The sequence below is a fragment of the Paraburkholderia sp. J7 genome (genome assembly GCF_905220155.1).
Taxonomy (GTDB): domain Bacteria; phylum Pseudomonadota; class Gammaproteobacteria; order Burkholderiales; family Burkholderiaceae; genus Paraburkholderia.
Genome location: NZ_CAJMYZ010000007.1, coordinates 56,311 through 111,932, shown reverse-complemented (window position 1 = coordinate 111,932; position 55,622 = coordinate 56,311). Strand labels below are relative to the sequence as shown.

57 protein-coding genes (2 of these 57 only partly in view) are annotated in these 55,622 nt (G+C 64.3%); 31 read left to right on the top strand and 26 right to left on the bottom strand.

All coding sequences use genetic code 11. The annotated features are described in order from the left end of the window. The 4 genes from U5A58_RS13715 to U5A58_RS13700 form a co-directional block, all read left to right on the top strand. Positions 1-76: the 3' portion of an IclR family transcriptional regulator gene (locus U5A58_RS13715; RefSeq protein WP_321961813.1), read on the top strand. 797 nt of this gene lie to the left of the window's left edge; the window shows 76 of its 873 coding nt (coding positions 798-873); its start codon lies beyond the left edge, outside the window; the stop codon is at positions 74-76. Next, positions 64-927, top strand: coding sequence for an IclR family transcriptional regulator (locus U5A58_RS13710; protein WP_321961812.1), 864 nt, complete (start codon positions 64-66; stop codon positions 925-927). Before U5A58_RS13715 ends, U5A58_RS13710 begins: the two co-directional genes overlap by 13 nt. A 54-nt stretch (positions 928-981) precedes the next feature. Continuing rightward, complete coding sequence (locus tag U5A58_RS13705) at positions 982-2,436, top strand: cytochrome P450 (protein ID WP_321961811.1); 1,455 nt, start codon at positions 982-984, stop codon at positions 2,434-2,436. Between the two features lie 105 nt (positions 2,437-2,541). Then, on the top strand, positions 2,542-3,783 hold the full coding sequence (locus tag U5A58_RS13700) for a hypothetical protein (protein WP_321961810.1): 1,242 nt from the start codon (positions 2,542-2,544) through the stop codon (positions 3,781-3,783). A 25-nt stretch (positions 3,784-3,808) separates the two neighbouring features. Here the strand turns inward: U5A58_RS13700 and U5A58_RS13695 are convergent, their stop codons facing one another. The 3 genes from U5A58_RS13695 to U5A58_RS13685 all read right to left on the bottom strand — a co-directional run bounded on the left by U5A58_RS13695 (position 3,809) and on the right by U5A58_RS13685 (position 6,689). After that, complete coding sequence (locus U5A58_RS13695; RefSeq protein WP_321961809.1) at positions 3,809-4,720, bottom strand: MurR/RpiR family transcriptional regulator; 912 nt, start codon at positions 4,718-4,720, stop codon at positions 3,809-3,811. 62 nt (positions 4,721-4,782) lie between these two features. Next, positions 4,783-5,844 (bottom strand): sn-glycerol-3-phosphate ABC transporter ATP-binding protein UgpC, encoded by a 1,062-nt coding sequence (locus U5A58_RS13690; protein ID WP_321961808.1) that lies wholly within the window; start codon positions 5,842-5,844, stop codon positions 4,783-4,785. 62 nt (positions 5,845-5,906) lie between these two features. After that, positions 5,907-6,689 carry an SDR family oxidoreductase gene (locus U5A58_RS13685; RefSeq protein WP_321961807.1) on the bottom strand — a complete coding sequence of 261 codons (783 nt, stop codon included), beginning with the start codon at positions 6,687-6,689 and terminating at the stop codon, positions 5,907-5,909. A 348-nt stretch (positions 6,690-7,037) separates the two neighbouring features. Between U5A58_RS13685 and U5A58_RS13680 the strand changes: the two genes are divergently transcribed. From U5A58_RS13680 to U5A58_RS13670, 3 genes are all read left to right on the top strand, one after another. Then, positions 7,038-8,270, top strand: coding sequence for a sugar ABC transporter substrate-binding protein (locus tag U5A58_RS13680; RefSeq protein ID WP_321911626.1), 1,233 nt, complete (start codon positions 7,038-7,040; stop codon positions 8,268-8,270). 196 nt (positions 8,271-8,466) lie between these two features. Further along, entirely contained in the window at positions 8,467-9,372 is a 906-nt protein-coding gene (locus tag U5A58_RS13675) for a sugar ABC transporter permease (RefSeq protein WP_321961806.1), read from the top strand. Then, positions 9,369-10,214 (top strand): carbohydrate ABC transporter permease, encoded by an 846-nt coding sequence (locus U5A58_RS13670; RefSeq protein ID WP_091995905.1) that lies wholly within the window; start codon positions 9,369-9,371, stop codon positions 10,212-10,214. The genes U5A58_RS13675 and U5A58_RS13670 overlap by 4 nt, the downstream gene beginning before the upstream one ends. A gap of 12 nt (positions 10,215-10,226) precedes the next feature. Here U5A58_RS13670 and U5A58_RS13665 read toward each other — a convergent pair whose 3' ends face one another. Beyond that, positions 10,227-10,961: an acetoacetate decarboxylase gene (locus U5A58_RS13665; RefSeq protein WP_321961805.1), complete on the bottom strand. Its 735-nt coding sequence runs from the start codon at positions 10,959-10,961 to the stop codon at positions 10,227-10,229. 220 nt (positions 10,962-11,181) lie between these two features. Here U5A58_RS13665 and U5A58_RS13660 point away from each other — a divergent pair, with 220 nt between their 5' ends. Then, positions 11,182-11,457: a hypothetical protein gene (locus U5A58_RS13660; protein WP_321961804.1), complete on the top strand. Its 276-nt coding sequence runs from the start codon at positions 11,182-11,184 to the stop codon at positions 11,455-11,457. 85 nt (positions 11,458-11,542) lie between these two features. On the opposite strand, the gene U5A58_RS13655 is transcribed toward U5A58_RS13660, so the two are convergent. The 3 genes from U5A58_RS13655 to U5A58_RS13645 form a co-directional block, all read right to left on the bottom strand. After that, positions 11,543-11,746, bottom strand: coding sequence for a glycine zipper 2TM domain-containing protein (locus tag U5A58_RS13655; protein WP_321961803.1), 204 nt, complete (start codon positions 11,744-11,746; stop codon positions 11,543-11,545). A 63-nt stretch (positions 11,747-11,809) separates the two neighbouring features. Then, positions 11,810-12,751, bottom strand: coding sequence for an AEC family transporter (locus U5A58_RS13650; RefSeq protein ID WP_321961802.1), 942 nt, complete (start codon positions 12,749-12,751; stop codon positions 11,810-11,812). Positions 12,752-12,820: 69 nt separating this feature from the next. Beyond that, complete coding sequence (locus U5A58_RS13645) at positions 12,821-14,308, bottom strand: DHA2 family efflux MFS transporter permease subunit (RefSeq protein ID WP_321961938.1); 1,488 nt, start codon at positions 14,306-14,308, stop codon at positions 12,821-12,823. A gap of 234 nt (positions 14,309-14,542) precedes the next feature. Here U5A58_RS13645 and U5A58_RS13640 point away from each other — a divergent pair, with 234 nt between their 5' ends. Beyond that, positions 14,543-14,986: a MarR family transcriptional regulator gene (locus U5A58_RS13640; RefSeq protein ID WP_321911636.1), complete on the top strand. Its 444-nt coding sequence runs from the start codon at positions 14,543-14,545 to the stop codon at positions 14,984-14,986. A 6-nt stretch (positions 14,987-14,992) separates the two neighbouring features. Here the strand turns inward: U5A58_RS13640 and U5A58_RS13635 are convergent, their stop codons facing one another. Further along, entirely contained in the window at positions 14,993-16,483 is a 1,491-nt protein-coding gene (locus U5A58_RS13635; protein WP_321961801.1) for an aldehyde dehydrogenase, read from the bottom strand. A gap of 80 nt (positions 16,484-16,563) precedes the next feature. Further along, on the bottom strand, positions 16,564-17,133 hold the full coding sequence (locus tag U5A58_RS13630; protein ID WP_321911638.1) for a cupin domain-containing protein: 570 nt from the start codon (positions 17,131-17,133) through the stop codon (positions 16,564-16,566). A gap of 422 nt (positions 17,134-17,555) precedes the next feature. Between U5A58_RS13630 and U5A58_RS13625 the strand changes: the two genes are divergently transcribed. The 12 genes from U5A58_RS13625 (at position 17,556) to U5A58_RS13570 (ending at position 31,639) form a co-directional block, all read left to right on the top strand. Beyond that, positions 17,556-17,780, top strand: a complete 225-nt coding sequence (locus U5A58_RS13625; RefSeq protein ID WP_236596917.1) for a hypothetical protein — start codon at positions 17,556-17,558, stop codon at positions 17,778-17,780. Positions 17,781-18,059: 279 nt separating this feature from the next. Then, positions 18,060-18,869, top strand: a complete 810-nt coding sequence (locus U5A58_RS13620; protein WP_321961800.1) for a gamma-glutamyl-gamma-aminobutyrate hydrolase family protein — start codon at positions 18,060-18,062, stop codon at positions 18,867-18,869. Positions 18,870-18,900: 31 nt separating this feature from the next. Continuing rightward, positions 18,901-20,235, top strand: coding sequence for a glutamine synthetase family protein (locus U5A58_RS13615; protein WP_158760837.1), 1,335 nt, complete (start codon positions 18,901-18,903; stop codon positions 20,233-20,235). Between the two features lie 18 nt (positions 20,236-20,253). Further along, the gene (locus U5A58_RS13610; protein ID WP_321961799.1) at positions 20,254-21,696 is read left to right on the top strand and encodes an aspartate aminotransferase family protein; all 1,443 of its coding nucleotides are present in this window, start codon (positions 20,254-20,256) and stop codon (positions 21,694-21,696) included. 75 nt (positions 21,697-21,771) lie between these two features. Then, positions 21,772-22,893, top strand: a complete 1,122-nt coding sequence (locus tag U5A58_RS13605; protein WP_321961798.1) for a polyamine ABC transporter substrate-binding protein — start codon at positions 21,772-21,774, stop codon at positions 22,891-22,893. A 252-nt stretch (positions 22,894-23,145) separates the two neighbouring features. Further along, the gene (locus tag U5A58_RS13600; RefSeq protein WP_321911645.1) at positions 23,146-24,297 is read left to right on the top strand and encodes an ABC transporter ATP-binding protein; all 1,152 of its coding nucleotides are present in this window, start codon (positions 23,146-23,148) and stop codon (positions 24,295-24,297) included. Positions 24,298-24,310: 13 nt separating this feature from the next. Continuing rightward, positions 24,311-25,282, top strand: coding sequence for an ABC transporter permease subunit (locus U5A58_RS13595; protein WP_158760833.1), 972 nt, complete (start codon positions 24,311-24,313; stop codon positions 25,280-25,282). Continuing rightward, positions 25,279-26,190, top strand: a complete 912-nt coding sequence (locus tag U5A58_RS13590) for an ABC transporter permease subunit (RefSeq protein WP_321911647.1) — start codon at positions 25,279-25,281, stop codon at positions 26,188-26,190. The genes U5A58_RS13595 and U5A58_RS13590 overlap by 4 nt, the downstream gene beginning before the upstream one ends. Positions 26,191-26,298: 108 nt before the next feature. Beyond that, positions 26,299-27,882, top strand: a complete 1,584-nt coding sequence (locus U5A58_RS13585) for a DUF3138 family protein (protein ID WP_321961797.1) — start codon at positions 26,299-26,301, stop codon at positions 27,880-27,882. 70 nt (positions 27,883-27,952) lie between these two features. Beyond that, the gene (locus U5A58_RS13580) at positions 27,953-29,245 is read left to right on the top strand and encodes an FAD-binding oxidoreductase (RefSeq protein ID WP_321961796.1); all 1,293 of its coding nucleotides are present in this window, start codon (positions 27,953-27,955) and stop codon (positions 29,243-29,245) included. Next, positions 29,245-30,549 carry an FAD-binding oxidoreductase gene (locus U5A58_RS13575; RefSeq protein ID WP_321911653.1) on the top strand — a complete coding sequence of 435 codons (1,305 nt, stop codon included), beginning with the start codon at positions 29,245-29,247 and terminating at the stop codon, positions 30,547-30,549. The genes U5A58_RS13580 and U5A58_RS13575 overlap by 1 nt, the downstream gene beginning before the upstream one ends. Before the next feature lie 115 nt (positions 30,550-30,664). Next, the gene (locus tag U5A58_RS13570; RefSeq protein ID WP_321961795.1) at positions 30,665-31,639 is read left to right on the top strand and encodes an aldo/keto reductase; all 975 of its coding nucleotides are present in this window, start codon (positions 30,665-30,667) and stop codon (positions 31,637-31,639) included. Here U5A58_RS13570 and U5A58_RS13565 read toward each other — a convergent pair. Further along, positions 31,587-33,119 carry a PLP-dependent aminotransferase family protein gene (locus tag U5A58_RS13565; RefSeq protein WP_321961794.1) on the bottom strand — a complete coding sequence of 511 codons (1,533 nt, stop codon included), beginning with the start codon at positions 33,117-33,119 and terminating at the stop codon, positions 31,587-31,589. The genes U5A58_RS13570 and U5A58_RS13565 overlap by 53 nt on opposite strands. Before the next feature lie 102 nt (positions 33,120-33,221). On the opposite strand from U5A58_RS13565, the gene U5A58_RS13560 reads away from it, so the two are divergent. Beyond that, positions 33,222-33,686, top strand: coding sequence for a GNAT family N-acetyltransferase (locus U5A58_RS13560; RefSeq protein WP_321961793.1), 465 nt, complete (start codon positions 33,222-33,224; stop codon positions 33,684-33,686). 6 nt (positions 33,687-33,692) lie between these two features. Here the strand turns inward: U5A58_RS13560 and U5A58_RS13555 are convergent, their stop codons facing one another. From U5A58_RS13555 to U5A58_RS13545, 3 genes are all read right to left on the bottom strand, one after another. After that, positions 33,693-34,274 (bottom strand): DUF3501 family protein, encoded by a 582-nt coding sequence (locus U5A58_RS13555; RefSeq protein WP_321961792.1) that lies wholly within the window; start codon positions 34,272-34,274, stop codon positions 33,693-33,695. Between the two features lie 39 nt (positions 34,275-34,313). After that, entirely contained in the window at positions 34,314-35,651 is a 1,338-nt protein-coding gene (locus U5A58_RS13550; protein ID WP_321961791.1) for a heterodisulfide reductase-related iron-sulfur binding cluster, read from the bottom strand. 135 nt (positions 35,652-35,786) lie between these two features. Continuing rightward, on the bottom strand, positions 35,787-36,209 hold the full coding sequence (locus tag U5A58_RS13545; protein WP_158760823.1) for a rubrerythrin family protein: 423 nt from the start codon (positions 36,207-36,209) through the stop codon (positions 35,787-35,789). Positions 36,210-36,516: 307 nt separating this feature from the next. Here U5A58_RS13545 and U5A58_RS13540 point away from each other — a divergent pair, with 307 nt between their 5' ends. Both U5A58_RS13540 and U5A58_RS13535 read left to right on the top strand, forming a co-directional pair. After that, positions 36,517-36,876: a DUF3564 domain-containing protein gene (locus U5A58_RS13540; RefSeq protein ID WP_321911663.1), complete on the top strand. Its 360-nt coding sequence runs from the start codon at positions 36,517-36,519 to the stop codon at positions 36,874-36,876. 255 nt (positions 36,877-37,131) lie between these two features. Then, positions 37,132-37,920 (top strand): DNA/RNA non-specific endonuclease, encoded by a 789-nt coding sequence (locus tag U5A58_RS13535; protein ID WP_321961790.1) that lies wholly within the window; start codon positions 37,132-37,134, stop codon positions 37,918-37,920. A 32-nt stretch (positions 37,921-37,952) separates the two neighbouring features. Here the strand turns inward: U5A58_RS13535 and U5A58_RS13530 are convergent, their stop codons facing one another. Together U5A58_RS13530 and U5A58_RS13525 are read right to left on the bottom strand one after the other, a co-directional pair. After that, complete coding sequence (locus tag U5A58_RS13530) at positions 37,953-38,543, bottom strand: YSC84-related protein (protein ID WP_321961789.1); 591 nt, start codon at positions 38,541-38,543, stop codon at positions 37,953-37,955. 22 nt (positions 38,544-38,565) lie between these two features. Beyond that, positions 38,566-39,489: a peptidoglycan DD-metalloendopeptidase family protein gene (locus tag U5A58_RS13525; RefSeq protein ID WP_321961788.1), complete on the bottom strand. Its 924-nt coding sequence runs from the start codon at positions 39,487-39,489 to the stop codon at positions 38,566-38,568. Between the two features lie 390 nt (positions 39,490-39,879). On the opposite strand from U5A58_RS13525, the gene U5A58_RS13520 reads away from it, so the two are divergent. Beyond that, a complete protein-coding gene (locus tag U5A58_RS13520) occupies positions 39,880-40,140 on the top strand; it encodes a hypothetical protein (protein WP_321911669.1) in 261 nt (86 codons plus the stop codon). Between the two features lie 22 nt (positions 40,141-40,162). Here U5A58_RS13520 and U5A58_RS13515 read toward each other — a convergent pair whose 3' ends face one another. The 3 genes from U5A58_RS13515 to U5A58_RS13505 form a co-directional block, all read right to left on the bottom strand. Then, positions 40,163-41,404, bottom strand: coding sequence for a dienelactone hydrolase family protein (locus tag U5A58_RS13515; RefSeq protein ID WP_321961787.1), 1,242 nt, complete (start codon positions 41,402-41,404; stop codon positions 40,163-40,165). Positions 41,405-41,483: 79 nt separating this feature from the next. After that, positions 41,484-42,125, bottom strand: a complete 642-nt coding sequence (locus tag U5A58_RS13510; protein WP_321961786.1) for an HAD family hydrolase — start codon at positions 42,123-42,125, stop codon at positions 41,484-41,486. Between the two features lie 177 nt (positions 42,126-42,302). After that, positions 42,303-43,031 carry a Crp/Fnr family transcriptional regulator gene (locus U5A58_RS13505; protein WP_321961785.1) on the bottom strand — a complete coding sequence of 243 codons (729 nt, stop codon included), beginning with the start codon at positions 43,029-43,031 and terminating at the stop codon, positions 42,303-42,305. A 125-nt stretch (positions 43,032-43,156) separates the two neighbouring features. On the opposite strand from U5A58_RS13505, the gene U5A58_RS13500 reads away from it, so the two are divergent. Beyond that, complete coding sequence (locus U5A58_RS13500) at positions 43,157-43,705, top strand: DUF962 domain-containing protein (protein WP_321961784.1); 549 nt, start codon at positions 43,157-43,159, stop codon at positions 43,703-43,705. An 18-nt stretch (positions 43,706-43,723) separates the two neighbouring features. On the opposite strand, the gene rarD is transcribed toward U5A58_RS13500, so the two are convergent. Beyond that, entirely contained in the window at positions 43,724-44,617 is an 894-nt protein-coding gene (gene rarD, locus U5A58_RS13495) for an EamA family transporter RarD (protein WP_321961783.1), read from the bottom strand. A gap of 472 nt (positions 44,618-45,089) precedes the next feature. Between rarD and egtD the strand changes: the two genes are divergently transcribed. Beyond that, entirely contained in the window at positions 45,090-46,094 is a 1,005-nt protein-coding gene (gene egtD, locus U5A58_RS13490) for an L-histidine N(alpha)-methyltransferase (protein WP_321911680.1), read from the top strand. Positions 46,095-46,160: 66 nt separating this feature from the next. On the opposite strand, the gene U5A58_RS13485 is transcribed toward egtD, so the two are convergent. Continuing rightward, positions 46,161-46,457 (bottom strand): acylphosphatase, encoded by a 297-nt coding sequence (locus U5A58_RS13485; protein WP_158760811.1) that lies wholly within the window; start codon positions 46,455-46,457, stop codon positions 46,161-46,163. A 128-nt stretch (positions 46,458-46,585) separates the two neighbouring features. Here U5A58_RS13485 and hpnA point away from each other — a divergent pair, with 128 nt between their 5' ends. Both hpnA and U5A58_RS13475 read left to right on the top strand, forming a co-directional pair. Beyond that, positions 46,586-47,608: a hopanoid-associated sugar epimerase gene (gene hpnA / locus U5A58_RS13480; RefSeq protein ID WP_321911684.1), complete on the top strand. Its 1,023-nt coding sequence runs from the start codon at positions 46,586-46,588 to the stop codon at positions 47,606-47,608. Positions 47,609-47,739: 131 nt separating this feature from the next. Then, a complete protein-coding gene (locus U5A58_RS13475) occupies positions 47,740-48,396 on the top strand; it encodes a hypothetical protein (protein WP_321961782.1) in 657 nt (218 codons plus the stop codon). A 52-nt stretch (positions 48,397-48,448) separates the two neighbouring features. On the opposite strand, the gene U5A58_RS13470 is transcribed toward U5A58_RS13475, so the two are convergent. The 4 genes from U5A58_RS13470 to hpnC form a co-directional block, all read right to left on the bottom strand. Next, positions 48,449-48,709, bottom strand: coding sequence for a type II toxin-antitoxin system RelE/ParE family toxin (locus U5A58_RS13470; protein WP_321961781.1), 261 nt, complete (start codon positions 48,707-48,709; stop codon positions 48,449-48,451). Continuing rightward, complete coding sequence (locus U5A58_RS13465; protein WP_321961780.1) at positions 48,672-48,998, bottom strand: type II toxin-antitoxin system Phd/YefM family antitoxin; 327 nt, start codon at positions 48,996-48,998, stop codon at positions 48,672-48,674. The genes U5A58_RS13470 and U5A58_RS13465 overlap by 38 nt, the downstream gene beginning before the upstream one ends. Before the next feature lie 244 nt (positions 48,999-49,242). Beyond that, positions 49,243-50,421, bottom strand: coding sequence for a glycosyltransferase (locus U5A58_RS13460; protein WP_321961779.1), 1,179 nt, complete (start codon positions 50,419-50,421; stop codon positions 49,243-49,245). Continuing rightward, positions 50,418-51,287 (bottom strand): squalene synthase HpnC, encoded by an 870-nt coding sequence (gene hpnC / locus U5A58_RS13455; protein WP_321961778.1) that lies wholly within the window; start codon positions 51,285-51,287, stop codon positions 50,418-50,420. Before hpnC ends, U5A58_RS13460 begins: the two co-directional genes overlap by 4 nt. A gap of 421 nt (positions 51,288-51,708) precedes the next feature. On the opposite strand from hpnC, the gene ispH reads away from it, so the two are divergent. Next, on the top strand, positions 51,709-52,653 hold the full coding sequence (ispH, locus tag U5A58_RS13450; RefSeq protein ID WP_158760806.1) for a 4-hydroxy-3-methylbut-2-enyl diphosphate reductase: 945 nt from the start codon (positions 51,709-51,711) through the stop codon (positions 52,651-52,653). Positions 52,654-52,665: 12 nt separating this feature from the next. Next, positions 52,666-53,817 carry an adenosyl-hopene transferase HpnH gene (hpnH, locus tag U5A58_RS13445; protein ID WP_321911694.1) on the top strand — a complete coding sequence of 384 codons (1,152 nt, stop codon included), beginning with the start codon at positions 52,666-52,668 and terminating at the stop codon, positions 53,815-53,817. A gap of 105 nt (positions 53,818-53,922) precedes the next feature. Here the strand turns inward: hpnH and U5A58_RS13440 are convergent, their stop codons facing one another. Both U5A58_RS13440 and speB read right to left on the bottom strand, forming a co-directional pair. Continuing rightward, the gene (locus U5A58_RS13440; protein WP_321961777.1) at positions 53,923-55,428 is read right to left on the bottom strand and encodes a purine-cytosine permease family protein; all 1,506 of its coding nucleotides are present in this window, start codon (positions 55,426-55,428) and stop codon (positions 53,923-53,925) included. A gap of 55 nt (positions 55,429-55,483) precedes the next feature. Beyond that, positions 55,484-55,622: the 3' portion of an agmatinase gene (gene speB / locus U5A58_RS13435; RefSeq protein ID WP_321961776.1), read on the bottom strand. Its footprint extends 815 nt past the window's final position; only the last 139 of its 954 coding nucleotides appear in the window; its start codon lies off the right edge, out of view; its stop codon occupies positions 55,484-55,486.

The window sequence follows — 55,622 nt, the reverse complement described above, 5'->3', positions numbered from 1 at the left end:
CGTGCGTGCGCTGCGCGACGCCGCTGCCGAAATCGCAGTCGCCGCCTTTCCATCGACACCGACATGCCCCGAGTAAGCTCCAAGCCCCCACGCGACGACACGAGCGCGGACGTCGCGGCCAACGTCACGCCCGAAGCCGACAAACCGCAGCGCGGCATCCAGTCGCTCGATATCACGGGTGAACTGCTCGCCGCGCTCGTCGCGGCCGGCACACCTTTGCCGCTGCGCGACCTGGCCGCTGCCGCCGGCATGGCGCCCGCCAAGGCCTTCCCGCACCTCGTGAGCCTCCAGAAGATCGGGCTGCTGGCGCGCGACGCGGCGGGCCGCTATGAAGCGGGGCCGCTCAGCCTCGAACTCGGCCTGATCGGTCTCGCGCGCCTTTCGCCGGTGCGCGAGGCCGACGCCGAACTGGTCGGCCTAGCGGCCGCCACCGCGATGAGCGTCGCGCTCGCGGTGCCGGGGCCGCTCGGCCCGACCGTCGTGCGTCTCGAAGAATCGGCGCTGCCGCTGCACGTGAGCCTGCGCCCCGGCACGGTAATGTCGCTCGTGAACACGTCGATCGGACGCGTGTTCGCCGCATGGTTCGACGACGACGTGCGCACAGCCCTCCTCGCTCAGGACGAGCTGCGGCTCGCGGGCGCGAAGCCGCGCGAGGGTGCCACGCCCGCCTACCTCGCGCGCCTGGCCGCCATTCGCGCCGAAGGCGTGGACACGGCGCTCGACAAGCCCATTCCCGGCATCAGCACCGTGACCGCGCCCGTGTTCGACCACACGGGCAGCGTGTGCCTCGTGCTCGCGGTGATGGGCCCTTCGGGCAGCCTCGACATCGCGTGCGAAGGCACGGCGGCGCAACTGCTGATCGCCGCCGCGCAGCGCCTCTCGCGCCGCTTCGGCTACATGGAAGGCGCGGCAGCCGCGCCGCTATGAGCGCCTTTCACGCGCAATCCCGAAACATCAAGCTTAACTAATGAAAATCGCCCCATGAGCACGGCATCGACCGAACAAACGTTGCGCCAGATCGCCGACCTGCCCTGCCCGCGCGGCCTGCCGCTGCTCGGCAATCTGCTGCAGCTTTCGCCGCCGCGTCTGCATTTGATCCTCGAACAATGGGCCGCCGAACTCGGTGCGCCCTACCGCTTCCAGGTGGGCGGCATCCCCATCACGATCTGGACCGACACCGAGCTGATCCAGCAGATCATGCGCGAGCGTCCGCACCGCTTCCGGCGCTATCAGCCGATCGAAGCCGTGTTCGAGGAGATGGGCTTCAACGGGCTTTTCTCGGCGGAAGGCGTAGCGTGGGAACCGCAGCGCAAGCTCGTGATGCAAGCGCTCTCGATCCCCAACATCAAGGCGTTCTACCCGACGCTCGCCGAGATCACGCAGCGGCTTCACACCCGCTGGCAACGTGCGGCCGAACGCGGCGAGACCGTCGAGATGACCGACGACCTCAAACGCTACACGGTGGACGTGACGAGCGCGCTCGCGTTCGGCGAGGACCCGCGCACGCTGGAGCGCGACCACGGCGTGATCCAGGAGCATCTGGAGCGCATCCTGCCGGGCGTGATGAGGCGCACCAATGCGCTCTTTCCATACTGGCGATACGTCAAGCTGCCATCGGACCGCAAACTCGAGCGCTCGCTAGAGGAAGTGCACCGCTACGTCAACGCGATGATGGCGCGCGCTCGCGAGCGCATGCGCGACGAGCCCTCCGAAACGCCGCGCAATCTGCTCGAAGCGATGCTCGCGCAGCAGCAGGCGCCGGGCGGCGCCGCGTCGATTAGCGACGCGCAGATCCGCGCCAACGTGCTCACGCTCCTGATCGCGGGCGAAGACACGACCGCCGACTCCATCGCGTGGACGCTGCCCTATCTCGCCGCCGATACAGCGTTGCAGCAGCATCTCGGCGACGACGCTTCACGTGTGCTCGGCCAGTCGACGGTCTGCCCCGACTATGCGACGTTGAAAGACCTCGATATTTTCGAGGCGATCTGTATCGAGGCGACGCGATTGCGCCCGGTGGCGTCCGTGCATTCGTTCGAGCCGCTGGAAGATGTGGTGGTGGACAACGTGGCGCTGCCCAAGGGCACGCGCATGTTCTTCGTCGCGCGCCCAGCGATGATTGATGCGAGAAATTTCGCCGATCCGCAGCGCTACGATCCGTGGCGCTGGATGAAGCGCTCAGAACGCGAATCCGATGATGGAAAAGCCCATGACGTGCGCGCGTATCTGCAATTCGGCGCGGGGCCGCGCGTGTGCCCGGGCCGCCACCTCGCGACCGTGGAAATGCGTCTCGCGCTCTCGATGCTGATGAAGTCGTTCACGATCGAGCTGGCGATCGATCCCGCGAAGATTCAGGAGGTGCAGGCGTTCACGATGGTGCCTGACACGATGCCGGTACGGCTCAAACCGCGCGAAAAGGGCGAACCGAGCGCGTGAATCTGCCGATTTGACAGTGCGCAACAAAACTTAAGACACCGAATTCAAGACGCACGCCACCGACTATCGTGATCGCCTTTCAAACGACCGTCAGGCACCGTGTCCATGCTCAAGCATGCCAATCTCCCAAACTTGAAACGTGCAAGCGCCAGTCTCGCGCTCTGCACGCTGCTCCTCGGCTGTCACAGCAAGCAAGACGCGCAAACCGCGCCTGCTGCAACCGCCGCCAGCACTCCGGTACTTTCCATCCCGCTCCAGCGTAACGGGCACTGGGTCGTCAAGGCGCAAGGCAAGGACGATCAATCTTTGCCAGTGCTTCTCGATACCGGCGCAACCTTGAACGCGTTGCAGGAGCAAGGACCGCTGGCCGCAACGCCGATCACCCCGGAAGCCGAAGCCGCGCTCCTCAAGCAAGGGGCGCTGAACAGCCCGACCGGCGACGGAACGATGTCGATCGGAACGCTCAGTGATCCCAGGCAATTCAGGTTGGGCCTTTCCCCCGCGCTGCGCATCCAGAGCTGGTCCATGCCCGCGGGCACGCCGGCCCTCCTGGGAGATCTGGGCCGCATAGCATCGGCGGACGATGCACCCTTCAAGGGCATCATCGGAAGCGAAACCATGCGCAACCTGACGTGGCGCGCAGACTACGTCGATGGCCACCTCACGGCCTACAGCAATGAAGCCCCTGCCCACGAGTGGCAGCAATGCACGTTCATGACGCTGGATCCGCACCTGCGCACGCCGATCATCAGCCTCTCGCTCGACGGCGAGTCCAGGTTTTTCATCCTGGACACCGGCTACGACGCCGACGTGGCGATACCGGCAGACATGTTCGACGTCCTCGCGCAAGCGAAGCGGTTCCCCAACGTCAGCACGGCGCCCGGCATCGACGCGACGAATCGCGTCGTCAACAGCCGGCAGGGCCTGCTTGCCGGCCTCACCATCGGCCAGAAGACGTTGCCGAAGCTCGTGGTGAGCGACGCTTCGCAAGATCCGCGCATTGGGCTTGGCACGCTGGAAAAAATGGACCGCTTCGAACTGGATTTCCGCCGCAACCGGTTCTGCTTCGATCTTCCCGCCACGCCGCGCGACAGCGCGATTGAGCCTACAGGTTCCGTCCTGCTGCGCGCGGGCGAGCGCTATGAAATCGTCTCGCTCGCGCCGGACGGCAGGCTGGCCCGCAGCGGCGCCAAGGTCGGCGACCTGATCACTCAGGTGGGCCAGACATCCGTTGCGAAGCTGGACCTTGGCCACACGATCGAGCTGCTGTCCAACCCCGCTACCGACCAGGTGAGCGTTCAGCGCGACAATCGCACGCTGGTGATCAAGCTGATGAAGTCCAACTGACAAGCCATACCGTTGGCGGCGAAGCTCAGGCTGCGCCCGGCGGCGATCCAAGGTCCTCTGTACCGGGGCTTTCGCCTTCGCTGCGCGCCTGCGCGTCGCGCATCTTCTCGAGCGCCTTGGGCCCGAGTCCGAGCGACACGCCCAGCGCCAGCGCATCGAGCACCGCGAGATGCGCGATGCGCACCACGGCGGGCGCGTGTGCATCCGCCGCCGCGGGCACACGCAGCAAAAGCGGAATGTCCACCACCCACGCGAGGCGCGAGCCCGCGCTCGTGAGCGCGATAGTGGTCGCCCCACGCTCCTTCGCGATCTGGATGCTCTCGTTCACCTCCACGCTGCGCCCCGATTGCGAGATCGCGAACGCCACGTCGCCCGGTTCGAGCAGCGCCGCGTAAAGGCGCTGCAAATGCGCATCCGTGAACGCGCTCGCGGCGATGTCGAGCCGCAGCATGCGCAGCGCCGCGTCTTGCGCAACGAGCCCCGAACCCGCACCCACGCCGAAAAAGTACACGCGCCGCGCGCTCGCGAGCGCCGCCACCGCAGCCTCGAACACGGCTGTATCGAGCGAAGCGCGCGCATGCGTCACGCCCTGGACGACCGATTCCGTCACCTTGTCGAGCAAGGTGCCGACCTCGCCGGCCCACTGCGCGCCGCCCGCCTCGTCACCCGTCATCTCCGTGGCGAGCGCGAAGGGCACGTTGCCCGCCGCACTCTGCGCGAGCCGCATCTTGAAGTCGCGCAGGCCGTGCGCACCCACCGCGCGGCAAAAGCGCGTGACGGACGGCTCGGACACGTCCGCGCGCAACGCGAGCTCGGTGATGCTCGCGCGCATGGCGAAGTCGATGTCGGCAAGCACCATCTCCGCGACCTTGCGCTCGGCGGGACGCAGCGACTCCGCGACGTTGCGGATGTGATGGATCAGGTTGGAGACCGGCAAGCTGTTTTTCCCGTCAAAGGTACGAGGCGCCCGCTATCCGTGTTTCGATGCGTGCTTCCGCTTCAATCGAGCCGCTTGCCGCTTTCAGTATCGAACAGATGCAGGTGCGCCAAAGGCAAACCTAGCGTCATGCGCTGGCCCGGATTGACGTCCGGGCGCGCGCGCGTGGTGACGCACCATGTGGTGTCGCCTATTTTCCCGTACATGTGGGTCTCCGCGCCAGTCGGCTCGATCACGTCGACGGTGAACGGCACGTCGCCGCCCGCTTCGATGTGCTCGGGCCGCACGCCGAGCGTCACGCGCGCGCCCGCTTGCGCTTTGCCTTCCGGCAGCGGGATGCGCACGCCGTCTTCGAGCACGAGCGCCGTGCCGCGCGCGTCGCTCATCACCGTGCCTTGCGCGAAGTTCATCGAGGGCGAGCCGAGGAAGCTCGCCACGAACAGGTTGCCCGGCCTGTCGTAAAGGTCGAGCGGCCGGCCGATCTGTTCGATACGCCCGGAGTTCATCACGACGATGCGGTCGGCCATCGTCATCGCCTCGATCTGGTCGTGGGTGACGTAGATCACCGTGTTGCGCAGGCGCTGGTGCAACGCCTTGATCTCGGTGCGCATCTGCACGCGCAGCTTGGCGTCGAGGTTCGACAGCGGCTCGTCGAAGAGAAAGAGCGCAGGCTCGCGCACCACGGCGCGGCCCATGGCGACGCGCTGGCGCTGACCGCCCGAAAGCGCGCGCGGCAGCCGCTCCAGGTAGCTCGACAGGTTGAGCATCTTCGCGGCGGCCTCGATGCGCGGCTTGAACCCGTCCTCGCGCTCCTTGCGAATGCGCGGACCGAACGCGATGTTCTCGTACACCGAGAGATGCGGGTAGAGCGCGTAGCTCTGGAACACCATCGAGATGTTGCGCTGCTGCGGCGGCAGCGCATTCGCACGCGTGCCGCCGATGGTCAGGTCGCCGCCGGAGATGTCTTCGAGACCGGCGATCATGCGCATCACCGTGGTCTTGCCGCAACCCGAGGGGCCGACGAGCACAACGAATTCGCCGTCTTCGATGTCGAGATCGACGCCGTGCACGACCTGGGTGTCGCCATAGCGCTTGTAGATGCCGTTCAGTTGTACCGCTGCCATGCTGTCCTCGTTTGCGTGAAGTCTTTTCAGGTCTTACCAGGTCAAAGCGTCGCGTGCGCGCCTCAGAACGGGTCGAGCGTCAGCTCGTTCGCCATGAGCCGGTTACCGGCCATGAGGCCCGCGTCCACGGGCAGCGCCACGCCCGTGATGACGCGCGCTTGCGGCGAGGCGAGAAACTGCACGGCGTCGGCGATATCCTCGGGCGTGGCCACGTCGCCGAGCGGATACCATTTGCTTAGTTCTTCGAAGATCTTCGGATGCTGCTCGACACGCGCGCGCCACGCGGGCGTTTTCACCGTGCCGGGGCAGACGATGTTCGCGCGTATGCCGTGCGGCCCCAACTCCATCGCGAGCGCCTTCGTGTAGCTCACGAGGCCCGCCTTCGCCGCGCTGTACGCGGGGTGGCCGAGCGCCGAAAGGCCGTTGACCGAACCAATCAGCACGAGCGCGCCGCGCCGGCGTTCGATCATCGAGGCGCGCACGGCTTCGACCGTGTAGTAGGTCCCGTTCAGGTTCAGGTCGATGTCGCGCCGCCAGCTCGCGGCGTCGGTGTGCGCGAGCGTCGTGCCGAGCGCGCCACCCGCGTTCGCCACCGCCACGTCCACCGGGCCGCGCGCCGCCACGCCGCGCGCCACGGCTTGGGCCACGGCGGCCTGATCGCTCACGTCGGCGGCAAGCGGCTCGAGGCGCGCCGCGCCCGGTCCGGCGAATTCCGCCGCCAGTTGCTCCACGAGCGCCGCGTCGCGGTCGAGCGCGAGCACCGTGTCGCCCGCTTCCAGAAACCGTTTGCACAGCGCGCGGCCTATGCCGCCGCTCGCCCCCGTCACCAGCACCACCCGGCTCATGTCGACTCTCCATGAGGCCCGCCAGTCTTGCCGGCAAGCCTGAAAATTTCCTACATACGAATGGCGCGCGGTTGCCCATATACGGGTTTATACCAACCACACCGCGCTGCTGCGGCGCATGAATTTCCCCTGTTTTACAGCATGTTATGCAATTTCCGGCACCCGAAACAATATCGCGATTACCAGGTGACAACGCTTTTTTCATCCTGTAGGATTTTTTCAAACAACGCAACCCAGCAGCCGGGTCGAGGCGGCGGCATAAGCAGGAAAAACCACCAGCAACAACAACCCCGCATGGGATGGGACCAAGCGCTAAAGCGCCAACTCCCATCGATAAGGAGAGAGAGAATGTCGTTTCAGGCACGTGCAACCACCATGCTCGGCAAGCTCGCCGTCGCGCTAGCGTTCGCCGGCATCACCGCCGCGGCGCACGCCGACACGGTCCGCGTGACCGTCGCCCACTACAGCGACGCCACCGCCCCGTACTTCGAGAAAATGGCCAAGCAGTTCGAGGCCGCCAACCCCGGCATCACGATCAAGATCGAAGACGTGAACTGGGACTCGCTGCAACAGAAGCTGCAAACGGACATCTCCGGCGGCGCCAACGCCGACCTTGCGATCATCGGCACGCGCTGGCTGCTCGACTTCGTGAAGGACGACATCGCCGAGCCGCTCGACCCGTACATGGACGCGAACTTCAAGGGCCGCTTCATCGGTCCGTTCCTCGCTCCGGGTCAGATCAACGGCAAGACCTACGGCCTGCCGATCGCCGCTTCGGCGCGCGCGCTGTATTACAACAAGGACATGCTGGCTTCGGTTGGCTATCCGGACGGCCCGAAGACCTGGAACGACGTGGTCGACGCCTCGAAGAAGCTCAAGGCGAAGGGGATTGCGGGCTTCGGTCTGCAGGGCAAGGAAATCGAAACCGACGTGTACTACTACTACGCACTGTGGACTCACGGCGGCGAAGTGGTGGGCAAGGACGGCAAGGCGGCGTTCAACTCGCCCGCTGGCGTGAAGGCCGCGACGCTCTACAAGACCATGATCGACGAAGGTCTTACGCAGCCGGGCGTGACGGGCTACAGCCGTGAAGACGTGCAGAACCTCTTCAAGCAGGGCCGCGTGGCAATGATGATCTCGGCGCCGTTCCTCGCCAAGCAGCTGAAGAAGGAAGCCCCGAACATCAAGTACGGCATCGACCCGATCCCGGTTGCAACGACGCCGGCCACCTATGCGGTGACCGACTCGATCATGATGTTCAAGAACTCCAAGGTTAAGCAGAGCGCCTGGAAGTTCCTGGACTTCCTGTTCACGAAGGAGCCGCGCGTGCAGTTCACGAGCACGGAAGGCTTCCTGCCGACCACCAAGGCTGAAGCGACCGACCCGGTCTTCCAGGATCCCGACACGAAGGCCTTTATCGCACTGCTGCCGCATGCGAAGTTCGCGCCGACCGTGACGGGCTGGGAAGACACCGCGAAGGCCGTGACCAACGCCATGCAGTCGGTGTACCTCGGCAAGGCCAAGCCTGCCGATGCGCTGAACCAGGCAGCCACCGAAGCGAACAAGTCGCTCGGCAAGTAAGTCTGGCAAACCAGCCTGCAAGCAAGCCTTAACGGCAAAACCGGCGCGCGCCCGAAGTTCCCGGCGCGCGCCGGAACGCCTGAGAACCGACGTTTCGAAGCACTGACGATTCGACATGACTACGGGTCCCCTGAAGCCCTCGCCCGCCACAGCAGCGGCTGGCGATGCCCCCGACCGATCACGCGCACGAAATCGCATGAGCCGACAACCCCGCGCCGTTTCCGCGCCCCGCGCGCCTTGGCTCCTGATCGTGCCGAGTCTCGTGCTCGCGCTCTTCATCATCAGCTATCCGATCTTCAACATCGTGTATCAGTCGCTGCACGATGTATCGCGCTTCGGACAGATCCGCGGCTTCAGCGGCCTGCAGAACTTCTATAACGTGTTCGGCGATCCGGTGTTCATGAGTGCCCTCAGGAACACGCTGATCTGGACATTCTTCGTCGTGGTGGGCACGGTGGGGATTTCCGTGCCGGTCGCGCTCGTGCTCAACCAGGACTTCTACGGCCGCGGCATTGCGCGCACGATCGTCATGCTGCCGTGGTCCGTGTCGCTCACGATGACGGCCGTGGTCTGGCGCTGGGCGTTCAACGACGACTACGGCATGGTCAACGTCACGCTGCAGCGGCTCGGGCTCGTTTCCGGGCCGATCCACTGGCTCGCGACGCCCGAATATGCATTCCCGGTCGAGATCTGCGTGGGCATACTCGTGTCGATACCGTTCACGACCACGATCCTGCTGGGCGGCCTTTCCTCGGTGCCGGGCGATATTTACGAAGCCGCGCGCATCGACGGCGCGAGTGCCTGGCAGCAGTTCCGCCAGCTCACGCTGCCGCTGCTCAAGCCGTTCATCAACATGGCGATCCTGCTGAACGTGATCTACGTGTTCAACTCGTTCCCGATCATCTGGGTCATGACGCAAGGCGGCCCCGACGACAGCACGCACATCCTCGTCACCTACCTTTACGAACTCGGCTTCCGGTTAGGACGACCAGGCGAAGCCGCCGCCGTCTCGCTCATCATGCTCGTGATCCTGTTCGCGTTCTCGGTGGTCTACCTGCGCCTGCAGGCCAAACGCGGCGGCGCCGAAGGAGACCTCGCATGAACCGCAAGCTCAAACGCTCGATCTGGTGCTGGCTCGCGCTCTCGCCGCTCGTCGTGGCCGTGCTGTTTCCGTTCGCGGTGATGTTCTTCACTTCGTTCAAGCCGGCCTCGGAAGTGTTCGTGTATCCGGCGCGCTGGCTGCCCATGCAGTGGCGCTGGCAGAACTATGTCGACATGTGGCAGGCCGCGAACTTCGGCGTCGCGCTGCGCAACAGCATTGTGGTGAGCTGTCTTTCCACAGCGCTCGCGCTCGCTGTGAGCCTGCCGGCCGCCTACGCGCTCGCACGCTTCCCGTTCCGCGGGCGCGGCCTTTACCGCCAGTTCCTGCTCGTCACGCAGATGCTCTCGCCCATCTTGCTCGTGGTCGGCCTGTTCCGGCTCGCTGCGATGATTCCCTATGGCGACGGCAATCTCGTCGACTCGAAGATCGGCGTGATCGTCTCGTACGCCGCATTCAACATTGCGTTTGCCGTGTGGATGCTCTCGTCGTATTTCCAGACCGTGCCGCGCGATCTGGAAGAATCGGCATGGCTCGAAGGCTGCAGCCGTACGGGCGCCGTGTTCCGCGTGTTCCTGCCGCTCGCGGTGCCGGCCGTGGTGGTCACGGCGATCTTCACGTTCATCAGCGCGTGGAACGAATTCGCCGTGGTCTATACGCTGATCCGCTCGCCCGAGAACAAGACGCTCACGGTGCAGGTCACCGATATGGTGGCCGGCAAATACACCGTGGAATGGCAGCTCGTCATGGCAGCGACGCTCGCGGCGACGCTGCCGGTTTCGGTTGTGTTCGCGTGGCTGCAGCGCTACATGGTGAAGGGGCTCGCGCTTGGCGCGGTGAAGTAATTGGACTGCGAATTACTTCGCGAGATAGTCGTACACGACTTCACCGAGACCCAGGGTCAAGTCCGCGACCAGATGACGGGCTTCGATGATTTCGAGTACGGGCAGTTCCGCGACGGGCGCGAGCGCGTGCGGCGTGAGATGGAGCGCGGCAGGCCCTGTCCATGCGCCTTTGAGCTTGATGTCCTTCAAGTAGTAGCGCACGAGTTCGCAAACGCGCGGCGAACCGTCCACATGCGGCACGATCTTGAGCAGATAGTTGGGCGCGGCAAGGCGCTTTGCCTGCTCGGCCAGGTCGAGTTCGCGGTGCTTGTAGCCCATCGTGCTGGTGGCGACACGAACGGGACCGTAGTCGAGTGTGCCGACCAGCGTGTCGGAGTGCACTGCAAGCGTGGGCGAAGCCAGCTTCTTCGGAAAACCCCAAAGCTCCCGGCCGCCGGCAATGGGCGGATGGTCATCGAGGTACATCGCATGAGTATAGGTGCCCGGCTGGCCCTGATACCTGACGGGGATAACCTGGCCACTTTCCGTGTAGTTGCCAAAACCGGTCGAGTCGGGCATGCGGATGAATTCGTAGCTAACGATCGGGTCGGTGACCTCGAGCGGCTCGGGCACGACCTTACGCAGACGTTCGAGGTCGGTGCGATAGGTGATGATCAGGAACTCCCGGTCCACAAACTTGTACGGGCCTATCGGATACGCCGGGCTGGTGATCGGCATTGCGAAAGCCTTGGATCTTACGTCTTGCATGAGTATCCTTTGTGAGCTGGCGTCGAAGTGACGGGTTGAAACGAGACGCACATAGACTAGCCAAATCTATTGAACAAATAGCCACCTGATTAAACAGAAATCTGTCAGTGCGCGCGAAACCATTAATCAGAAAAATATTTTAAATTCGCAAAGAAAAATGCGGTTTGATGACGATTAAGGATCGTCAAATAAGCACACCCGTTCTTCGACAGGAAGCTTCATGGCGCTGCGCACCGCAGGCGCGTCCCACGCCCGTGTCATGCCGGATGCAGGCCCTCTGGTCACCAGCCAGATCGGCGGAGTCCAGCAATTTGTCGTGCTTGATATTGGCCAGGCACAGCCATTTCACAACGGGATTGGGTTAATTCAGAACGACTGCAAATTTCAATTCATCTTCATTCAGATAACTCAAATTCTTATTTCATCGGCTAGACGAAAAACTCCCGTTTGCATTTTTCGCAATTTGAATTGCGTGGAATTTCGATCGATTAATTGAATCACCTGTCTCGCTGCAGACAGACGCGCGGCGCCCCCCCGCACGCACGTGGGGGCGCAACATCTCGACATGCGCGAGACTTCGCCTACTTGCTCAGTTCATGTCCGATCACGCCGCCGGCCACGGCGCCGCCAACGGTACCGACCGCGCTGCCGTTGGTGGCCCGGTTGCCGACATAGCCGCCCGCGGCGGCGCCGCCCAGCGTGCAGGCTCCCGTGCCAGCCGCAGTGAACACGACGGTAATGACGAGTGAGGCGCGCGCGGCGCTTAAGCGACGTAGCCAGTTCATCGTCGATTCTCCTGATCGATGGTTGTGGCTTACATGCCAGCAAGCATCGTGCCGCGGCGGCTTTCAGCCGTGGTGCAGATGCAGCAGGATCAGCGTGAGCGTAACGAGCGAGCCGAGCGTGGAATGCAAAATGGTGCGCGAAGTCACGTGCGCCTCGCGGCGGTAGTACTCGGCGAGCATGAACGGGCCGGTACCGGTGGGCAGCGCCGCGAGCAGCACCGCGATTTCCACGAGCTGGTCGGACAGCCCGAATACGCGCTCTGCCAGCCACCAGGTGATAAGCGGCTGCGCGACCAGCTTGGAGACCGTGAGCCACCACGACGACTCGCGCGGCGCGTCGCCACTCGCACGGCGCTCGGCGAGAAAGAGCCCGAGGCTCACGAGCGCGCACGGACTCGCCGCGCCGCCTAGCAGCTTGAGGAACGTTTCCGCGCTCGCAGGCAGCGTGACGTGCGCGGCGGAAACGACCGCCCCCAGTGCCGGCGCAACCAGCAGCGGATTGCGCAGGAGCGAGCGCACGACCTTGATGGCGAGCCGGTGCGGACGCCGCTCGCTTTGCAGGCCCGTTTCGATCAGCACGATCGCGATGGCAAACAGCACGCAGACCACGAGGATCGTCGCGATGGTCGTGGGCGTGAGGCTCGACCGCCCGAATGCGATCATGCACAGCGGGAAGCCCACGTAGCCGGTATTCGGATACGCGGCGGCGAGCCCATCGATGCTCGCATCCGCGAGCGGTCGGCCGAGGAACACGCGCACGCCCACGACGGCCGCGAACACCGCGAGCCCGGCAAGACCGAACGCCGCAACGAATGCAGGCTGATACAGCTCATGCCACGTTGCGTGCGCAAGGATATCGAAGAGCAACGCGGGCAGCGCGAGCCACACGACGAAGCGATTCAACTCGGATGCCGCGGCGGGGCCGAGTACATTCGTGCGACGGCAGGCGAAGCCCGCGAATATGAGGCCGAAAACGGGCAGGAGAATGGAAACGGCAGAAAGCATCGGGATTCGTGAATGCAAAGCGCGCGGACGTGCCGCGCGCCAGGGTGAAACGAAAGACAAACGGTTGCGCTAGTCCATCGCCGCGTGACTCGTATCGACGGTGGCGGCGCTCGGGCCCGTGCGGATCAGAAAGAGCAGTGGAATGACGAGCAGCGTGGCCACGAACATCATCTTGAAGTCGTTCAGGTACGCGATCATCTGGGCCTGCTGCGTGATCGACTGGTTGAGCACGGCGAGATCGTACCGCGAACCGCTTTCGAGCATCTGTTGAACCGCCGGATTGAACGGCGTGATGTTCGCGGCGAGGTCCGAATGCGCGATCTGCGTGCCGCGCGTGACAAAGGTCTGCACGATCGAAATGCCGATACTGCTACCGATATTGCGCATGAGGCTATACGTGGCCGTGCCGTCCGCGCGCAGTTGCGGCGTAAGCGTCGAGAAAGTCAGCGCGGAAAGCGGCACAAACACGAAGCCGAGGCCAAACCCCTGCACCACGCCGGGCCACACGATATCCGAAGGCGACAGCACGAGCGTGTACTGCATCATCTGCCACAGCGCGTAAGCGGACACCACGAAGCCAAACAGCAGCATGACGCGCGCGTCCACGCGCTTCAGCATGCGCCCCGCTATCAGCATGGCAACCATCGTGCCCGCGCCGCTTGGCGCGGTAACGAGCCCCGTGGTGGCGACCGGATAGCCCATGAGGTTCTGCAGCATGGGCGGCAGCAGCGCGCGCGTGGCGTAGAGCACCGCGCCAATCACGAAAATGAAGAGCGTGCCCGTCGCGAAGTTGCGGTCCTTGAGCAGCTGGTAGCGAAAGAAAGTGCCGGGCCCTGACGTTGCCGTATGCACGATGAAGAACGCGAAGGCAATCGCCGCCACCAGCGCTTCGACGCGGATCTCCAGCGAGCCAAACCAGTCGAGCTGCTCGCCGCGGTCGAGCAAGGCCTGCAGTGCGCCGATGGCGAGCGCGAGCGTGGCGAAGCCGAACACGTCGAAGCGCTGCGTGCGGCCCGGCGTACGCGCGGGCATGAAGGTCGAGACGCCGAAGAACGCGAACAGGCCCACAGGCACGTTAATGAAGAACACCCAGCGCCAGTTGTAGCTATCCGTGAGCCAGCCGCCCAGCGTGGGCCCCAGCACAGGTCCAACCATCACGCCCATGCCCCAGACCGCCATGGCCTGGCCCTGGCGCTCGCGCGGGTTGATGTCGAGAAGAATGGACTGCGAGAGCGGCACGAGCGACGCGCCGAACACGCCCTGCAAGAGCCGCGAAGCAACGATCTCCCCGAGCGTTTCGGACAGCCCGCATAGCGCCGAGGCCACGGTGAAACCCGCAATCGCCACGCCTAGCAGGCGCTTTACGCCGAAGCGATCGGCGAGCCACCCCGTGAGCGGCGTGGCAATGGCCGCCGCGACGATGTACGACGTGAGCACCCAGGTGATCTCGTCCTGCGAGGCGGACAGTGTGCCCTGCATATGCGGCAGCGCGACATTGGCGATCGTGCTGTCCAGTGTCTGCATGAGCGTGGCGAGCATGATCGAGAGCGTGATCATGCCGCGATTGAGCGGGGCTTCCTTGCGCGGCTCCGCCCGATGCTGCGCGGCGGAACCGTCCTGCATGACTGCGGTCATCGTGCGGTTGTCTTGCGGCTGTCTTAGATTGGGGGCGGAGCGCGTCGAATTAATAAGCCTGCTTATTATACGACTCGCACCTGTGGACGCAATCGGTATCGACAGCCGGAGGACGCTCGCGCGAAGGCGCAAGCCACACGCCCGTATAATCGCGCGATGACTACCGACCTCGAAAGGCGCTTTGGCTTCCTGGTCGTCGACGTGGGCCGGCTCTACGGCAAACGTTACGACGAGCTTGCGAAGTCATCGCTCGAACTCACGCGCGCGCAGTGCCGCATGATCGCGTACCTGGCGCACTACGGCGACATGAACCAGGCACGTCTTGCCGAGCTGCTGGAAGTGGCGCCCATATCCGCGGGGCGGCTGCTGGAGCGCATGGAAGAAGGCGGCTGGGTCGAGCGCACGCCCAACCCGGACGACCGCCGCGAATTGCTGGTGAGCCTCACGCCCAAGGCGGAAGGCGTGCTCACGGGCGCACGCCGCGTGGGCGACGAGGTGCAGGCGGAAGCCCTGGCGGGCTTCACGCCTGAAGAAGCTGAGCAGTTCAGTGCGATGCTGCAGCGAGTGCGCGCCAACCTCGGCGCGCTGGTGGAGCGGTAACGCGCGTTAGTGCAGCCGCACGAGCGTGGACTTGAGTTCCGTGTACTTTTCGAGCGCGTGCAATGACTTGTCGCGGCCGTTGCCCGACTCCTTGAAGCCGCCGAACGGGAAGTTCATGTCGCCGCCTTCGTCGTAGCAGTTCACCCACACGGTGCCGGCACGCAGGCGGCGCGAAATTTCATGCGCGTGCGTGAGGTTCGCGGTCCACACGGCCGCCGCGAGCCCGTAGTCGCTGTCGTTGGCAATACGCACCGCCTCGTCGATCGTGCTGAACGTGATGACCGAGAGCACCGGTCCGAAAATTTCCTCGCGCGCGATCTTCGTGTCGTGGTGCGTGTCGAACACCGTGGGCTGCACGTAGAAGCCGCCGCCCTCCGCATTCACGCGTTCACCGCCTGTCAGCAGCTTCGAATCCTTGCGGCCGGCCTCGATATAGCTCAGCACCCGATCCAGCTGAATCTTGTCGATGATCGCGCCCATCGACACTTGCGGATCGAGAGGATTGCCAGGCTTGTATGCTTTCGCGGCCTCGACAAGTTTCGCGAGGAACACGTCCTTGATTTCGTGATGAACGAGCAGGCGCGAGCCCGCCGTGCACATCTCGCCCATGTTGTAGAAAATGGCGCCTGCCGCTGCGTTTGCGGCACGGTCGAGATCCGGGCAATCGTGCAGCACGATATTGGGCGACTTGCCGCCCAGTTCGAGCCACACGCGCTTGAGGTTCGACTGCCCTGCGTACTGCATGATCTGCTTGCCCACGTTCGTCGATCCGGTGAACGCAATGCAGTCCACGTCGCGATGCAGGCCGAGCAGCTTCCCAGGCTCCCCGCCGCCCGGCAGCACGTTGAACACGCCCGCAGGAATGCCCGCCTCGTGCGCAAGCTGCGCCACGCGAATGGCCGTGAGCGGCGACTTCTCCGAAGGCTTGAGGACGACGCTATTGCCCGCGGCGAGCGCAGGGCCGAACTTCCACGAAGCCATCAGGATCGGGAAATTCCACGGCACGACCGCGGCTACCACGCCGATGGGTTCGCGCGTGACGAGGCCCACGAGATGATGATCGGCGGGCACGACTTCGCCGCCGACCTTGTCGATGGCTTCAGCGAACCATTCCACGCAGTAGGCGGCACCCGGCACGTCTACGGTGGTCGTGTCGCCAATCGGCTTGCCTGCATCGAGCGTTTCGAGCAATGCCAGTTCGTCGAGATGTTCGCGCATGAGCGCAGCCCAGCGCAGCAATACGGCCTTGCGCGCACGCGGATTCAGGCCTGCCCATACACCTTCGTCGAACGCGCGGCGCGCGGCGCCTACCGCGGCGTCGACATCGGCTGCGCCGCAATCGGCGACGCTTGCGAGCACCCGGCCGTCGATCGGGCTCACACAGTCGAACGTGCGGCCCGAATACGCGTCACGGTACGTGCCGTCGATGAATGCACGGCCTTCGATCGATAGCGTCGCGGCCTTGTCCTGCCAATAAGCGAGAGTTTTCTTTTCCATCAGGATGCCTCAATGATTTGCGATCCACCTTGCGCGCCGCACCGCGGCGCGAGGTGAAACGGGTTCGCGCGATCAGGGAGTCAGAAGGTGGGCGGCGAATTGGCCGACACCACTTCGCAGACTTCGTTCGCGCTGGGATTGCGAAACCGGTGCGGGAAGCGGCTTTCGAAGTAGTAGCTGTCTCCGGGGTCGAGCAGCCAGGTCGTGCCTTCCACGGTCAGCTCGAGCTGCCCGGCGACCACCACGCCGCCTTCGTGCCCCGCATGCACCAGCATTTCGGGGCCAGTGTCGGCCAGCGGCTGATAGACCTCGCGCATGATGCCCATGTTGCGGTCCTTCATGCTCGCGCCGGCCAGATAGAACTCGATCGACTCGTTGCCGAGGTTCGGCATTTCGCCGCGCCGCGACACGACTTCTGTCCCCTCGCTCAGATCAAATGTGAAGAATTCGGCAAGGCTCATCGGAATGCATTCGAGCAGCTTCTTGAGCGAACCGACGGACGGGCTGACGCGACTTTGCTCGATCAGCGAGATCGCGCCATTGGTCACACCCGCACGCTTGGCGAGTTCGCGCTGCGACAAACCATAGCGTTTGCGAACGTAGCGCAGACGCGTGGCGACTTCGGATGAAACAGAGGCAGACTCGGACACGATGAAGGACCGTTAGCAGGGCGTGCAGGTGACGCGGTGGACGTGTTGAATATTCTAATCAGTTTGCTTTATTTTGCGTCAGTACAAACCCCTGTAAGTTATTCGAAATATAAGGACAGGGGCCAATATTTCGCACAGCGTGCTATTTCTCGAGGCCCTCGGGGAAAGTGCTGACATCAAAAACTTGAAAAAATAATTGACGCCCTTTTTGGCTCGTATATGCTGAACCACAGGTCGAACACTGCATCGTTTCTGCCGCGTTGCAACGCAAAAAACCGCGTTTTATGCGAGAAACATAGCGAGTCGGCTGAGTTTGGAAAGCAATACATCGAAGTCGCTCAATGTTTAAAGCTTCGCTCAAATTGACAACCTCGAATGCTTGGACCAAACGTCTTTTTCAACGCAACCAGTCGAGTGTTATTGTGAGAGTCCGTGGCCCTCTGGTGAGGTGGGATCGTAGTCATGCGAGGTGTCTTCGCAGTGACTGCACCGCCATCGCCGACGGCAGTAGCGGCAGGCTTGCCTCTCGCCTGTTCCTGTCCGTCTTCACGATCCTTTCCCGCCGCTCTGTGCGGCGTCACAACTCGGTCTCCGCACGCGCCTTCATTGCCGTCCACACGGACGAAGTCGCGTCGCTCCTGCCCTAGCGCCTCTCGTTGCTGCGCTGTTCGTTTTCTTCGCCGTCGTTGGGTCGCGAGGTGTTTCGTCGCGCCTGCACGATGTAGCTGTGCACGCCTGAACACAGTCGCGCCTCACAACGGCAAGAAGCGAACCGCCTACATGATCTCCACGCGCAGCGCCATACGTTAGCGTCGCTCGCGCGGAGCACACAGGGTTTGTAGTTTTGCGTCCCGCAAGGCTGCAAGGTCATGTCACGCCCGTCGCATTCATATTTGCCGCACGGGCAAGCAAGCGAATCATTAGTCATGCGAACCAGACCATTAGTTGGCGTCACCGCCGACCGCACGATGATGGGAGCGCACGCATCACACGTTGCCGGCGAGAAGTACATCGCCGCAGCGGTGGATGGCGCAGGCGCGCTCGCCTTCGTGCTGCCCGCCCTTGGCGAGCGGCAGGCTGCGTCCGACATTCTCGAAGCCGTGGATGGACTGCTTTTTACTGGCAGCTATTCGAACGTCGAGCCGCATCGTTATGGCGGCCCGGCGAGCGAAGCCGGCACGCTGCACGACCCGGCTCGCGACTCCACCACGCTGCCGCTCATGCGCGCCGCGATCGAGGCGGGCGTGCCGGTGCTCGCCATCTGCCGCGGCTTCCAGGAGATGAACGTGGTGTTCGGCGGCACGCTGCATCAGCAGGTGCATAACGTTGCACGCTACGACGACCATCGCGAGAACAAGGACGATCCGCTCGACACGCAATACGGTCCGGCGCACGCGTTGAAGCTCGTGGAAGGCGGTCTGCTGCAACGGCTCGCGGGCGGCGCACGCGAAGCACGCGTGAATTCACTGCACGGCCAGGGCATCGAGCGGCTGGGTGCGGGCCTCGTGGCCGAGGCATTCGCACCCGACGGCCTGATCGAAGCCGTGAGCGTGGCGAACGCGCACAGTTTCGCGCTTGGCGTGCAATGGCACCCCGAGTGGAAACACGCCGACGACGCGCTCTCCACCGCCATCTTCCACGCGTTCGGCGAGGCCTGCCGCAACCACATGCTGGCCCGAATACCGGGCGGGGCCGGACACGACGTGGCGCACGCGCCACGCGCCGCCCACGCCTGATGCCGGCCCTTACAGAACAGAGAGAAAGATCATGCATGAAATCGACGAATTCCTGAAAAAGCACCACATCACCGAAATCGAAGCGATCATCCCCGACATGGCGGGCATTGCGCGCGGCAAGATCATCCCGCGCAGCAAGTTCGAATCGGGTGAATCGATGCGCTTGCCGCAAGCCGTGATGATCCAGACCGTGACGGGCGACTACCCCGAAGACGGCAGCCTCACCGGCGTCACCGATCCCGACATGGTGTGCGTGCCCGATCCCTCGACGATCCGCATCATTCCGTGGGCCATCGATCCCACCGCACAGGTGATCCACGACTGCGTGCACTTCGACGGCTCGCCCGTTGAAATCTCGCCGCGCCGCGTGCTGCGCCGCGTGCTCGAACTCTACGAGGCAAAGGGCTGGAAGCCCGTCATTGCGCCGGAACTCGAGTTCTATCTCGTCGACATGAACAAGGACCCGGACATTCCGCTCACGCCGCCGATCGGCCGCACGGGCCGTCCGGAAACGGGCCGCCAGGCGTATTCGATCGAAGCGGTGAACGAGTTCGATCCGCTCTTCGAAGACATCTACGAGTACTGCGATATTCAGGGCCTCGAAGTCGATACGCTCATTCACGAAGTGGGCGCGGCGCAGATGGAGATCAACTTCCTGCACGGCGATCCGCTCAACCTCGCCGACCGCGTGTTCCTCTTCAAGCGCACGGTGCGTGAAGCGGCACTGCGCCACCACATGTACGCCACCTTCATGGCGAAGCCCATGGAGAACGAGCCGGGCTCGGCCATGCACATCCACCAGAGCCTCGTCTCGGCGGAAAGCGGCCAGAACCTCTTCACGGGCTCGGACGGCAAACCGACGGACATGTTCTACGCGTATATCGCCGGACAGCAAAAGTACACGCCTGCGCTCATGCCGATCTTCGCGCCGTACATCAACTCGTATCGCCGCCTGTCGCGTTTCATGGCCGCACCGATCAACGTGGCGTGGGGCTACGACAACCGCACCGTTGGCTTTCGCGTGCCGTACTCGTCGCCGGCTGCACGCCGGGTGGAAAACCGCATCCCGGGCGTGGACACCAATCCGTACCTCGCGATCGCCGCGACGCTCGCGGCCGGCTATCTGGGCATGACGCAGCACCTCAAGCCCACGGAACCGCTCGTGAGCGACGGCTATTCGCTGCCCTACCAGTTGCCGCGCAATCTGGAAGAAGGCCTCACGTTGATGAGCGCGAGCGAACCGCTCATGGGCATCCTGGGCGAGAAGTTCGTGCGCGCCTACCTCGCGCTGAAAGAAACCGAATACGAAGCGTATTTCCGCGTGATCAGTTCGTGGGAACGCAAGCACCTGCTGCTGCACGTGTAAACGAAAGGAGACACAGCAATGAACTATCGAATCGACGCCCCCGCCAGCGCGCTGCAGGAAGCGCCGACGACGCTGCGCGCCCAGGCCGCACGCACGACGCGCTCGACGAGCGAATACCGCGCGCTGGACGCTGCGCACCACATTCACCCGTTTTCGGACATGGGCTCGCTGAACAAGGCGGGCAGCCGTGTGATCGTGAAGGCGAAAGGCGTGTACCTGTGGGACTCGGAAGGCAACCAGATCATCGACGGCATGGCCGGGCTCTGGTGCGTGAACGTGGGCTATGGCCGCAAGGAACTGGCCGACGCCGCCTACGAGCAGATGCAGGAACTGCCGTTCTACAACACGTTCTTCAAGACCACGCACCCGCCGGTCATTGAACTGTCGGCGCTGCTCGCGCAGCTTTCGCCCGAGCCGTTCAACCACTTCTTCTATTGCAACAGCGGCTCCGAAGGCAACGACACGGTGCTGCGCATCGTGCATCAGTACTGGCTCACGCAAGGCAAGCCTTCGAAGAAAGTCGTCATCTCGCGAAAGAACGCGTATCACGGTTCGACGATCGCGGGCGGCACGCTGGGCGGCATGGGCTACATGCACGAGCAGATGCCTTCGAAGGTCGAGAACATCGTGCATATCGACCAGCCGTACTTCTATGGCGAAGCGCAAGGCAACATGTCGCCCGAGGAGTTCGGTCTCGCGCGTGCACAACAGCTCGAAGCGAAGATTCTCGAAGTGGGCGCGGAGAACGTGGCCGCCTTTATCGGCGAGCCGTTCCAGGGCGCAGGCGGCGTGATCTTCCCGCCCTCAACCTACTGGCCGGAAATTCAGCGCATTTGCCGCAAGTACGACGTCCTGCTCTGCGCCGACGAAGTGATCGGCGGCTTTGGCCGCACCGGTGAGTGGTTCGCGCATCAGCACTTCGGCTTCGAGCCGGATCTCATCACGATGGCCAAGGGCCTCACGAGCGGGTATGTGCCGATGGGCGCCGTGGGCATTCACGACCGCGTGGCCAAAGCGCTCATCGAGAACGGCGATTTCAATCACGGCCTCACGTACTCGGGGCATCCCGTCGCCGCCGCGGTGGCCGTTGCGAACCTCAAGCTGCTGCGCGACGAAGGCATCGTGACGCGCGTGAAGAACGACACGGGTCCGTACTTCCAGCAGCGCCTGCGCGAGACCTTCGGCAATCATCCGATCATCGGCGACATCTCGGGTGCGGGCCTCGTAGCGGGTCTGCAACTCGCGGAAGATCCGAAGGCGCGCAAGCGTTTTGCGAATGGCGGCGACGTGGGCACGCTCTGCCGCGACTTCTGCTTCAACGGCAACCTCATCATGCGCGCCACGGGCGATCGCATGCTGCTCTCGCCGCCGCTCGTCGTCACGCGGGCAGAGATCGATGAAATCGTGTCGAAGGCCAAGAAGGCCATCGACGCAACTGCGCAACAACTGGGTCTTTCTTAACGCGACTTGTCCAAGGCGGGCGGCGCAACGGGGTGCTGGGCCTCCCGCCAATTTTCATCTTCAGGGGAAAGCAACATGAGTGTTAGTCATCTTCGTCATGCGGTCGCGCTTGCGGCCCTCGCAGCGTGTGCAGGCCTCACGGCCATGTCGAGCCAGACCGCGCACGCGGCCGACGGCGATTTGAACGTCTACAACTGGTCCGACTACATTGCGAAGGACACGATCCCGAACTTCGAAAAAGAAGCGGGCATCAAGGTCAAGTACGACAACTACGACAGCGACGACACGCTGCAGGCCAAGCTGCTCGCCGGCAGCTCGGGCTATGACATCGTTGTGCCCACCTCGAATTACATGGCCAAGCAGATTCAGGCCGGCGTGTACCAGAAGCTCGACAAGTCGAAGATCCCCAACCTCGCGAACCTCGATCCCGTGCTCATGCACATGATCGCCGACGCCGATCCGGGCAATCAGTACGGCGTGCCCTGGGCGTTCGGCACCGACGGCATCGGCTACAACAAGCAGGCGGTGGAAAAGGCGCTCGGCACGAGCGCGCCCGTGGATAGCTGGGCGCTCGTGCTCGACCCGCAGAATCTCTCGAAGCTCAAGGGCTGCGGCGTATCGTTCCTCGACCAGGCCGTCGACGTCTTCGCCGCGACGCTGCAATACATGCACAAGGACCCCAACAGCACGAACCCCGCCGACTACCAGGCCGCGTTCGAAGTGCTGAAGAAAGTCCGCCCGTATATCACCCAGTTCAATTCGTCGGGCTATATCAACGACCTCGTGAACAACGATATCTGCGTTGCCGTGGCATGGTCGGGCGACGTTGGCATTGCGCACCGCCGCGCCGAGGAAGCCAAGCGCTCGTATGACGTCAAGTTCTCAAACGTGAAGGAAGGCGGCCTGCTGTGGTTCGACGTGATGGTCATCCCGAAGGACGCCCCGCACCCCGAGAACGCGATGAAGTGGATCAACTACATCTCGGACCCGAAGGTCAACGCGCAGATCACAAACGAAGTGTTCTACCCCACCGCGAACAAGGCCGCGCGCCAGTTCGTCACCCCGGCAGTGGCGCAGGACGCGACGGTGTACCCGCCGGAAGACGTGCTCAAGAAGATGACGCTGATGAAGCCGATGCCGGCTGACATCCTGCGCCTCGAAAACCGCCTGTGGGCCCAGCTGAAAACGGGCCACTGAGACCCTGATCACTCCCTGAAGGAAACAAGAAGGAGACAACGCGGAAGAGGGATCGCTCGACCCCTCTCCGCCTGAAGTGCGCAATTCCGAAGTCCGGCCGCGCAGCGCCGCCCCCCCTTTTTTGACGACGCGCGCGAGCCATTCCCGAGCTCCGTTCGCAGTACTAATCGCGAGTCGCCCCGTGCGCCCCGTGCGGGCCGCCTCGCGCCTGAAAAACGTGTACTGCGATCAGATAGGAACCCAGATCAGATCATGAATTCGACGTCTAAAGTCAACGCCCCAGAAGCTCTGCGCGCCAACGCGAACCCGGCAAAGAACGACGCGTTCGTGCGTATCGAGAACGTCGTCAAGAAGTTCGGTGACAGCACCGCCGTGGACAACGTGAGCCTGAACATCGCCAAGAACGAGCTTTTTGCGCTGCTCGGCAGCTCCGGCTGCGGCAAGTCCACCCTGCTGCGCATGCTCGCGGGCCTCGAAACGGCCACGTCGGGCCGCATCTACGTCGACGGCGAAGACCTCGCGTCGCTGCCCCCGTATCGCCGCCCCGTCAACATGATGTTCCAGTCGTATGCGCTCTTTCCGCACATGAGCGTGGAGTCGAACGTCGCGTTCGGCCTCAAGCAGGAAGGCGTGCCGAAGAACGAGATTCGCGAGCGCGTGGCCGACGCCCTCAACCTCGTGCAGATGGGCCGCTACGCGAAGCGCAAACCGCATCAGCTTTCCGGCGGCCAGCAGCAACGCGTGGCGCTTGCACGCTCGCTCGTGAAGCGCCCCAAGCTCCTGCTGCTCGACGAACCGATGTCGGCGCTCGACAAGAAGATCCGCCAGAAGACCCAGCTCGAACTCGTGAACATCATCGAGAAAGTCGATGTCACCTGTGTGATGGTCACGCACGATCAGGAAGAGGCCATGACCATGGCCAACCGCCTCGCCGTGATGAGCGAAGGCCGCATCGTGCAGATCGGCTCGCCGAGCGAAGTCTACGAATTCCCCAACAGCCGCTTCTCGGCCGAATTCATCGGCTCGACCAACCTGTTCGAAGGCAAGGTCGTCGAGGACGAGCCCGATCACATCTTCGTGGAAAGCGAAGACCTCGAAACGCGCATGTACGTGAGCCACGGCGTGACCGGGCCGCTCGGCATGCCCGTTGGCATTTCGGTGCGCCCGGAGCGTGTGCGCGTGACGCGCGAAAGGCCCGGCACGCAGCACAACTGGGCGCGTGGCGTGGTCACGGACGTGGCCTACATGGGCAGCTATTCGCTCTATCACGTGCGTCTGCCAGGCGGCAAGGTCGTCGTCTCGAACCTCTCGAGCTCGCACCTCATGAATGAGGGCGCGCCCGCCTGGAATGACGATGTTTATGTGTCCTGGTCGCCGGCCAGCGGCGTCGTGCTCACGCAGTAAGGAGGCCCGAATCATGAGTACCACTATTCCCACCACGCCTGGGTCAGGCCGGGCAGCCGCAGACGCCCGCCGCGGCACGCTCGCGCGCTTCTTCTCGCGCTTCGTGCCCTCGGGCCGCACGACCGTCATCGGTGTGCCGTTCATTTGGCTCACGCTGTTCTTCGCCGTGCCGTTCGTGCTCGTGTTCAAGATCAGCTTCGCCGACCAGATGATGGCGGTGCCGCCCTATACGAACCTCGTCCAGATGAAGGACGGCGTCGTGCACTTCGCGCTGCAACTCGGCCACTACGCCTTCCTGCTGCAAGACGACCTGTACATCGCCACCTACATCAGCTCGCTGAAGATGGCGGCCGTCTCCACTATCTTCTGCCTGCTGATCGGCTATCCGATCGCCTACTACATCGCGCGCTCGAATCCCGCCACGCGCAACCTGCTCATGATGGGCGTGATGCTGCCGTTCTGGACGTCGTTCCTGATTCGCGTGTACGCCTGGATCGGCATCCTCAAGGACGACGGCCTGCTCAATCACACGCTCATGGCCATCGGCCTCATCCATTCGCCGCTGCGCCTCTATCACAGCGACGCGGGTGTCTATATCGGCATGGTCTATTCGTACCTGCCGTTCATGGTGATGCCGCTCTACGCGCACCTCGTGAAGATGGACCTCACGCTGCTCGAGGCCGCCTATGACCTCGGCGCGAAGCCCTGGGTCGCGTTCACGCGAATCACGCTGCCGCTCTCGAAGAACGGGATCATCGCGGGCAGCCTGCTCGTGTTCATTCCGGCCGTGGGCGAGTACGTGATCCCCGAACTGCTCGGGGGCGCCGACACACTGATGATCGGCCGCGTGATGTGGGACGAGTTCTTCAACAACATGGACTGGCCGATGGCCTCCGCCGTCACGGTCGCGATGGTGCTGCTGCTGCTCGTGCCGATGGCGCTCTTCCAGCACAACCAGGTCAAGCAACTGGAGGAAGGCAAATGATCAAGCCCAACCGTACGCTCTCCACCGGCGTTCTCACACTCGGGTTTCTGTTCCTCTACATCCCGATCATCAGCCTCATCGTCTACTCGTTCAACGAGTCGAAGCTCGTTACGGTGTGGTCCGGCTTCTCGCTGAAGTGGTATGCCGCGCTGCTGCAGGACGACGAGCTGCTGAGCGCCGCCTGGCTGTCGCTGAAGATCGGCCTGATGACGGCCTTCGCCTCCGTCGTGATCGGCACGTGGGCCGGCTACGTGCTCGCGCGCATGGGCCGCTTCAGGGGCTTTGCGCTCTTCGCCGGCATGATCAACGCGCCGCTCGTGATTCCCGAAGTCATCCAGGGCATTTCGCTTCTGCTGCTGTTCGTCGCGATGGAGCAGTTCCTTGGCTGGCCGAAGGGCCGCGGCGTGCTGACCATGTGGATCGGCCACGTGATGCTGTGCGTGTCGTACGTGGCGATCATCGTGCAGTCGCGCGTGAAGGAGATGAATCAGTCGCTCGAGGAGGCCGCGCTCGATCTGGGCGCGACGCCCTTCAAGGTGTTCTTCGTGATCACGCTGCCGCTGATCTCGCAAGCGCTCATTTCGGGCTGGCTGCTCTCGTTCACGCTCTCAATCGACGACCTCGTGCTCTCCGCATTCCTCTCGGGCCCGGGCTCGACCACGCTGCCGCTGGTGGTGTTCTCGCGCGTGCGTCTGGGTCTGAATCCGGAGATGAACGCGCTCGCCACGCTCTTTATCAGCGCGGTGACGATCGGCGTGATCGCGGCCAACCAGATCATGGCGGCCCGCGAGAGAAAGCGCCTGCGCGACATGCAGCTCGCTTTCGTCCAGCCCGAGCCCGCCGAAGCCCTGACGCCGGCCGCCCCTGCCGGCGCGGTGGGTGCGCCGATTGGCCGGCGCGCGGCGTGATGGCGCCTGTCGAATAACGAACACATTTAGCGGGACGGTGTACGCCGCCCGCCGTCCCGTACCCGCACGTTGAAGTAGCTGCAATAACGACCAACAAGGAGAATTTCAATGAAGAAGAAGTTAATCTGTCTGCTGGTGGCCGGGGCGCTGCCAGGGCTCGCGCTAGCGGACTCGACCAGCGATCAGATCAAGGCCCTGCAGGCGCAACTGAACGCCCTGCAAAAAGAGGTGAAATCGCTCAAGTCTGAACTGGCGCAATCGAAGACGACAACGAAGGCCGCAGCCGCAGGGCCGGTCGTCCCGGCCACCGCCGCCGCTCCGGTCGTGGACATCAGTTCGCCCGATTACGGCAAGGCGCAGGCGAACCTGACCAACGACCAGGTCGATGCGATGAAGCAGCAGATCGCGAGCCAGCAGCTCAAGGTCGATTCGCTCACCGACGCCGCCAATACCGGTCCGCTCGCGGGGCTTTCGATCACCGGCTATATCGACCCGACGTATATCTACAACCGCGCGCCGGGCACCTCGTCGTTCCTGTTCGCGAACCATACGGGCGCGTATAACTACTTCAACAGCACGTTCGGCGATGTCTACCTCGACATCAAGAAGACCTTCGGCGTGGGCCCGATGGCACCTTCGGCCGAAATCACGCTCATGCCCAACCGCGGCAACGGCATCACGCTGCTGCAGAACGAGCATGGCGAGATCGGCAACAACATCCTGAATACCGCGGTCGTCACCGTGCCGGTGACCTCCACGGGTACGTTCGTCGCCGGTCTCATGCCGAGCTTTGGCGGCTACGAGGTGCAGCAGTCGAACCAGATGCTCACGCTCACGCACAACCTGCTCTACGATTTCTCCGATCCGGGCAGCTATGTGGGCGTCGGCTGGAACTACACGCCGGACGGCAGCCAGTGGGCGTTCAAGTTCATGGTTGGCAACGAGCAGTACCGCACCAATGGCGCGGTCGTGCAGACGGGCCAGAACGCGCTGGGCGACCCGATCACCACGAGCAACAAGATCCCGACGTTCACGGCGCGTGCCGACTACACGTGGTCGAGCGCACTCGATATTGGCGGCTCGTTCAACATTGGCCGCCAGACGCTGCCGAGCGCATTCGACTCGACGACGGGCCAGGCCGTGTACGGCGTGGGTGGCCAGGCATCGAGCTCGGGCGGCTACTTCTTGTTTGGCGAAGTGGATGCGACCTACACGCAGGCGGACATCCAGTACAACGCCGAAGTCGATTACGGCCAGCAGCAGCGCGCGGCGTTCAACGGCGGCAACGCGCAGTGGTACGGCTTCTCGCTGCTCGCGCACCGCAAGTTCAACGCGCCGGTGGTGGGCCGCATGGGCGTGACCGCACGCTACGACCTCCTCGTCGACAGCAAGAACGGCGGCGGTGGCGGCGGCATCGTGCTGAATTCGAATGGCATGGACACGGCCAACGGCTTCGGCATTGGTGCGGACTGCCTGGCGAATTCGCAGGCGGGCGGCGGCTTCGGCTTCGAGTGCAAGGGCGCGACGCGCCAGGACGTGGCGCTCGACCTGCTGTTCTTCCCGACGCAGCAGATCACGGTCAAGGTGGAATACCGCCACGACTGGGCCACGCAGCGCGTGTTCCTGCACGACGACGGTTCGTACGGCAAGAGCAACGACTTGCTGGGCGCGCAGTTCATCTACTCGTTCTGATGAAGTTGGGGCGGGCGGCGGCATTCAGGGTTCCTGGCCGTCGCCCGCTTTTTGTTTCTACGCTCTCTTTATGCTCAAATTCGCCAATCAGCCACATGCCCCGTCCTGGTACGCGGCCACCGCCAACGACACCACCGCGCACCCTGCGCTGGAAGGCGCGATCGACGCCGATGTCTGCGTGGTCGGCGCGGGCCTCACGGGCGTTTCCGCCGCACTCAATCTCGCCGAACGCGGCTATCGCGTCGCGCTAGTGGAAGCGTCGCGGGTCGGATGGGCCGCAAGCGGGCGCAATGGTGGACAACTGATTGGCGGCTTTGCCTGCGACATCGACACATTTGCGCAGTTCATGCCCGAAGCCGAGGTCCGTCAGGTCTGGGACATGGGCCTCGAAACACTCGACATCGTGAAGCGCCGCGTCAAGCAGCACAATATCGATTGCGCGCTCACCGAAGGCTATTTCACCGCCGCCAACAAGGCGCGCGACGTGGATTCGCTCAAGCGCTGGCGCGACGAGGCGGCAAGCCGCTTCGGTTACGACCGCTTCCGTTACGTCGATGGCGGCGGCGTCGGGAATTACGTGCAGTCGTCGCGCTACGCGGGCGGCCTCTACGATCCCGATAGCGGCCATCTGCATCCGCTCAACTACACACTCGGCCTCGCGCGCGCAGCGCTCGAAGCCGGCGTGCGCGTGTACGAGAACAGTCCCGTCACGCGCCTGCGCGAAGAAAACGGCGGGCATGTAGTCGAAACCGCGCGTGGCAACGTGCGCGCGAAATTCGTTGTGCTCGCATGCAATACGTATCTGGGCGATCTCGCGCCAACGCTCTCGCGCAAGATCATGCCCGTTGGCACCTATGTGATCGCGACCGAAAAGCTGGGTGCCGAGCGCATGAACGCGTTGATGCCCGCTCAGGCTGCCGTATGCGACAGCCGCTTCGTGCTCGACTACTTCCGTCCGGCGCCGGACACGCGTCTGCTTTGGGGCGGGAAAGTAAGCTATTCCACGTTCGCGCCGCCTAATTTGGGCGAAGCCATGCGCCGCGACATGCTGAAAACGTTTCCGCAACTCGCCGATGTGAAAGTGGATTACGCGTGGGGCGGCTACGTGGACATCACGATGAACCGCGCGCCGCACTTCGGCCGCCTCTCGCCCACGGTGTATTTCGCGCAGGGCTTCTCGGGCCACGGCGTGAACACCACGGGGCTCGCGGGCACGCTGATCGCCGAAGCCATTCACGGCCAGGCCGCGCGCTTCGACCTGTTCGGCAAGATCCGTCACCGCGATTTCCCCGGCGGCGCTACACTGCGAACCCCTGCCCTCGTGCTCGCGATGGCATGGTATCGAATGAAGGACCTGCTTTGATGACACTCGACCTCGACGCCCAGGCGGACGCTCTCGCCCGCCACTCGTACTACGAAGCCACCGCCACGCGCCCCGCCGACGACGACCCCGTGCTGGAAGGCGCGCTCGACGCCGACGTGTGCGTGATCGGCGCGGGCTTCGCCGGGCTGTCGGTCGCGCTGGAGTGCCGTGCACGCGGCCTTTCGGTGGTGGTGCTCGACGCGCATCGTCCCGGCTGGGGCGCCTCGGGCCGCAATGGCGGCCAAACGCTCGTGGGCTTCGCGAAAGACGAAGTGCTCGAAAAGCAGCTCGGCGCGCAGGGCATACGCGCGGCGTGGGCGCTTTCCATCGAAGGCGTGAGCCTCGTGCGCGAGCGCATTGCGCGCTACGGCATCGATTGCGATTTCACGCCGGGCTATCTGACCGTCGCGACGAAAGCCAAGCGCGTGCCCGATCTGCGCGCGTGGATGGAGGCGGCGCGCACGCGCTGGGGTTACGACCGCCTCGAATGGCTCGACACCGACGCCACGCGCGCCCGTGTGGCGTCGCAGCGGTATATCGCGGGCGTCTACGATCCGGTTTCGGGGCATCTTCATCCGCTCAAGTACTGTCTTGGCCTTGCTGCCGCCGCGCGCCGCGAAGGCGCGCAACTGTTCGCCCATACGCGCGCGCTCGAAGTCGTGCGCGGCGAGCGGCCCGTGGTCAAAACCGCGCGCGGGGAAGTGCGCTGCCGCTTCGTGGTGTCGTGCAGCAACGCTGCGCCGGGCGGCGTCTTGCCAGGCGCCGTGGCCGCACGCATTGCGCCGATCGCGTCGTACATCATTGCGACCGAACCGCTCGGGCGCGAACTGGCCGACTCGTTGATCGCGCAACGTGCAGCCGTGTGCGACAACAACTTCTTCCTCGACTATTTTCGCGTTTCGGCGGATGACCGCATGCTGTTCGGCGGCCGCGCCGATTCGACTGGCGCCGCGCCCGAGCGCCTGACCGCGGCCATGCAAACGCGCATGAGCGACACGTTCCCGCAACTCGCCGCGGCGCGCGTGGAATACGCCTGGGGCGGCTTTGTCGATGTCACGCGCAACCGCGCGCCCGACTTCGGCGCGATCGACCCGAATTATTACTACGTGCAAGGTTTTTCGGGGCACGGTGTGGCGCTCACGGGCATTGCGGGGCGTCTCGTTGCGCAGGCCATCGTGGGCGAGCGCGCCTCGTTCGATCTGTTCGCGCAACTGCGGCACGCGCGCTTCCCCGGCGGCCCCGCGTGGCGGCGGCCCGCGCTCGAAGTCGGCATGCTGTATCACCGTGTAATGGAAATGTTCTGAAGCGGCACGCTCTGCACGTTCTTCCTGCCTGTTATACCCTTGCGAAAGTCCGCCGCGCTCGCGCGGCGCACGCACTTCTTCTGCTTGAATCGCCTTTTCGCCAGGAGCAACAGCAATGGATTACGTCAGGTTCGGCTCGACAGGGCTGCAGGTTTCGCGTCTTTGCCTCGGTTGCATGACTTACGGCGTGCCCGAGCGCGGCACGCACCCATGGACGCTCGGCGAAGAAGCCAGCCGTCCGCTCATCCGCCAGGCGCTCGACGCCGGCATCAACTTCTTCGACACCGCGAACACGTACTCGGACGGCACCTCTGAGGAGATCGTCGGGCGTGCGCTGCGCGACTTCGTCAAGCGCGACGACATCGTGCTTGCCACGAAAGTGTACAACCGCATGCGTCCCGGTCCGAACGGCCAGGGCCTGTCGCGCAAGGCCATCCTCACGGAAATCGATCATAGCCTCAAGCGCCTGGGCACCGATTACGTCGATCTCTATCAGATCCATCGCTGGGACTACGACACGCCGATCGAAGAAACGCTCGAAGCGCTGCACGACGTGGTGAAGGCAGGCAAGGCGCGTTACATCGGCGCTTCGTCCATGCATGCGTGGCAGTTCAGCAAGGCGCTCTACACGTCGCGCCTGCACGGCTGGACCGAGTTCGTGAGCATGCAGGACCACGTGAACCTGCTCTACCGCGAGGAAGAGCGCGAAATGCTGCCGCTGTGCGCCGATCAGGGCATTGCCGTGATGCCGTGGAGCCCGCTCGCGCGCGGCCGCCTCACGCGCGACTGGAACGAAACGAGCGAACGCGAGGCAACCGACAAGTTCGGCAAGACGCTCTATGGCGCCGACGCGGACAAAGCCATTATCGATGCGGTCGCAACCATCGCGCGTACGCACAACGTCTCGCGTGCACAGGTCGCGCTCGCGTGGCTGCTGCACAAGCCCGGCATCACTTCGCCGATCATCGGCGCCTCGAAGCCGCAGCATCTCGAAGACGCCATCGCGGCCCTCTCGCTCAAGCTCTCCAGCGAAGAGATCAAGACGCTTGAAGCGCCTTATCTGCCTCATGTGATCGCGGGTCATCAGTAAGCGGCGAGACCGCCGCCAGACGTTCGTGCACGATGCGCGCGAGCGTCTGCATGAGCGTGTCGGCAACGTGCGGCGGCGTTTCCGCATAGCCGAGCAGGAAGCCGTTGTAGCGCGTGGCGTCCGGGGCATCGACGCAATACGCGCTCAACGGCGAGAGATGCAACCCCTGCGCGCGCGCCGCTTCACTCACCTCGGCGTCGCTGAGCGGCGCGTCGAGACGCACGCTCAAATGCATGCCGCCCGCGTCTGCCGACACCGTCATCATGCCGGCCAGATGTTTGTCGATTGCCGCGACGAGGCCGTCGCGGCGCTCTTCGTAAAGCTTGCGCATGCGCCGCAAGTGGCGCGCGTAGCGCCCGCTTTCGATGAATTCCGCCAGCGCCAGTTGCTCCGCCACGCGACCCTGGCGCATGAGCGTGTGATGCGCCTGCGCGAACTGCGCCGCCACACGCTGCGGCACGATCATGAAGCCGATGCGCAGGGCCGGAAAGAGCGTCTTGCTGAACGTGCCGAGATAGATCACGGGTGCGTCGTCGGCCAAGCCCTGGATCGACGGCAGCGGCGGTCCATCGTGGCGCAGCTCGCTGTCGTAGTCGTCCTCGACGATCCACGCGCCGCACGCACGCGCCTGCTCGATCAGCGCGAGCCGCCGCTCGAGGGTCAGCACGCAGCCAAGCGGATACTGGTGCGACGGCGTGAGATAAACGAGGCGCGGCGGCCGCTCGCGCCAGTCTTCGGCGCGGGCCGCCATGCCCGCCGCATCCACGCTCATTGGCACGAGCTGCAGCCCCGCAGCGGCAAACGCCACGCGCGCGCCGAGATAGCCGGGATTTTCGATCCACGCGCGTTCGCCCTCGTCCGCGAAGAGACGCGCGCACAAGTCGAGACTCGACTGCGTGCCGTCCGTGACGAACACCTGGCCGGGCTGGCAGCGCACGCCGCGTGACACCCGCACATATTGCGCAATGGCCTGGCGCAGCGCCGGCATGCCCGCACTGTCGCCATAACCGAGATCGTGCGCACGCAACTCGCGCAGCGCGCGCTCGACGGCGGCGCGCCATTGCGCGTACGGAAACGCGTCGAGCGCGGGCACGCCCGGGCGCAGCGCCTTGGGACCATCGCGGCCCATGCGGCGCGGCGGCAGGTTGCGCACGCGGCGCGCGAGCGCAGGCGCGGGATCTTCGCGCAGCGCGGACTGCGCAGGCGTTGCCGCCGCAGTGGCATTGACCGCGTTGACGACCGAACCGTGGCGCGTAGCGCTGACAAAGCCCTCTTCCACGAGCCGCTCGTAGGCATAGAGCACGGAATTGCGCGCAATGCCGAGTTGCTCCGCGAGCGCACGGCTCGACGCGAGGCGCGTGCCGCGGCCAATGTCGCCGTCGAGAATCGCGCGGCGCAGGCTCTCGTAAAGCAGGTCCTGCTGCGTAAGCTTGCGCACGGCGCGCTTCGCATAGGCCGCCATCATCAACGCGTAGTCCAATCCCGTGGCTCCATGGTCTTCGATTTCGGTGGGACTAACAATGGTGCCACAAGTCGCTTACGCTTGGGGGTTTGGGCAAGCCTGCAAACAAGGAGACAACGCATGACCGACACGACGCTTCAAGTTCGCGCCGTCGCACCCGACGATTTCGATGCATGGCTGCCGCTTTGGGACGGCTATAACCGCTTTTACGGCCGCTTCGATGCGACCGCGCTGCCGGAGCACGTGACGCGCACAACGTGGTCGCGCTTCTTCGACGGCTACGAGCCCATGCACGCCTTCATCGCCGTGCGCGGCGAGCGCGTGCTCGGTCTCGTGCATTTCATCTATCACCGCAACACGATTCTGGAAGGGCCGATCTGCTATTTGCAGGATCTCTTCACCGTGGAGGATGCACGCGGCCAGGGCGTGGGCCGCGCGCTGATCGAAGCCGTGTATGCGCACGCGAAGGCGTCGAATTCGTCGCGCGTGTACTGGCACACGCACGAGACGAATCACACGGCAATGCGGCTTTACGACGACGTGGCCGTGAAGCCTGGCTTCGTCATGTACCGCAAGGACGTTTGAAGCACCTCAGGCAAGATCCTTGAGCAACGAGCCGCGCACTTCGCCGTCGATGGTCTGCGTCGGCACGCGGTAATTCGGATGATCGCAGCCTATCGTGAGCGCGGCGCCTTCGCGCAGCCGCGTTTTCATCTGCGGCGTGAGTTCGAAACGCACGAAGTGCACCGCCGAGGTCTTTTCAGCGTTTTCGCGTTCGAGGTCTTCGTCGGCGATCGCGTAGACGGGCGGCTCGCCTTCCACCTGAACGAACACCTTGTCCTCGATGCCGATGAGCCGCGCGAGCGCCGCGCGCCGCTCGACTTCGCTTTCATATTCGAGCTGCATGGTCGCCTTCAGGTTGCCGCCGTCGGGCACGAGCGGCAAATAGGCCGCGAGTTCGCCCTGAATGCCGTCTTCGTCGAAGATCTTTTCGATGTGCAGCATCTCCTGGATCTGATAGCGAATCGTGGTTTCGTCCTCGAACAGGAACGTGAGGTGATTGCCGAGCGGCACCGCGCGCTGCTTCTTGTGTTCGATGATGCGTTTGCGCATATCGCCCCGCACGCGGGCGTAGGCTTCCAGCGTCAACAACGAATTTCTCGCGATCGTCATGAGTCGTGCCTCGTGTAGGTGGCGTGCTGGCGTTGGAACCTAGATGCCATAGGCGCGGCGCAGCAGGGTAATGGGGTGCGCGAGCGGCGGCTCGCCTAGCTGGTTCTCTTCAATGCCCTGCGCAATGTGATGCCCCGCAAGCTGGCAATCGGACGAAATGAAGTTCGGCTGGGCCTGGCCCATCTGCTTGAAGACGGGCGTGCCGATCTTCATCGACATGGCGTGGAATTCCTTCTTCACGCCGAACGTGCCCGCGTGGCCCGAACAGCGCTCGAACACCGTTACTTTCGTCTCCGGCACGAGCGAAAGCAGGTCGAAGGTCTTGCGGCCAATGTTCTGCACGCGCGCGTGACACGGCACGTGATACGACACGTTGCCAAGCGGCGCGCGGAAATCGGTCTTGAGCAGGCCGTCGCGATGACGCGCCACGAGATATTCGAACGGGTCCCAGAACGCGTCGCTCACGGCTTTCGTGTTCGCGTCGTCAGGGAACATCAACGGCAGTTCGTGCTTGTACATGAGCACGCAGCTCGGCACCGCGCCGATCAGCGCGTAACCGTCGCGCGCGTAACGCGCGAGCATCGGCATGTTCTGCGACTGCTTGTGCGCCACGCCTTCCAGATTGCCCTGCTCCAGCAGCGGCATGCCGCAGCACCATTCGCTCTTCACCAGCTCGTAGGGGATCTCGTTGTGGTCGAGCACGGCGAGCAGATCGTGGCCAATGCCGGGCTCGTTGAAATTCACGTAACAGGTCGCGTAAATAGCGACCTTGCCCGGCGTGCGCTCGCCGTCGCGGACCTCGCTCGATGCCGCGCGTTTTGCAACGTTACGAAACTTGTGCGTCGCGAAGTCGGGCAGCCACGCTTTGCGGTCGACGCCCAGCATGTCTTCCATCGCGCCACGCATCGCCTTCGTGTGATTGATCGCGTTGACCGTTTGCGTGACAACGGGAATGCCGGCGATCTGACCCAGCGCGTCGGTGTTCGAGAGCACGCGGTCGCGCAGCTTCACTTCGCCCTTGCGGTAGTGAACCGCTTTGGCCCGCAGCATGAGATGCGGAAAGTCGACATTCCACGGATGCGGCGGCACATAAGGGCACTTCGTCATGTAGCAGAGATCGCACAGATAACACTGATCGACGACCTTGTCGAACGACGCCTTGTCGACGTCGTGCGCTTCGCCGCTATCGGTTTCGTCGACGAGATCGAAGAGCGCCGGAAACGCACCGCATAACGACACGCAGCGCCGGCAGCCCGCACAGATATCGAACACGCGCGCGAGTTCCGTATCGAGCTGGCCCTGGTCGTAAAAAGCGTCGGAGCGCCAGTCGAGCGGATGGCGCGTGGGTGCTTCGAGACTGCCTTCCTTGTGGGGCATGACGTCTCCTTCTTTTATTTATCAGCTAAATACGCGGCAGGGCGAGCGCGCGCGTACGCGCGCCGGTGCTTGCCCGGCACGCGAAACAAAAAGCGCGCGCGTCTCAGGTGCGTGCCGCGAAGCACGCGTCGATGCTCAATCCGCCAGTACTTCCAGCGCCTTCGTGTAGCGGTTGGCGTGACTGCGCTCCGCCTTGGCTAGTGTTTCGAACCAGTTCGCGATTTCGTCGAAGCCTTCGTCGCGCGCGACCTTGGCCATGCCGGGGTACATGTCGGTGTATTCATGCGTTTCGCCTGCAATCGCCGCCTGCAGATTCAAACGCGAACTGCCGAACGGCAGCCCGGTGGCCGGGTCGCCTACCGCTTCCAGATATTCGAGGTGGCCGTGCGCGTGGCCGGTTTCGCCTTCGGCGGTCGAGCGAAACAGCGCCGCGACATCGTTTTGTCCTTCTACATCGGCCTTGGCTGCGAAATACAGATAACGGCGGTTGGCCTGTGATTCACCGGCGAATGCATCCTTGAGGTTCTGTTCCGTCTTCGAGCCCTTTAGCTGTGACATCTGTGCCTCCATGGTTCGACCTGAAATGTGGGGACGCGACGCAATTCGCCTTCGTGCAATGCAGCATGGGTGGGCGACTCCGCCGCACTATTAATCTAGGTTGCGGCGTTTGCGTTCCCAATTGTGAATTTCAATCCTCGCGATAGCGTAGCCGGGTTTACTCGGGCACCAACGTGCATAAACGGGGCCAGTCCAGGCACGCACTGTGCGCGCGACGATCTGTCCTGCACTCTTCACTTTGCGCGCGAGCGGAGTCGTCCTAGACTTTGAATTTGCCGACGCACCCGATCAACTTTGCGGAGATGCCATGCGACTTACGATCCTGATCAACGGTTCCGATCCGACCGTCAATCACGACTATGCAGTGCTTTGGCTCGACACCGACCAGCAGCGCTGGTCCCGCGAGTCTCACGAAGGGATCGACCTGCCAGAATGGGGTGAATTGCGCGACGTGAATGGTGTCACGTCGCTATGCGCGCCGCTCGAAAACGAGCCGCTGTGCACGCTACGCGGTCTGCACGTGAATCGCCGCCAGGAAATCAGTTCCGCACACGGCGACGCGACCTGGTCGTGCGAATCCTCACACTCGCCGATGGAAGGCCAATGGCGCCTCCAGGCCGTGGACCGCCAGATGGTCCACGCCGAGCATTCGCTTTTTGCAGGCTGAATGGTGGTTGATGACGTAATCGATTGAATCCAGGCGGCATCATTTGCCGCCGCGCTCCTCGCGCAGCAACGCAACGCTGCCGCGCTCATTGCATCTGATTCTGTTTCACGTCTTGCTTGCGCCCGCCCACCCGGCGGGCGCGCGTTTTTTTGCGCCGCGCTTTCCTCCCGCCTTCAAGTGCGTCCATGCGCCCGCTATACTTTCAGCCCGCTTTATAGCCCGCTCGATACCACCCCGTTCCCGCCAGCCCCCTAGATGAAGAAGCTGTTCGCCTCACTGATTTCCTCGCTGGTGCTCGCCGCCGCCAGCCACGCTCACGCCGCGCCGGCCTGTTCGCAATTCGTGCCCGGCGGCCAGTTCCCGACGCTCACGAATCAGCGCATGGCGCCGAAGACGCGCATGCTTTGCTACTCGGATTTCGTCGTGCTGCATTCGGGCGTCACGCACGGTCCGCTGTGGTCCGCCGAGCATCTCACGCGCGATCACCTCGAAGCCGCGAAGGACATGACGCGCACGAACCGCTTTTTCGAAGACGACCGCCTGCCCGAAGGTGAAGGCGCGACGCTCGCCGACTACAAGCGCAGCGGTTTCGACCGCGGCCACATGAGCCCGGCAGGCAACCGCTGGAATGCGCAGGCGATGGCGGAATCGTTTTCACTCGCCAATATCGTTCCGCAGAATCGCGACAACAACCAGCGCCTTTGGGCGCATATCGAAACCGCCGTGCGCAAGCTCGCATCGAAGTATGGCGAAGCCTATGTCGTGACCGGCCCGCTCTTCACGGGCGCGCAGTTGCAGACCATCGGCGCGACGCGCGTGCTCGTCCCCACGCAGATCTTCAAGGTCGTGTACGTGCCTTCGCAGCAGCTCGCGTTCGCCATCGTCGCCGACAATACGGCTGTCGACCGCTATGACGTGCGCTCGGTGCGCGATCTCGAAGCGCAGAGCGGCATTGCGTTCCCGGGTATTCCGGCGGATGTCGCGGCGAAGGAAAAGGTCTCGTTCAACGGCCGCGGCTTTGCCGTGAGCAAATGGGGCTGGTAACTGGGTAAGGCGGTGGCGGCGCTGCTGAAGCGCTAGATATCGAGCCGCGAGACTTTCGAGCCTTCCAGCGAAACGCCCGCCATCAAGCCGCCGTTCGTCAGCACGAACGCTTCGATGGGATTCACCGCCGTCGAGGTATCGATCTTGCCGTTGGCGCCCATTTTCACGAGCGCGACGGTGGCATCCGCGCCCGCGCTCCAGCCGCTGCTGCGCTTGAAGCGGTCGAGCGAGGAGCGCGTCATGAACGCATAAACGACGGCGCGCGACTGTGCGCCGATCTGGGCGCCGAACGAGCCGCCCATCGTCGTGAAGTAGCCCAGCGTGCGGCCTTCCACGCGCAGCGCGCCGCGTCCGTATTCAGCGCCAATCACGAAACCCGCGCCTACGACTTCTGGAAACACGAGCACGCCACGCGCCTTGGCGATGAGTTCACGCGCGCCCGGCACGGTGCGATAAAGGCGCGCGAGTGTTTCGTCGACGCCCGTGTCGATCTCACGGCGCGCAACGGCATTCTCGGTAGCGGGATCGGCATCGGCGGAACCCGAGGTCGTCGTGCAGCCCGCGCTCGCCGCGAGCCATCCGGCAACGGCCAGCGAGCCGGTGAGGAATTCCCTTCTCTTCATCTTGATTCGGTATCCTGCGTAATTATTGAGGTGCCTTGGGCAACTGTGCGAGCGGATCGACGGGCTTGCCGTTCTCGCGCACCTCGAACATGAGGGTGGAGATGCCAGCGCCGTCCGTGCCGCTCACGGCAATCGCCTCGCCCTGCTTCACCGCGTCGCCCTCCTTCACGAGCAGCCTGGCGTTGCGCCCGTAGGCCGTAACGAGACGCGCGTCGTGCTTCACGATGACGAGCTTGCCGTACGCCTGCATGCCACTCCCGGCATAGACCACGCGCCCCGACGCCGCTGCTTTCACCTGTTGGCCCGGCGGCCCGGCGATCACCACCCCTTTCGATTTCCCCTTGAAGGGCTGCGCAACGCTGCCCTCGATCGGCCAGATGAAGCGGGCGTTGCTGCGCGCGGCGGCGGGCTTCGGTGTGACGGCGGGCGGCGCGCTCGCTGCGGTGGCCGTTGCGGTTGCGGGCGTGGTTGCCGGTTTGGCCGCTTGCGCGACAGGAGGCTTCGCGGGCGTAATCGCGGGCGCGGCGGCGCCTGCTGTGGCGGCGGCGGGCGGTACAACGCGCAAGAGTTGCCCAACCTGGACCTTGCCGTCGGCGGGCAGCTTGTTCCAATTCACGAGGTCGGCGGGGCGCTGGCCCGTGGCTTTCGCAATGCGATAGAGCGTGTCGCCCGACTTCACGCGATACAAGCCGGTGGGGCTCGGTTCAGCGGCGGCGGCGGACCGGGCGGGCAACGTCGAAGCGGCAACCGCCGGAGGCGGCACGGCGGTCGTCGTGACGCCGGTGTCCGCGGCCGTTCCGGCCTCGTCGCTTGCTGCGGTACGCCACGGCGTGATCGTGCAGCCGCTCAATGTGAATTCAAGCGCGATGGCCAATGCGAGCGTCGCGCCGACTGCGACGCGCGAGGCCGTGGCGCGCTGCGTGGCCTCTTGATGCTGGCCGCGCATCGTCAGGCCTGCGGAGCGGCGTTGTCCGCCGTGTCCGCTCCCGCGTTTTCAGATACCTTATCCAGAATTCCCATCGATGACTCCCTTGCTCGCACTGAAACAGACCGTCCGCGCTTGCGGGCGCGGGTGCGTCATCATCGTTGGTTTGCCTGTGGATGCCGTGGTTTAGCGCGAGCGAATTGACCTGCATCAGCGCGCGCGGCGTGTATGCGTGTGGCTTTGACATTGACGTGACAAGTCCGCCACAAACTTAGGCAGAAAAGACGAAGCGACAGACAGCAATCGATGAAGAGAATTGAAGGTGGCGCGTCAGGCTCCCTATAATGCGGGCCCCGACATCGCGCCGCTACCAGGGGGCGCGCCCCCGTCACGCAGAAGGAGGATCAAACGGTGTTCGACCCATACGCAAACGACAGCGACGTGCTCAACGTACAAGGCGACGCACTCACGCTCACGAACGGCACGACGCGCGTGACGCTTGCCGGCACGCTGGAGCTCACGCGCGACAAGCGCGGGCTCGCCGCCGCACTGGCGCTAAAGGCGGCGCTCGACGACGTCGTGAAGAAACTGCAGGCCGAGCCGCACTTGCCCGCGAAGGTCGCCGACGAGCCGGACGAGAAGCCCGGCGTCGTCGACAATCCGTTCAATTGATGACGCTTACGCGCAGCGCGCGTTAGAACGGCTTGCCTTCGCTCTCGCTCCAGGCGCGCGCCATGAGCGTGTTCGAGGGCAGCGTTTCATCGAGCAGCTTCTTCGCGCTTTGCGCGCCCGCGATCGGCAGGCCGGTGGGGTCGATCGCGCCGATCTGCGCGAGCACCGACGCCTGGTCCCAGTAGATGTGCTCGTTATAGAGCTTGTTGCCGCGAAAGCAGATCACCGCAAGCATCGGCACTTCGAAGTATTTGCCCGTGGGGGCGAGGCCTGGCAGCAGCCAGTCGATTTCGCGGTCGTGCGTGCAGCAGAAGATGAACTCGTCCACCACGCGGTCCGAGCCGATCGTGCGCGAGATCGGAATCAGGCGCGTGTCTTCCGGGTTCGAATGCACGAAGTGGTGCGTGTAGAAGCGCTTGAGCTCGTCGTGGCCCACACCGCCCGTCATCGTGGGAATGTGGTTGACGTAGGGTTGCGCGACCATCGTCGGCATCACGTCGCTCGGGTTGCGCGCGACGAACTCGTGATAGCAGTGCTCTTCCCACAGCGCGTTGAAGTCGTAGATCGGGCCAAGCACGCGGCGCAGCATGGCGAGCGTGCGCGAGTACGCCATCATCGTAGCCGGCTTGTTGTACTGCGGGCGGGCCGGCGAAGCGAACGCGTGATCGCAGCCCGGGTACGTATACAGCTCGACGCCCGGCTTGCCCGAGAGCGCCGCTGCAATGCGTTCGCGCGCGGCGGCGTCGCAGTAGGCGTCGTCGGCGCCGAAGTGCAGCATGAGCGGACGCGTGATGCGCGCGGCTTCGTCCAGATTGTTTTCGAGCCCCACGGCGTAATAGCCGATCGCGCAATCGACATCGGTGCGCGTCGCGCTCAGGTACGCGAGCTTGCCGCCCAGGCAGAAACCCACCGTGCCGACCTTGCCGCGATGCTGCGGATGCGCGCGCAGCGCGGCGAGCGTTTGCGCCACGTCTTGCATCGCGAGGTCGACATCGAAGCGCTCGTAGAGCGAGAACGCCTTTTGCGCGTCGGCGCCTTCGTAGCCGAGATCGACGTTCGGCTCCAGACGCCAGAACAGGTCCGGCACCATCACGACGTAGCCTTCCTCGGCGTAGCGGTCGGCGAGCGCGCGCATGTAGCCGTTGACGCCGAAGATCTCCTGCAGCAACACGAGGCCGGGGCCGCTGCCCTCGGGGGGCAGCGCCGTGTAGGCGCGAAATTCGCCGCCGTCATGCGACTTCACCTGGGTCCATTGTCCGTTCATTGGTGTGTCTCCTCCGTTCGTCCTGGTTAGTTGCGCTAGGTTAGCGTCGATCTCGCGCCGGTGCAGCGTGCCGAACCCTTCACGCCGCGCCGAAACCGCCCGCCACCGCGAGCGGCGGCAACGGCGACTCGCCGCGTATCCACGCGTACTGCGCCAGCTCGGCCATTTCCTTGTCGCCGCGGCTGTCGCCATAAGCGTATAGCGTGGCGGGCGCATGCTTGCCCCACCACGCGCGCAGCCGCGCGACCTTCTCCGGGCCCCAGCAGTTATTGCCCGCCAGATGGCCCGTGTACACGCCATCGCGCCATTCGAGTTCGCTCGAAAGCACCGTGCCGATGCCAACCGTCTCTGCCCAGACGCGCAGATAGATCGACGGCGACGCGCTCACGAGCACGACCTCGTGCCCGAGCGCCTGGTGTTCGGCAACGCGCGCGAGCATTTCGGGGCGCAGCAGCGCGGGCAAACGCCGCTCGACGAAGCGCTGTGCAGCGGCTTCGAGCGCCTCGCGCCGCACGGGCCCCATGGCGGCGTACAGGAAGCGCGCCTTGGTCGGCCCGCGCGGCGACCAGCCGAGCGGAACGCCGATCAGCGAAGGCAGACAGCGCAGCGCGGCGGCGGCGAAGCGGGCGGGGCCGGCGGCGTCGAGCATGAAGGCGCGAAAGCTGTCGGTCGTGGTGATGGTGCCATCAAAGTCGAATGCGGCGATGACGCGGTCGTTCATGAAGCGATATCAGCAGTGCGTGGAAGAGAAAGGCGACGCGTCCGGGCGCGCCGAACGCGCGTCATTGTCGGCGCAAACGCGATGTCGCTGCAAACGCAGTGCGAGTGCTCCGTTGATATTGATGTAATTCGTCAACGTGAATCGATATGGACGCGTATTGATGCTGAAACATTGGCGTCACTGTGCTTGTGTCGCGAGGCCCGCGGCATCGACGATCTCGATTTCGCCGTAGCGCAGCGCGAGCCACCCTTCGCGCTCGAACTGGCGCAGGATCTGGTTCACCGTTTGCCGCGAGAGCGCGAGCATCAGCGCGAGATCCTCCTGCGGCACGTTGATCACGAGGCGCGAGCGCGCCGCGCCGTGCGCGGCGGCCGCCTCCCCGTACTCGTTCGAGAGCAGCAGTAACCGGCGCGCCACGCGCGCGGAAGCGCCCAGCAGCGCGCTTTCCTCAATGGCGTCGAACGCCAGCCGCAGCTTTTGCGCGAGCAGCAGGCCAAACGCGTGCCAGTACGCAGGCGTTGCGTCGAGCAGCGCCACGAGCGCCGCGCGCGGCACGTGAAACAGCGTGGCGTCGCGCTCGGCGTAGGCGTCGTGCGTGCGCGCGCCGCCGTCGAAGAGCGTGATCTCGCCGAACCAGTGTGCGGGCCCCACCACGGCGAGCAGCGCCTCGCGGCCCGCCACGCTTGCCGCCCCGACGCGCACCGCGCCTTCCAGCACGCAGTAAATGCCGTCGTCCGGGTCGCCACGCATGAAGAGACGCTCGCCTGCCTGCAGCGTGCGCACGCGCCCTGCCGCGCGCAGCGCGTCGCGCAACGGTGCGGGCGCGCCGCGAAACCACGCGCTGCGTTCGAGCGCGGCGGCGGACGGTGAACTGGCGGTGGTTGGCGGGCTGGAACGTGAAGTCATCGGGGCAGGGCAAGCGGGCCAGGCGGCCCACAAAAAGCGGCGCAATCGGCGCAATTGTCGGCTAGCCGAAGATTTGCGCCCGTAAGCCCGACGATCATAATGATTTTGGAGACAGAGAGACAGCCATGCGTAACCTGACCGAGCAACTCACCCAGTACGCGGCGTATCACCGCGACGCGCGCAACATCGGTACGCATTTCGTCGGCATTCCGCTCATCGTGCTCGCGCTTGCGGTGCTGCTTTCGCGCCCGGCAATCGCGCTAGCGGCGTTTGGCCTGCCGGTTCCGGTGTCGCCTGCGTGGCTGCTGTTCGGCGCTGCAACGATCTACTACCTCGTGCTGGACGTGCCGCTCGGACTCATGATGGCGGTCGTCTCCGCCGCGTGCGTGGCGTTCGGATCATGGCTCGCGCAGCAAGGCACCGCCGCGTGGCTAGCCGGCGGCGTGGGCCTGTTCGTGGTCGGCTGGATCTTCCAGTTCGTCGGGCACATTGCGTGGGAGCATCGCAAGCCGGCCTTCGTCGACGATCTCATCGGCCTCATCATCGGCCCGCTTTTCGTGCTCGCCGAAGCGCTGTTCAGCTTTGGCTGGCGCCCGCAGCTGCGTGCGGCTATCGAGGCGAAGGTGGGACCTACGCGCATCAATCCTCCGCGCACCGAGCAAGCGCGGCAGTAGCCGGCCGTTGGAAGACCCTCAGCGTTCGAACCGTATGAGCCGCGCCGCGTGCACCGCCGTGAGCGCGACGGCGAGCCAGATCGGCACGTAAGTCCCGAGCTGGCGCATGCCGAGATGCTCGCCCAGCAGCGTGACGGAAACGATGACGAGCAGCACCGGCTCGACATAACCGAGGATGCCGAAGAGCGCCATCGGCAGCAGCCGGCTCGCTTTCAGGTATGACGCAAGCGCGACGGTGCTGAGCAAGCCGAGTCCGGGCAGCAGCACGAAGGCGAGAAACTTGTGCGCGTCGAGCAGCGCGAGCGAGCCGCCCGCGCGCACTTCGAGCACCGCCACCGGCACGAGCAGCAGCATCTCCACGGCAAAGGTGACGAGCGAGTCCGCGTGAATCTTGCGGCGCAGCACGAAATACGGCGGATAGCCGAACGCGACGAGCAGCGTGGGCCAGGAGAACGCGTGCGTGGCCCACAACTCGTGCACCACGCCCACAGCGGCGCACGCCACGGCGAGCCATTGCAGCGGTTCGAGGCGCTCGTGATAGTAAAAGCGCCCCACCAGCACCATGATGAGCGGCAGCAGAAAGTAGCCGAGCGACACCTCCAGCATGCGTCCGTGTAGCGGCGCCCACAGAAACACCCACAGCTGCGAGCCCAGCAGCGCGGCGCTCGCCACCAGCGCGAGCGCGGTGCGCGGCTCTCGCACCATGCGCGCGACGAGCGCACGCAATTGCGGCGCGCGCTGGCGCAGCACCAGCAGGGCCAGCGCGCCAGGCGCGGTCCAGATCACGCGCCACGCGAAAATATCGAGGCCGCCGAGTGGCGCGAGCAGGAGCGTGTACGCCGACATCAGCGCGAACAGCGCCGAAGCGCCCACGGAAAGCGCAATACCGCGCCCGGGTTCGTACTGGTTCATCGGAACACGCGGGTAAGGAAAGCAAAAGCGGAGAGATCGCGAGCGGCGCGGCGCGTCGATTTCGCGCGCGCGGGTAAAAACGTTGTCATTTGAATTGGCTATTGAATAAGGCGCGGGCCGGCGTTGCCGTCGGCGAGACCGCATTCTAGTCGCGTTTTGACGGCGGCAGGCGGCGCAAACCCGTGCCGGACAAGGCGGGCACATGCCGTGCGCGCTTGCGGGCCAGGCGCTGGCCGAGGAATTTAGTCCGGCAGATCGCGCAACGATGGACTAGAACGTAAGTCTCGCCATGCCAGCCCGCCAGCGCCTTGACTGGCTGGCATTCGCGGCTGGAATTCGCTTCGACGAGCGAGATTTCACCGGGGCCGCTGGAGCCGCGCCTCGCTTGTCCCGGAGCGCCACGCCTTCGCCGGTCGCCGCGATTCACGCTTCACGACGCCGTCCCTAACGTCCAACGCCCCCTGGAGCCCGCATGCTACGTTCTGCGCCCCGCCCCGCCGTTGTCGACCCCGCCCGTGCATTCGCCCTTTCCCCCGCCGCCAGCACATTCGCCGCCGAAGTGCGTGCGGGTTTGACGCGCTCGCCGCAAAAGGAATTGCCTTCGAAATATTTGTATGACGAAGTCGGCTCGGCCCTCTTCGAAGTCATCACCGTGCTGCCCGAGTACGGCGTCACGCGCAGCGAAGAGCGTCTGCTCACGCGCTACGCGGCCGAGATCGTCGAGGCGCTGCCCTCCGACGTGAAAGTCGCCGAACTCGGCAGCGGCAGCGGCCGCAAGACGCGCCGCATTCTCGAAGCGCTTTGCCGCAAGCGCCCAACGTCCTACTGCCCGATCGAGATTTCGCGCACCGCCCTGCAGCTGTGCCGGCGCGAACTGGCCGATATCGAGCGCATTTCGATCGTTGGTTACGAGCGCGACTATCTCGCTGGTTTATCCGAGGTGAGCCGCCAGCGCAAAGAAGGCGAGCAACTGCTCGTGCTCTTTCTCGGCAGCACGATCGGCAACTTCGCGCGCCTTGCGGCCACGCGCTTCCTGCGCGACATCCGCGCGATGCTGCGCCCCGGCGACACGCTCCTGCTCGGCACCGACCTCGTGAAGCCCGTCGATACGCTGATCGCCGCCTACGACGACGCCATTGGAGCGACGGCCGCGTTCAACCTGAACCTGCTTGCGCGCATCAACCGCGAACTGGACGGCGACTTCGACCTGCGCGACTTCGAGCACGTCGCGCGCTTCAATCCGGACGTGCGCAGCATCGAGATGCATCTGCGCGCGAAGCGCGACGTGCACGCCGAGGTGCACGCGGCGAATCTCGCCGTCGAGATCGGTGCAGGCGAGACGATCTGGACCGAGAGCAGCCACAAGTACCACGCCGATGAAATCCCGGCGATCGCCGCCGACGCGGGCTTCGCATGCACGCGCCAGTGGGTCGAAAAGGAATGGGGATTCGCGGAGAGCCTGCTCGCCGTGAAGTAAGCGGCGCCGGGAACGAAAAAGCGGTGCGCCAGTTACCTGGCGCACCGCTTTTTTATTGCACGATTTTCAGTGCTGCTCGAAGCGTTCGTAACGTTTTTCGGTCACACGCTCCTCGCTTTCCACCGAACTCACGCGTGCGGCCGGCGGCCCGTGGCGCAGCCACGAAAGCATGCGGTCCACCTGGTTCGCCGTGCCCTGGATCACGGCTTCGACCGAGCCGTCTTCCATGTTCGCGACGTAGCCGCGAATGCGCAGCGCGTGCGCCTGGCGCACCGTCGCGTGACGAAAACCCACGCCCTGCACCGTCCCGCGCACGCGCACGTAGTACGTTTCGAGGCGCGTATCCAGATCCGGTTCGCTCATTGTTCGTTTCTCCATGCAGGCTTTACGGTCGGCATTGTAGACGCCAACGCGCACACGCGCCGGGCTCGCGCCACGTACAATCCGTGCCACGCCGCAGCGCCATCACCGTACATGGAAACGACCCTGTAATGACCGACACCTCCCGAGCCAACCGCGATCTCGTCCTGATCACCGGCGCGTCCGGCTTCGTCGGCTCGGCCGTCGCCCGCATCGCGCAGGAAAAGGGCTTTGCCGTGCGCGTGCTGGTGCGCGCGACGAGCCCGCGCAAGAACCTCGAAGCGCTCGACGCCGAGATCGTCACCGGCGACATGCGCGACGCCGCCTCCATGCGCCAGGCCCTGGCCGGCGTGCGCTACCTCTTTCATGTGGCCGCCGACTATCGCCTGTGGGCGCCCGATCCGCACGAAATCGAACGCGCCAACCTCGAAGGCGCCGAAGCCACCATGCGCGCGGCGCTCGACGCGGGCGTGGAACGCATCGTCTATACGAGCAGCGTCGCCACACTCAAGGTCACGAGCTCGGGCAACTCCGCCGACGAAACCTCGCCGCTCACCCCCGAGCAGGCCATTGGCGTGTACAAGCGCAGCAAGGTGCTGTCCGAGCGCGCCGTGGAGCGCATGATCGAGCGCGACGGCCTGCCCGCCGTGATCGTCAATCCGTCCACGCCCATCGGCCCGCGCGACGTGAAACCCACGCCCACGGGCCGCATCATTGTCGAAGCGGCGACGGGCAAGATCCCCGCCTTCGTCGACACCGGCCTGAATCTCGCTCACGTGGACGACGTGGCGAACGGCCACTTCCTCGCGCTGGAGCGCGGGCGCATTGGCGAGCGCTATATCCTCGGCGGGGAGAATTTGCCGCTGCAGCAGATGCTCGCCGACATCGCCGGCATGGTGGGCCGCAAACCGCCGACGATCGCGCTGCCGCGCTGGCCGCTCTATCCGCTCGCGATGGGCGCGGAAGCCGTGGCGCGCTTCACGAAGCGCGAGCCGTTCGTGACCGTCGACGCACTCAAGATGTCGAAAAACAAGATGTATTTCACGTCGGCGAAGGCGGAGCGCGAGCTCGGTTATCGCGCGCGGCCGTATCGCGAGGGCTTGAAGGATGCGCTCGCGTGGTTCCGCGAAGCGGGATACCTGAACGCGAAATAAGCGCGAAATGAACGCGAAATGAGCCAGGCTGAGGAAACTGTTACAACTTTTCTTGCAACATGCGTACAACGCCTGAAGGGCAATGCGCGTGAGCTACGGGTAGAATCGCGGGTCTTACCTGAGAAGCTCGCATGAATCTTCAAGACCAGATTGGCGTGCTCGAAGCGGGCGTCGATCAGCTCCTTCAGGCCGCCGCCGCCGCGCACGCACCGCGCGCCGATGAACGCGCCGCCGCAGTTCCCCAGCAGGAATCTCCCGTTGCATGCAGCGAAGCGGAGCAAGCCGTCGCTGAGCAGCCGCAAACCGTTGCCGTCGAGACGGCTGCGGAGGCTGCCGATGCCGAATCCGCGGCCTCAGAAACCGTTGAAGCCGTCGAAGCTGCAAGTGCAACCGTGACCGAAACTGCCGAAGCCATCGAACCCGCTGCCGAGGCGGCCAGCGAAACGACGAACGCTGCGCCCGCGCAGCCCGAACTGCACGTTGCGCGCCCGTCGCAGAACGAGATCACGCTGACGATCGGCGGCCAGACGGTGACGCTCAACGCGCTGCAGGTCGGCCAGATGATCGAGGAGCTGTCGAACGCGCGCGCCTCGATGCAGCCCGAACCGCCGCCGGGCATTCCGCAAGGCTGGCGTTTCGCATCGACGAAGAATCCGATGATGGCCGTGCAGAAACAATCCAACGGCGACCGCCTGCTGGTGCTGCGCCACACGGGCCACGGCTGGGTGCCGTTCACGTTCTCGCCCGATATCGCCGTGCAGATGTACATGATGCTCACGCAGCGCTAACGCGCGAGCGGACACCAAAAGAAAAAGGGCGCCGAGGCGCCCTTCTTTGCGATTACGACATGCGTTGCCAGATTTTGTAGACTTCGTCGCCGTTGCGTTTGCCCACGACGAGCACCTCGACCGTCTCGCCGGCAATGGCGTACACCACACGATATTCGCCAACATCGAGCCTGCGTTCGCCCGCGTTTGCGCCACGCAATGGCTGGCTGTCGTGGGGTTCCGGGTTGCTCAGAAGCGCAAGAATCGCGGAAACGACCTGGCGGTACTGCTTCGCATCAAGGCTTTGGCAGGCCTTCAGTGCGTGCTTCGTCATCCTTAGGTTCATTCACTGAGTTCCTGGCATCGCGCAGGAACGCCGCAACCTCGTCGCTGCTCGCAAAACCTTCCCTGCGAGCGATCTCGGCTTCGATCAGCCAAAGCTTTTCTTCCAGCTCCTGGACACGCGCACGCAGACTTTCGAAGTCGCGCTTCGACACCACGTATGCGGTTAGCCGCTCGTGCCTCGTGATGCCTACGGGGCGGCCAAGGGCTTCGTCCAGAACTTCGCCGAAACGGGTCTTGGCGTCCCTCGCACTGTAAGTTACGAGGGTAGTGCTGTTCATAGCTGCCTCTCTCAGGGGATATTCGCCGTGCTTGACCGCTCGTGGTCCTGAGTCTGGCTCCGATTAATTTATCGATTAATCGAGCGACGACGCGAACTCAACGCGTGCCACCTGGACCTCGCGCAAAGATTGCAGAGCCATGCCCTTCAGGTCCACGATGCCCGGCTGCAAAATAGAATAGACCAAATGATCCAAAGAAGTCAATTTGGTTCAAAGTGATCATTTTAGATCAAATTGACCTAAATCAACGCCCCTGCACCGGCGCCTGCACGCGCGCCTTCCACTGACCGCCCTTGCCCCGCCAGAAGCGCCAGGCCGAAGCGAACGTCGCGCCTACATAGAACAGCGCGACGAGCGGCAGCAACGGCGCCCACAGCGGCGAGCGCCGGTAGTAGGCGAGCATGGGCGAGTAAGCGCAGCACATCAGCGCCCAGGCGATCCACGCGGGCCAGCCCTTCGGCCCGAGCACGAGCGCGACCACGGGCGGCGCGAGATAGATGACCGTCATGCCGAGAAGCGTGCCCGCGAGCTGCCACGCCGAGTAATGCAGCTGCGTGAACGCCGTGCGCGCGATCATGTTCCAGATGTCCTTCCACGAATCGTACGGGCGCAGCGACACGCTCTTCGCGGCGACGTCGAGCCGGATCGGATGATGCCCCTCGCCGCGATGCTTGATCCGCGCGGCCAGGCTGCAGTCGTCGATCAGCTCGGCGCGGATCGACTCGATGCCGCCTGCCTCTTCGAGCGCCTGCCGGCGCACCAGCATGCAGCCGCCGGCCGCGGCCGCCGTGCGGTTCTTCGGGTTGTTGACCCACGAGAAGGGATAGAGCTTCGCGAAGAAGAACACGAACGCCGGGATCAGCGCCTTTTCCCAGAAGGAATCGCAGCGCAGCCGCACCATTAGCGAGACGAGGTCGCGGCCTTCGGCCTGCGCGCGCACCACAAGCTGCGCAAGCGCTTCGGGCGGATGGCCGATGTCGGCATCGGTCAACAGCAGGTAGTCCGCGGGCAGCTTGAGCGTGCGCACGGCCTCGATGCCCTGCGACTGCGCCCAGACCTTGCCCGACCAGCCCGCCGGCAGCGGCTTCGCCGTAATCACGCTGAGCTTTTCCGGGCACTGCAGCGCGAGCGCGGCGGCGCGGGCGGCTTCGGCGGTGCCGTCGGTGCTGTGGTCGTCGATCACGATGACGTGGAACTCGCCGCCGTAGTCCTGCTGGAGCAGCGAGCTGACGGCCTCGCCAATCGCGTCGGCCTCGTTGCGCGCCGGCACGACCGCGCACGCGGCAGGCCAGCCGGCCGCGGGCTCGACGATCGGCAGCGGTGCGGCCGGGCGGGCGCGCCAGAAACCACCGCGCCCGAACAGCAGCACGAGCCAGATCAGCAGCGAGAGACAGGAAACGGCAAACAGAATGGTCGTAATCATGCGTTGTTACTCTCGATCGAAGGTGCGCGCGCGCCCACGCGGCGCGACAGCCACATGGCCGCCGTGCGCAGGAGCACCACGGCCCAGTCGGGCGCGCGCAGCGCAGGCCGCGCGCGGAACACATCGTAGCCGCCACGCTCGATGATTTCGAGCACGCGCAGTCCGCCATGCACGACGCTGCACAGCTCGAGGCCGAAGCGCCCCGGCACGCGCAGCGCGAGCGGCGCACCGCTCAACATGAGCGAGCGCGCGCACGCCACCTCGTGCGCCATCAGCGCGCGCCAGGCGTCGTCCACCTTGCCGGCGGCGATCTGCGCTTCGGTCACGCCAAAGCGCTCGCGGTCGGCGAGCGGCAGGTAAATGCGGCCGCGCGCCCAGTCGGCGCTCACGTCCTGCAAGAAGGTGATGAGCTGCAAGGCGGTGCAGATCGCGTCGGAATCGGCAAGATTTTCGGGCGTCGCTTCGTGGATCAGATGCAGCATCAGATGGCCGACCGGATTCGCCGAGCGCCGGCAAAAGTCCAGCAGCTCGAAGCGGTCGGCATAGCGTGTGACATCGATATCCTGGTCGAACGCCGCGACGAGATCGTAAAACGGCGCGAGCGGCAGGCGGCACTCGCGCACCACCCCGGCGAGCTTCGCGAACAACATGGGATGGACGCGCGCCGGGCGGCCTTCGGCCACCGCGTTCAGGCCCTCGCGAAAATCGGCGAGGCGCGTGTGGCGCTCTTCGGGGCTCCAGTCGCCTTCGTCCGCGATGTCGTCGAGCGTGCGCGCGACGTGGTAGATCACGCCGACAGGCGCACGCAGCACCTTCGGCAGCAGTACGCGCGCTACCGGAAAATCGTCGTAGTGGTCGGGTTCCATCAAGGCGTCCAGAATGGGGTCGTATCTACGGGCACCATCCAGGCGACCCGCAGGACGCGATATTTTAAGGGTTCCCGGAGCATGTTGCACCGCGCAACGCCGACGCACAGGCTTCGCGTACCGTTCTGTGCGGCAGGCGCGACACGCTTTGCGCAGGCCGTGACGCATGCCGCAAGAGCGCCACGCGGGGGGCTTTTCGGGAAAAAATGGACGCGGCCCGGGCGCCACCGTCGCGCGCACGCAGCACCCGCGAGTGCGCTGCACAGCAAACGAAAGGCGAAGGGGTTAAAATGCGCGTCTAGTTTTTACTCCGTCACCCTTTGGCGGACTTTTTGCATCCTTAATAATTAGACAGCCGCCGGCGATCAGGTCATTTTTACCGATTCGCTCGCCTGACGCGGCAGTCGGAGTTCGCCACCTTATGCGAGTGATCCTTGCCCAACCCCGCGGCTTTTGCGCGGGGGTTGTCCGCGCCATCGAAATCGTCGATCGCGCACTGCAGAAACACGGCGCGCCGGTCTACGTGCGCCATGAAATCGTCCACAACCGTCACGTGGTCGAAAACCTGCGCAACAAGGGCGCGCGTTTCGTGGAGGAACTCGACGAAGTGCCGGAAGGCGCCGTGGCGATCTTCAGTGCTCACGGCGTGGCCAAGACCGTGGAACGTGCCGCCGAGGAACGCGACCTCGACGTGCTCGACGCCACCTGCCCGCTCGTCACGAAGGTTCATGTGCAGGGCCGCCAGTACGTCGCGGCGGGCCGCACGCTGATCCTGATCGGCCATGCCGGTCACCCTGAAGTGGAAGGCACGATCGGCCAGATTCCCGGCACCGTGCTGCTCGTGCAGAGCGAAGCCGATGTTTCGAAGCTCGATCTGCCGCTCGATGCACCGCTCGCGTACGTGACGCAAACCACCCTTTCGGTGGACGACACGCGCGGCATCATCGACGCGTTGCTCGCGCGGTTCTCCGACATCGTCGGCCCGGACACGCGCGACATCTGCTACGCGACGCAGAACCGCCAGGCTGCGGTGCGTGAACTGTCTGATCAGGTGGACGTGCTGCTCGTCGTGGGCGCAACGAACAGCTCGAACTCGAATCGTCTGCGCGAAATCGGCAGCGAAACGGGTGTGCCGAGCTATCTCGTGGCCGACGGCTCGGAAGTGAAGTCCGAGTGGTTCGCCAATGTGCAAACGGTCGGCATCACGGCCGGTGCATCGGCGCCTGAAGAAATGGTTGAGAACGTAATTGACGCGCTGCGCGCGTTGGGGCCTGTCGAGGTGTCGACGATGGCGGGCCGTGAAGAAAAAGTCGAATTCAAGCTGCCGTCGAAGCTCTTGCAACCGCTCGTCGCGCGCGAAGTTTAAGGAGGACACGCTTTGTCTATTCCGCTGCTACAAAAAGTCCGCGTTGGTTCGTACATCTTTCGCCAGCATTTCAGCGGCAACAAGCGCTATCCGCTCGCGCTCATGCTCGAGCCGCTGTTCCGCTGCAATCTCGCCTGCAATGGCTGCGGCAAGATCGACTATCCGGATCCCATCCTGAACCAGCGCCTGTCGCTGGAGGAATGCCTGGAAGCCGTCGATGAGTGCGGCGCGCCGGTCGTTTCCATCGCAGGCGGCGAACCGCTGCTGCACAAGGAAATGCCGCAGATCGTGAAGGGCATCATGGCGCGCAAGAAGTTCGTGTATCTCTGCACGAATGCGCTGCTCATGGAAAAGAAAATGGACGACTACCAGCCGAACCCGTACTTCGTCTGGTCGGTGCACCTTGACGGCGACCGCGAAGCGCACGACCACTCGGTCTCGCAGGAAGGCGTGTACGACAAGGCCGTCGCGGCCATCAAGGAAGCGAAGCGCCGCGGCTTCCGCGTGAACATCAACTGCACGCTGTTCAACGACGCCGTGCCCGAGCGCGTGGCGAAGTTCTTCGACACGGTCGGCGAGATCGGCGTTGACGGCATCACGGTTTCGCCGGGTTATGCCTACGAGCGCGCGCCGGATCAGCAGCACTTCCTGAACCGCGAGAAGACCAAGAACCTGTTCCGCGAGATCTTCAAGCGCGGCAACAACGGCAAGAAGTGGTCGTTCAGCCAGTCGAGCCTGTTCCTCGACTTCCTGGCGGGCAACCAGACGTACCAGTGCACGCCGTGGGGCAACCCGGCGCGCACGGTGTTCGGCTGGCAAAAGCCCTGCTATCTGGTCGGCGAAGGTTATGTGAAGACCTTCAAGGAACTGATGGAAACCACCGACTGGGACAAGTACGGCACGGGCAAGTACGAGAAGTGCGCGGACTGCATGGTCCACTGCGGCTTCGAGGCAACCGCCGTGATGGACACGGTGGCGCATCCGCTCAAGGCCGCGCGCGTCGCCCTTACGGGTCCGCGCACGCAAGGCGCGTTCGCGAAGGATATTTCGCTGGATGGTCAGCGTCCGGCTGAGTACGTGTTCTCGCGTCACGTCGAGATCAAGCTCGACGAGATCAAGAACGCGGCCAAGACGAAGAAGCCGGTTACGGTCGCGGCTAGCTAATACGCTTTTTCGCGCCGGAAGGCGCGAAAGCGAAAAGGGCGCAACGGTTATGACCGTTGCGCCCTTTGTCTTTTTGCGGCGCACATTCGCGCGCCGCGTGCCCTTTCAATGCCCTGCCGATTGCCGCGCCATCGCGACGATGTCGCTTTCCTTGATGGTGCGAATCACCTTCTCTTCCGCACGCAGATCGAGCGAGCGGCTCAGCACATAGTAGCTCGCGCCCGCCACGATCAGCCCGACGAGCCACGCGAGGTCGATGCCGTCCATCAGGTGAGCGAAGTAACCCACGAAGATCTCCTTGCCCGATTCGTTATCGACGATGGCGAAGAACGGAACCATCGCGGCGAAGCCGATCAGATACGCGACGATCCCGCGCGCCTGCCACGCACCGTAGATGCCCTCCGGCGTGAAGAAGTGCGAAATCGCGTAACGCCCCTTGCGCACGAAGAAGTAATCAACAAGGTTCACGGCGGTCCACGGCACGAGGAAGTACAGCATCAGCACGAGGAACGTGTTGAGCAGCGCGACGCCGTTACCCTTGATCGAAAGCGTGCAGACCAGCAGGATCGCGCTGATCGTCATCACCGCGCCAATGCGGGCGCGGCGCGTGGGCTTGATCTTGCGGAACGAGTCGACGCCCGTGAGCAGCGTGAGCATCGCGCTGTACGTATTGAGCGCGATGATCGGCAAAAAGCCCGCCACGGATACGATGACAAGCAGGCTTCCGCAGCCCGGAAACAGCGACGAGCCCACCTGATTCAGCGCGACGAGTGCATCCGAGGCCTTCAGCTGCTGCGCGAGCCATGCGCCGAGACCAATCATCCAGGCACCCGAGAGCGAGGCGCCGAGGAAAATCGCGGAGATCAGCTTCGCACGGCTCGTGTGCTTCGGCAGATAGCGCGAATAGTCGGAGACATACGGCGCGTACGAGATGTTGTAGCTCGCGCCAATCGCGAACTGCGTGAGGAATGCGACCCAGCTGAAGCCAGGATGCGCGGCAGCGGTCACGGCGGGAACGACAGCGGCGCCCTTGCCCGCGCCGAACGCAAGCGCGATCGTCACTAACGCATAGAGCGGCAGCGTCGCGATCAGCGCCCACTTGAACGCCTTGTGCATGAGGTCGTGGCCGTAGATCGCGAGCACGCCGCCCGCGAGCGACGCCACGACCGCCACCACGGCAGGATTCACGCCGAACACGTTCTTCAGGCCGTCCATGATCAGCGAGATGTTCACGACGTTGAAGCCCACGAACACGAAGAGCGTGGCCAGCAGCGCGAGCGCCACGCCGCGATAGCCGAACTGCGCGCGCGACTGGATCATTTGCGGCAGGCCCATCTCCGGGCCTTGCGAGCCGTGGAACGCCATGAAGATGGTGCCGAACATGATGCCGAGTGCGCCGCCAAGCGTGGTCCAGCCGGCCGAAAGGCCCATGCTCGGGCCGACGAAGCCAATCGAGATCGTGAAGAAGTGGAAGTTACCGAGAAACCAGAACGGCCCCTGGCTGCTCAGTTTCGCGTGACGCTCGCGCTCGGGAATGTAGTCGATCGACCGGCTCTCGATTTCGAGCCCGGCCGTCTCGGCCGCGAGGCCGGCGTTTTCGTGAACATTCATGCTGCTTGTCTCCAGATATTCGTAGTGTGTTCGGGCGGCGCAGGGGCGCGAGCGCTCAGTCGCGGCGCTTCACGCCCGGCAGCACGCAAAGCATTTCGAAGGCGAGATTGGCCCCGAGCAGCGCCGTGGTGCCGAACGGGTCGTACGGCGGCGCCACCTCCACGAGATCCGCGCCGACGATATCGAGCCCCCAC

Excerpts from the sequence above, each read along its gene's own strand:
- U5A58_RS13710 (WP_321961812.1), top strand. The coding sequence starts at position 64 with ATGCCCCGAGTAAGCTCCAAGCCCCCACGCGACGACACGAGCGCGGAC.
- U5A58_RS13705 (WP_321961811.1), top strand. The coding sequence starts at position 982 with ATGAGCACGGCATCGACCGAACAAACGTTGCGCCAGATCGCCGACCTG.
- U5A58_RS13700 (WP_321961810.1), top strand. The coding sequence starts at position 2,542 with ATGCTCAAGCATGCCAATCTCCCAAACTTGAAACGTGCAAGCGCCAGT.
- U5A58_RS13690 (WP_321961808.1), bottom strand. The coding sequence starts at position 5,844 with ATGGCAGCGGTACAACTGAACGGCATCTACAAGCGCTATGGCGACACC.
- U5A58_RS13685 (WP_321961807.1), bottom strand. The coding sequence starts at position 6,689 with ATGAGCCGGGTGGTGCTGGTGACGGGGGCGAGCGGCGGCATAGGCCGC.
- U5A58_RS13680 (WP_321911626.1), top strand. The coding sequence starts at position 7,038 with ATGTCGTTTCAGGCACGTGCAACCACCATGCTCGGCAAGCTCGCCGTC.
- U5A58_RS13675 (WP_321961806.1), top strand. The coding sequence starts at position 8,467 with ATGAGCCGACAACCCCGCGCCGTTTCCGCGCCCCGCGCGCCTTGGCTC.
- U5A58_RS13670 (WP_091995905.1), top strand. The coding sequence starts at position 9,369 with ATGAACCGCAAGCTCAAACGCTCGATCTGGTGCTGGCTCGCGCTCTCG.
- U5A58_RS13665 (WP_321961805.1), bottom strand. The coding sequence starts at position 10,961 with ATGCAAGACGTAAGATCCAAGGCTTTCGCAATGCCGATCACCAGCCCG.
- U5A58_RS13660 (WP_321961804.1), top strand. The coding sequence starts at position 11,182 with ATGGCGCTGCGCACCGCAGGCGCGTCCCACGCCCGTGTCATGCCGGAT.
- U5A58_RS13655 (WP_321961803.1), bottom strand. The coding sequence starts at position 11,746 with ATGAACTGGCTACGTCGCTTAAGCGCCGCGCGCGCCTCACTCGTCATT.
- U5A58_RS13650 (WP_321961802.1), bottom strand. The coding sequence starts at position 12,751 with ATGCTTTCTGCCGTTTCCATTCTCCTGCCCGTTTTCGGCCTCATATTC.
- U5A58_RS13645 (WP_321961938.1), bottom strand. The coding sequence starts at position 14,308 with ATGATCACGCTCTCGATCATGCTCGCCACGCTCATGCAGACACTGGAC.
- U5A58_RS13640 (WP_321911636.1), top strand. The coding sequence starts at position 14,543 with ATGACTACCGACCTCGAAAGGCGCTTTGGCTTCCTGGTCGTCGACGTG.
- U5A58_RS13635 (WP_321961801.1), bottom strand. The coding sequence starts at position 16,483 with ATGGAAAAGAAAACTCTCGCTTATTGGCAGGACAAGGCCGCGACGCTA.
- U5A58_RS13620 (WP_321961800.1), top strand. The coding sequence starts at position 18,060 with ATGCGAACCAGACCATTAGTTGGCGTCACCGCCGACCGCACGATGATG.
- U5A58_RS13615 (WP_158760837.1), top strand. The coding sequence starts at position 18,901 with ATGCATGAAATCGACGAATTCCTGAAAAAGCACCACATCACCGAAATC.
- U5A58_RS13610 (WP_321961799.1), top strand. The coding sequence starts at position 20,254 with ATGAACTATCGAATCGACGCCCCCGCCAGCGCGCTGCAGGAAGCGCCG.
- U5A58_RS13605 (WP_321961798.1), top strand. The coding sequence starts at position 21,772 with ATGAGTGTTAGTCATCTTCGTCATGCGGTCGCGCTTGCGGCCCTCGCA.
- U5A58_RS13600 (WP_321911645.1), top strand. The coding sequence starts at position 23,146 with ATGAATTCGACGTCTAAAGTCAACGCCCCAGAAGCTCTGCGCGCCAAC.
- U5A58_RS13595 (WP_158760833.1), top strand. The coding sequence starts at position 24,311 with ATGAGTACCACTATTCCCACCACGCCTGGGTCAGGCCGGGCAGCCGCA.
- U5A58_RS13590 (WP_321911647.1), top strand. The coding sequence starts at position 25,279 with ATGATCAAGCCCAACCGTACGCTCTCCACCGGCGTTCTCACACTCGGG.
- U5A58_RS13585 (WP_321961797.1), top strand. The coding sequence starts at position 26,299 with ATGAAGAAGAAGTTAATCTGTCTGCTGGTGGCCGGGGCGCTGCCAGGG.
- U5A58_RS13580 (WP_321961796.1), top strand. The coding sequence starts at position 27,953 with ATGCTCAAATTCGCCAATCAGCCACATGCCCCGTCCTGGTACGCGGCC.
- U5A58_RS13575 (WP_321911653.1), top strand. The coding sequence starts at position 29,245 with ATGACACTCGACCTCGACGCCCAGGCGGACGCTCTCGCCCGCCACTCG.
- U5A58_RS13570 (WP_321961795.1), top strand. The coding sequence starts at position 30,665 with ATGGATTACGTCAGGTTCGGCTCGACAGGGCTGCAGGTTTCGCGTCTT.
- U5A58_RS13560 (WP_321961793.1), top strand. The coding sequence starts at position 33,222 with ATGACCGACACGACGCTTCAAGTTCGCGCCGTCGCACCCGACGATTTC.
- U5A58_RS13555 (WP_321961792.1), bottom strand. The coding sequence starts at position 34,274 with ATGACGATCGCGAGAAATTCGTTGTTGACGCTGGAAGCCTACGCCCGC.
- U5A58_RS13550 (WP_321961791.1), bottom strand. The coding sequence starts at position 35,651 with ATGCCCCACAAGGAAGGCAGTCTCGAAGCACCCACGCGCCATCCGCTC.
- U5A58_RS13545 (WP_158760823.1), bottom strand. The coding sequence starts at position 36,209 with ATGTCACAGCTAAAGGGCTCGAAGACGGAACAGAACCTCAAGGATGCA.
- U5A58_RS13540 (WP_321911663.1), top strand. The coding sequence starts at position 36,517 with ATGCGACTTACGATCCTGATCAACGGTTCCGATCCGACCGTCAATCAC.
- U5A58_RS13535 (WP_321961790.1), top strand. The coding sequence starts at position 37,132 with ATGAAGAAGCTGTTCGCCTCACTGATTTCCTCGCTGGTGCTCGCCGCC.
- U5A58_RS13530 (WP_321961789.1), bottom strand. The coding sequence starts at position 38,543 with ATGAAGAGAAGGGAATTCCTCACCGGCTCGCTGGCCGTTGCCGGATGG.
- U5A58_RS13525 (WP_321961788.1), bottom strand. The coding sequence starts at position 39,489 with ATGCGCGGCCAGCATCAAGAGGCCACGCAGCGCGCCACGGCCTCGCGC.
- U5A58_RS13515 (WP_321961787.1), bottom strand. The coding sequence starts at position 41,404 with ATGAACGGACAATGGACCCAGGTGAAGTCGCATGACGGCGGCGAATTT.
- U5A58_RS13510 (WP_321961786.1), bottom strand. The coding sequence starts at position 42,125 with ATGAACGACCGCGTCATCGCCGCATTCGACTTTGATGGCACCATCACC.
- U5A58_RS13505 (WP_321961785.1), bottom strand. The coding sequence starts at position 43,031 with ATGACTTCACGTTCCAGCCCGCCAACCACCGCCAGTTCACCGTCCGCC.
- U5A58_RS13500 (WP_321961784.1), top strand. The coding sequence starts at position 43,157 with ATGCGTAACCTGACCGAGCAACTCACCCAGTACGCGGCGTATCACCGC.
- rarD (WP_321961783.1), bottom strand. The coding sequence starts at position 44,617 with ATGAACCAGTACGAACCCGGGCGCGGTATTGCGCTTTCCGTGGGCGCT.
- egtD (WP_321911680.1), top strand. The coding sequence starts at position 45,090 with ATGCTACGTTCTGCGCCCCGCCCCGCCGTTGTCGACCCCGCCCGTGCA.
- U5A58_RS13485 (WP_158760811.1), bottom strand. The coding sequence starts at position 46,457 with ATGAGCGAACCGGATCTGGATACGCGCCTCGAAACGTACTACGTGCGC.
- hpnA (WP_321911684.1), top strand. The coding sequence starts at position 46,586 with ATGACCGACACCTCCCGAGCCAACCGCGATCTCGTCCTGATCACCGGC.
- U5A58_RS13475 (WP_321961782.1), top strand. The coding sequence starts at position 47,740 with ATGAATCTTCAAGACCAGATTGGCGTGCTCGAAGCGGGCGTCGATCAG.
- U5A58_RS13470 (WP_321961781.1), bottom strand. The coding sequence starts at position 48,709 with ATGACGAAGCACGCACTGAAGGCCTGCCAAAGCCTTGATGCGAAGCAG.
- U5A58_RS13465 (WP_321961780.1), bottom strand. The coding sequence starts at position 48,998 with ATGAACAGCACTACCCTCGTAACTTACAGTGCGAGGGACGCCAAGACC.
- U5A58_RS13460 (WP_321961779.1), bottom strand. The coding sequence starts at position 50,421 with ATGATTACGACCATTCTGTTTGCCGTTTCCTGTCTCTCGCTGCTGATC.
- hpnC (WP_321961778.1), bottom strand. The coding sequence starts at position 51,287 with ATGGAACCCGACCACTACGACGATTTTCCGGTAGCGCGCGTACTGCTG.
- ispH (WP_158760806.1), top strand. The coding sequence starts at position 51,709 with ATGCGAGTGATCCTTGCCCAACCCCGCGGCTTTTGCGCGGGGGTTGTC.
- U5A58_RS13440 (WP_321961777.1), bottom strand. The coding sequence starts at position 55,428 with ATGAATGTTCACGAAAACGCCGGCCTCGCGGCCGAGACGGCCGGGCTC.